Origin of the sequence: Paraburkholderia gardini (assembly GCF_907164575.1) — a bacterium.
In the GTDB taxonomy this organism is placed as follows: domain Bacteria; phylum Pseudomonadota; class Gammaproteobacteria; order Burkholderiales; family Burkholderiaceae; genus Paraburkholderia; species Paraburkholderia gardini.
Genome location: NZ_CAJQYY010000032.1, coordinates 1 through 57,671, shown reverse-complemented (window position 1 = coordinate 57,671; position 57,671 = coordinate 1). Strand labels below are relative to the sequence as shown.

Genomic DNA, 57,671 nt, shown 5'->3' with positions numbered 1-57,671 from the left:
AGGAATCCGGCCTGATCGGACCGCTCGGCCGCTGGGTCATGCAGACCGCGGCGCTGCAGGCGGCCGCGTGGAAAGCGCAGGGGCTGGATCTGCGCGTGGCGATCAACGTCTCGGCGCGGCAACTGGTGGATACCGCCGTGGTGCGACATTTCCGCGAAGCGCTCGAACGCGCGGATCTCGAAAGCTGTCTCGTCGATCTGGAGCTGACGGAAAGTTGCCTGATCGAAGACGAAGCCGCCGCGATCGACCTGATCACACAATTCCGCGAACTGGGCGCGCAGGTGCATCTGGACGATTTCGGCACGGGTTATTCGTCGCTGTCGCAACTGGGCCGGATTCCGCTCGACATGATCAAGCTCGACCGCAGTTTCGTGCGCTCGATCGACGCCGACAAGAAGGCGCAGGCGCTGGTGCGCTCGATGGTGGCCGTGGCGCAGGAACTGGAACTGAAAGTGGTCGCCGAAGGGATCGAAACTGAAGCCGAAGAAGTCTTCATGAAGGGGCTCGGCGTCGAATACGTGCAGGGGTTCCGTTATGCCCGCCCGATGCCCGTCGCGGAATTCGAGGCGTGGTTGCGCGACAGACAGAAAATCAGGCTCATCGCCTGACAGCCTGCTGTCGCGCTTACTGCTACTGCCATTACCGGTTACCGTTTTCTGTTGTTGCCGGCCGTGCTGGTTCGGGTCCGGGTGCGGCCATGGCTGACGGGATGAGCACTACGCCACGTTCGCGCTTGGCGCCGGGCTCGCGCGCAGATTCGACGTGCGGCGGTTCTGCACCATCACGAGACGTTCCATGAACGCGAGATCCTTTTCCTCGATCGTGAACGCCGCCTCGACCCAATCCTCCGTGATCTCCATCAGCTCGGCTCGCGAGAGCTGCAGCACACGCTGACGCGCCCGCATCATCGCGCGAATGCCGTTCAGCTTCGGGCGCATCGTATCGATGAAGGTGCGCGTGGCGATATATGCCTCGCCCGGTTCGAACAGCTGGTCGACGAGCCCGCGCGCCGAATGCCATTCCGCCGTGTGCGATTCGCCGACACCGATCAGTTCCTCCGCAAGGCGCATGCCCGCCTTGCGCGCGACGAGCGAATAGCCACCCATGCCCGGGAACAGATTGAACGCGATTTCGGGGAAGCCCATGCGCGCGTCGTTCTGGGCGAGCAGGAAATGGTGTGCGAGCGCCGCCTCGAAGCCACCGCCGAGCGCCGTGCCCTCCACCATCGCGATCGAGATCGCGCCGGTGTCGAAACCGCGCGCCGCCGCATGCACACAATCGACGCAGGAACGCGCATAGGCCAACAGCTCCTCGCGCTTGCCGGTACGGATCGCATCGGAAAAAAAGTCGAGATCGCCGCCGACGTTGAATATCGACGGAATCAGCGAGCCGGTCACCCAGAAGTCGATCGGCAGCTTCGACTCACGCGCGGAACGCGCGAGGCTCAGGATGTCATGCACCAGCTCAATGTTGAAACACGGACGTGGTTGAGCACGCAACATCATCCACATGATGTTGCGGCCTTCTTCGTAGTAGGCGGAAATTTGCGACAGATTGCCAGCTTCCAGGAAAGGACGGCAGGCGTGATGGTTACGGAGATTCATTTTTTGGTCCTCATCAGGTATTTTAAATACGGGTAAAGCAATGGGAGCCTAAAACAGACCGGAATCCCGTGGGGAGCGGGGGCGAACAGAACATGGCAAATCCCTATATGGATTTCATGCTTGCTAAAGGAAGAAACGGATGCGTGTCGAACTGAGCCGCCCCGTCGGCACACGATTTCACGCGTACCGTGGCGCCTCGGCGACGCCTGCGGCACGCTGGAGGAAAACTTCCAGACGCGCGATGAAATAAAGCTGATTGAAAGAATTCAGCGAGATGATGGTGGCAAGGCCCACATTTTTTATTGAATTTGCATAGGTAAAAATTCCGCTTTTCGACAATATGTGGCGAATTAAGGAATTGGTACGCAAAAAGACGCGTTTGTCCTCATTGCAGACAATGCGCTTTATAGATATGGGAATAGACGGGGAAGCGGACGGCCCGGCCGCGCAATCCGGCGGATTGCGCTTTCATCAAAAGCCGACGGTGCCCGCGGTGGCGTTCAGTAGAGTTTTTGCGCCCACGTCTCGACGTCGGACGCCGGCATGCCGGCGTCGCGCGCGGCATCGAGGATCTGTTGCCACGTAGCCGGATCGACCGGCACACCCTGGGCGCTACGCTCGTCGCGCGTGGCACGTTCCGGCTCACCCGGCACGAAAATACGCCCGGTGCCGGCTGCGAGCGGCGACGCTTTTACCCATTCGACGAACGCGTCCGCTTCTGCTTCGGCGTTTGGCGCATCGAACGCGTTGGGGTCGAGGATCACCGACAACATGCAGTTGACGATCGCGTTCGTCGTGCCGAGCGTATCGGCGTGCGTGGTAAAGCCGCCGGACAGCGCGCCGCCGAATATCTCGCACATCGCCGCAAGACCAAAGCCCTTGTGGCCGCCCATCGGCGTCAGCGATCCGAACGGCGCTTCCATCATCACCCGGGGTTCGACGCTCGGACGCCCTTCGTGATCGATCAGCGAGCCCGGCGGCGTCTCCTTGCCCTGGTTGAACGCCACGCGCGCCTTGCCATACGCGATCGCGCTGGTGGCGAAGTCGAGCACGAGCGGCGGCTTGCCCGCGCGCGGGAACGCAGCGCAAAACGGATTCGTGCCGATGCGCCGGTCCGTGCCGCCGAACGGTGCGACAAGCGGATCGCCCGCCACGTTGACAAAGTGAAACGACACCAGCCCGGCTGCGGCGCACTGTTCGGCCCAGTGGCCGATGCGCCCGATGTGATGCGCACCGCGCAACCCCACTGCGCAGACGCCCAGCTTTTTCGCGCGCGCGACGCCGAGTTCCATCGCCTCGAACGCAACGACCTGGCCGAAGCCCCTGTTACCTTCGACGGTGAGGACCGCGCCCGCGTCGCGCACGACCTGCGCATGCAGGTTCAGCTTGAGCTCGTTATCGCGCATCGACGCCACGTAACGCGGAATCATGCCGACGCCGTGCGAATCGTGCCCGGTCAGGCTGGCCGCAACCAGATGGTCGGCGACCAATGCGGCTTCGCGCGGCGCACTGCCCGCCGTCTCCCAGATCGCACATACGAACGCGTGCAGTTGAGCGGCATCGATACGCAGCGGCATCGGTTGTTTCGTAGCGTGCGGGGCGTTCATCTCGTTGCGCCGTTAGTGGTCTGAATAGTCTGGATGGCCTGAAAAATCGCTGGCACGTTATCCGGGGGCCGCCGCGATCACTTCGGCGACGGTGGCCGTCAGCTTCTTCGCATACGGCACGTGCAGGAATTCGTTCGGGCCGTGTGCGTTGGATTTCGGGCCAAGCACGCCGCACACCATGAACTGCGACTGCGGAAAGCCTTCCTTCAACACGTTCATCAGCGGGATCGTGCCGCCCTGCCCGATGTACGCGCAGTCCGCGCCGTAGTGCTGCTGCGATGCGCCATTGAGCGCGGACGCGAGCCACGGCGCGAGGTCCGGCGCGCTCCAGCCGGTGGCCGCACCCTGATCCGGCCTGAACGTGACCTTCGCGTTGTACGGCGGATCGAATTCGAACAACGCCTTCAGGGTGGTCACGGCCTGCGCGGCGTCGATGAGCGGCGGCAACCGCAGCGACAGCTTGAATGCCGTGCGCGGGCGCAGCACGTTGCCCGCATCGGCAAGCGAAGGCAGGCCGGCCGCGCCCGTCACCGAGAGCGACGGACGCCACGTCGAATTCAGCAGTGCTTCCTGCGGATCGGTCGTGGTGGGCAGTACCTGACGGCCATCCTGGCCGCAGGCCCATGGGATCTTCTTCCATACGTCGTCGCCGAGAATCCGCGCGGTGGCTTGCGCTTCGCGCAGCCGCCCAGCCGGAATCGCGCAATGAAAACCCTTCGGCAGCAGATTGCCGGTCGACGCGTCTTCGAGACGTTCGAACAGCTGGCGCATGATGCGAAAGCTCGATGGCGTGATGCCGCCATAGCCGCCCGAATGAATGCCTTCGTCGAGCACCTGCACTTCCAGGTCGCCCGCGACGAGACCGCGCAGCGACGTGGTCAGCCACAACTGGTCGTAATTGCCCGCACCCGAATCGAGGCAGACCACGAGTCCGACCTTGCCGAGTCGCTCGCGAAGCGCATCGACGTACGGCAGCAGATCGTAGCTGCCCGATTCCTCGCAGGTTTCGATGATGCCGACGCAACGCGAACGCTCGACACCCTGCGCATCGAGCGCTGCCAGCGCGGTCAGGCTTGCGTAGATCGCGTAGCCGTCGTCGGCGCCGCCGCGGCCGTACAGCTTGCCGTCCTCGAGTTTCGGCGTCCACGGGCCGAGGTCGTTGCGCCAGCCCGAGAATTCCGGCTGTTTGTCGAGGTGACCGTACAGCACGATGGTCTCGGTGCTGCCTGAGCGCGTCGCCGCTGTTTCGAAGAAGATCACCGGCGTGCGGCCCGGCAGGCGCACGATTTCCAGCGTGAGACCGCGTACCGGCTGCTGTTCGGCCCATTGCGCGGCGTCGGTCACGACGCGTTCGATATAGCCGTTTCCGACCCAGTCCGGATCGAACGCGGGGCTTTTGGCCGGTACCGCGATGTAGTCCGTCAACGCGGGCACGATCTCGTCGTTCCATTTGCGCTCGACGAACTCCCGAAGTGCCTGGTGATCGACCTGCTGAGCCTGCTGGGTGGTGTCGTCAGAAATCATGATGGCCCTCCGCGCGTGCAAAACGCCAATCATAGTCCTCGCACGACGATCATGAAACGCTTCATGACGCGCGCCATCCGTTCGACAGGCGCGATGCACGATCACCGCGTTCGCGCGACAATCGCCAGACACGCCACGCGTCCAGGAGCCGTCATGGGAGTCAGCCTGATTGTTCAGGCCATTGGAGCCGCGATCGCGCTTGCGGTCTATTTCCTGCCGGCGATTCTCGCGGACCGTCGCAAGCGCCGCGACGTGCTCGTGATCGCGCTCTTCAACGCCGTGCTCGGATGGACGGTGTTCGGCTGGGGGCTCGCGCTCTACTGGGCGCTGCAGCCGAATCCACCCGTCAACGTCGCCGGTGAAGTGGTCGCGACGCGGCGTAGCGCGGCGATGCGCGGATTTTCGAAGCAACTGGTCGAGCGTGTACGGATGCGCGCGTCGCGCGCCGCGACGCGCGACCGGCCCATGAAGTAGCCACACGACACTCACCAGAGAGACTGGATGGAAACGACACCGTTCCTCATTGCGATTCCCGAAACGCAGGTACTCGCGCTCAGCGCGCGGCTGGAGCATACGCGCTGGCCCGATCACTACGACGGCTCGCCGTGGGCGCTCGGTGTCGATCCTGCGTATGTGCGCGAACTCGCGCAGTACTGGGCGAAAGGCTACGACTGGCGCGGCGCCGAGCAGCGCCTGAACCGCGAGCCGCAGTTCGTCGCGCAGGTGGGCGGCCTCAATATTCATTATGTGCATCGGCGGGGCGTCGGACCGAGGCCCTATCCGCTCGTGCTCACACACGGCTGGCCGGGGTCGTTCATCGAGTTCATGGAACTGCTGCCGCATCTGTGCGATCCGGCGTCGGTCGGCGCGGACCCGGCCGATGCGTTCGACGTCGTAGTGCCCTCGCTGCCCGGCTTCGGCTTTTCGGAGCGGCCGGCGAAACCGGGCACGTCAGCATTCGCGACGGCGGACCTGTGGGCCGGACTGATGCACGGGCTTGGCTATGAACGCTTCGGCGCGCAGGGTGGCGATCTCGGCGCGGCGGTTTCGATTGCGCTTGCGTTACGGCATCCGCAACACGTCGACGGCATCCATCTGAATTACCTGCCCGGTTCATACGAGCCCCCGCTTACCGCCGGCGATCCGCCCATCACACCGCGCGAACAGACCTTCCTCGACGCGAAGGCGACGTGGGCCGCGCTCGAAGGCGGCTACGCGCACGTGCACAGCACGAAGCCGCAGACGCTCGCCACTTCGCTGAACGATTCGCCTGCGGGGCTCGCCGCATGGATCGTCGAAAAATTCCGCACGTGGAGCGACTGCAACGGCGACATCGAAAGCGTGTTCTCCAGGGATGAGCTGCTGACGAACCTGTCGCTCTACTGGTATACGCAGACGATCGCGTCGTCGATGCGCTTTTACTGGGAGATGCGCCTGAAGCCGCTGCGTTTCACGCACGGAGAACGGGTGCGTCCGCCGCTTGGCTTTGCGCGCTTTCCCAGGGAAATCAGCCGGCCGCCGCAATCGTGGATCGAACGCGTGTTCGATCTCACGCAATGGGCCGACATGCCGCGCGGCGGGCACTTCGCCGCGATGGAGCAGCCCGCGCTGCTGGCCGGGGAGATCCGCCGGTTTTTCAGGCCGCTGCGGCGCTGACAGCGTGCCGGGCACCGCGCGATGCTTCTGTTGCGCGCCGCTTCTCGCGCGATTCGTTCACACGTGAAATAATGCCGTGGTCCGCGCGACTGGCGCTGAAAGATGGAGACACCATCGGGAAACGCGGACCGTGAGCACGGTGATGTCGTTACGTGCGCTCTCGTTCTAGCCGCGCGCCTGGGCATTGCCTGATCGTTGTGGATCACTCCGCTACCGATAACTTTTCACGGAGCCATGCAATGCCGCATCTTTCCAGTCTCCTGGCCTTCGGACTCGTCTCCCTCGGGATGGCGCTCACGCCCGGCCCGAACATGCTCTACCTGATCTCGCGGTCCATCTGCCAGGGCCGCACGGCGGGCCTGATTTCACTTGGCGGCGTCGCGCTCGGCTTCGTGTTTTACATGCTGTCCGCGGCACTTGGTATTACCGCGCTGCTGCTCGCGGTGCCGTTCGCGTACGACGCGCTGCGCTTCGGCGGTGCGCTCTATCTGCTGTGGCTCGCGTGGCAGGCCGTGAAACCGGGTGGCCGCTCGCCGTTCCAGGTGCGCGATCTTCCCGCTGACGGGCCCCGCAAACTCTTCGCGATGGGCTTCGTCACGAACATGCTGAATCCGAAAATCGCCGTGCTGTATCTGTCGCTGCTGCCGCAGTTCATCGATCCGCAGCACGGCAGCGTGCTCGCGCAATCGCTGACACTCGGCTCGGTGCAGATCATGATGAGCCTGAGTATCAATGCGATCGTCGCAATCATGGCGGGATCGATCGCGGTGTTCCTCGCGAAACGTCCGGCGTGGATTGTCGTTCAGCGCTGGCTGATGGGGACGGTGCTCACCGGGCTCGCCGTGAAAATGGCGACCGAGGCGCGTCGCTAGCAAGCCTGACGTACGTTATTACGTCAAGACGCGCGTGAAGCGGAACAACGTTGAGCGGCCGCGCGGAAGCGGCCGTTTCAGGAACGTCTCACGATGCAGCAGCCCGACGCGAACGGGCGCGCCGGCGTGAGCGGATGAAAAGAATGACGAAAGCGCGGACAGACGGCGTCGACGCGCAATCAGCGTCCGTAACCGAATCGCACGAACCGCTGCTGTAACTGCACGGAGCCGGCGGAGATGGAGCGCGGCTCGGGCCGCACGCGGTCGAGCGCAAACACGTCCTGGCGCAATTCGCCATGCTCGTCGAACCACTGGCAGACGAGCCAGCTCCCTTCCGCCAGCGCAACGGGCCCCACATGGGTCACGGTCATGCGCGCGCCGCCTGATTTCAGTGTCACCACGTCACCGACGCGGTAGGTGTCGGGTTGCGGCGTATCGGCAGTGTCGAGGGTAGCAGTCAACATAAGTATCCCCGGTACGAATAGATCAATTGCGCCCAGCTGTCGATGCCGCGATGCGTGAACCTGAAACAGGCCACCTGGCGCTGTGTACGACGGGACGCCACCCACTGACGGGCTCCGTTCATTCAGCAGCAGGAACGACAGTCTGGTCTGGAACGTCAAATCAGGCTTTTCGGCGATACAGCGAGCGATGCGAAGGAATATGCAAAGCGTGAAACTTGCATGAAACACAGGACATGGTCGAAGCGGAACTGCCGTGGCTATCCCGAGGTCCGGAATTCATGCAACGCGCAGACAACACTTAAGCAGATTTTGAATGTGAACCGCGATTCAAGCACTGTCGTTCACAAAATCGGACTTCGCCTTCAATCCAGACCTTCGAATTCCGATCACCGGACTGACGTTAAATTCAAAATGCCCGCCAAGATTAACAATCGAATTTTATCCAGGCAAGTGTTTTTTCAATCAATACGGTTTATTACTTTCAGGAACAGATTGAAACATACTGCTGCGCAGGCGGAACGTAACATGCCAGTCAGTGATGCGCCGCCGCAAAAGTCTTGCGGGCAGGCGCACACAGGTTTTCGCAGTCGCGCGCAATTTACATGAAATTCCGGCTGACGGCCTTCTCGTGTCGCAACGATTCCCGGATTCCGTGTCTATTATTAATAAAATTACCACCATGGCTTTCGCGAAGCAGGGTTTTTAATCATCCCTGAACACGCGATGCATACGTGGATTTCTTAAATCCATTAAATATTCACATGAAATCTGGAAATCGTTTTCGCGTCGCAGTAAATGACCCTGACGATTTTGTCATCCGTATGTCAATCAGACGGCTCATCTTTAATTAAAGCGTCATTGCAATCCGGGTTCATCCGGATCACGCATGCCGCGCCGCGATCCGCTGATGCCGGACCAGCAGCATGCTCAAGGCAATGCAGATGAACAACAGCACGGTAGTGATGCCAATACAGACCTGGAACGCGTGCGAATACGCAGCGGCCGTCGTCTGATGCCCGAGTACGCCGAAGAACACCCCGCTGATCGCGGCCGTGCCGAATGCGGCGCCGATCTGCAACGTCGATGAAACGATGCCGGAGGCGAGGCCCGCCTTTTCCGGCACGACCTCGGCGAGCACGATGCGCATCAGCGAAGGCAACACGAGCCCCTGGCCGATCCCCACACAGACGAGACCCAGATAGAAAACCGGTTGCGGAGTCGCGCTCTGGCCGGCGGCCCATGTGACGACCGAAAAGCCCGCCGCCAGCATTGTGAACCCGAGTGTCAGCACATGGCTGCCGATGCGCCGCACGATCGCCGGCGACATGAACGGGCCCACGATAAAGCCCGTCGCGAACGGCATGATGGCGATACCGGAGGCGAACGGCGTCCAGTGCAGGCCGGTCTGCAGATAAATGCCGTAGGTTAGAAAGAACGCGCTTTCACAGTAAAACAGGAACGCCAGCACAAGCCCCGTTGCGAATGCCGGATTGCGGAACAGCTTCAGGTCGACGAGCGGATGGCCGCCCGCGCGTTCGATCCGCCGCTCGACGGCGATAAAGAGCGCGAGCACCGGCACGCTGAGCGCGAACATCACGAAGGTCCATGCGGGCCAGCCGGCTTCGCGCCCATGCGTCATCGGATAGATGACCAGCATCAGCAGCAGCGACAGCAGCCCGACGCCCTTCAGATCGACACCGGTGCTTTCGGCCGGCTGGCTCTCAGGCACGAACCGCCATGTGCCGAGAAACGCCAGGATACCGACTGGAATGTTGAGCAGAAAGATGATTCGCCAGTCGAGGCCGAACGGGCGATAGGTAATCAGCGCACCACCGCCGAGCTGCCCGACGATCGACGAGAGCCCGAAAACAAAGCCGTAAAAGCTCATCACCCTGGTTTGCTGGTGCGTCGGCACGACGGCGCGGATCGTCGCGAGCACCTGAGGCGCCATCACGGCGGCGGCGATGCCCTGCACGATGCGCGAAAGCACGAGCATATGGCCGCTCGTCGCGAAGCCGCACAGCGCCGACGCGAGTACAAAGGCCGCCATGCCGCCCATGAACATGCGCTTGCGGCCAAACAGATCGCCGAGGCGGCCGCCGGTGATCAGCAGCACCGCGTAGGCCGACGCATACGCCGACACGATCAGTTGCAACTGGGCGTCGGTGGCCTGCAGGCCGGTATGGATCGACGGCAGCGCGAGATTGACGATGAAGTAGTCGAGCGGCGCGAGAAAGGCGCCGATGAACAGCACGGTCAGCGCGGGCCCCTGTCGCTCGAACCGCTGCGGCGCAGCCGCCGCACGGGAACCGGGTGCGCCAGCCCCTGCCGGGCACACCGCCACACCCGATGCAGAAGGCTTCAAGGATTGATTATTCATGACCGATCGTTCAAAAATTAGCGAAAAAAATCAGACGAGCGCGCGCATGGCGAGATCGACGATGGAGGTCAGTTGCTGCTCGTCGCGCGGCGTTTTGCCGAGCACGCGCAGCCCTTGCGTGATGCACAACAGGAATTCGCCGACGGATTTTTCGTCGAGCGTGGCGTTAAAGGCGCCGCTTGCCTGCCCGCGGATCACCGCCGCCGATAGCAGCGTGATAGTACGGCGCTGGATGGATTCGATACGCTCGCGCAATGCGATGTCGTCGGCCGACATCTCGAGTGTGGCGTTGGTAATGAAACAGCTGCGTTGCGCATTCAGCGCCGACGCGGCGCGCGCGTGGTGCATCAAGGCGTTGCGCAGCGCTTCTTCGGGCGGCACGTTCGCGCTCAGACGCTCGGCGAGCCGGGCAATCGAGCCGTCCGCGTAATGGTCGAGCGCGGCCAGCAGCAACCCGTGCTTGTCGCCGAACACGCCGTACAGGCTGCCACGCAGCACACCGGTCGCCTTGCAGAGATCGTCGACCGACGTGGCGTGATAACCGTGGTTCCAGAAAACCTCGCTGGCGCAGGCGAGCACCGTCTGCGTATCGAACTCGCGCGGGCGGCCACGGCCGGGTGAGGCAGACGGTTTTCGGGAGATGACGGGCTTACTCATGGCCCGTATATTATGACTGGTTGTTCAATAATTCAAGGGCTCTGGTCGCGGAGCCGGCATGCAGCCATACGCCAGGGGTGCGCGGCGGCGTGCGGATCGCCGCGCGTCGTCCCTACTTCGCACCCCACGTATGCGACGCTTTCGCGAAAAGCGCGTTGATATCGGCGTTGCTGGCCGCGTCGCTGGAATACGTAAACGTGCCGTGCTCCATGATTTCCCCGGCCGCCCGCACCAACGCGCCGAGCGCCGCGCGCGCCAGCGATCCGCCCACACTGATACGCCGCACGCCGAGCGCGGCGAGATCCTCGACGCTCAGTAGCGCGCCCTGCAATCCCATCAGCACATTGACCGGACGGTCGACGGACCGGACGACTTCCGCGATGTCCTCGCGGCTCTTCAGGCCTGGCGCGTACAGCACGTCGGCGCCGGCTTCCTGGTATGCCTGCAGGCGTCGGATCGTATCGGCGAGGTCCGCGTGGCCGACCAGATAGTTCTCGGCGCGGGCGGTCAACGCGAAGGGAAACGACAGCGCGCGTGCCGCTTCGACCGCGGCGCGCACGCGTTCAGTGGCGAAATCGATCGCGTACAGCGGATCGCCGGCGCGGCCCGTTGCGTCTTCGATCGAGCCGCCCACTACGCCCGTTGCCGCCGCCTGGCGAAATCGTTTCAGCGGCCTCCTGCGGCGCGTCGCCGAAGCCGTTCTCGAGATCGGCGCTCACCGGCAGATCGGTCGCCGACGCGATCTCGGCGAGGTGCAGCATCATCTGTTCACGCCCGATCGAGTTGTCCGGCAGACCGCGCGTGAACGCGTAGCCGGCACTGCTCGTCGCGAGCGCCTTGAAGCCCGCGAGCGCGAGCAGCCGGGCGCTGCCGATGTCCCACGGGTTGGGAATGACGAACGTCTCCTTGTTCTCGTGATACGTCCTGAGAAGCTGGGCTTTTTCTGACTGTGATTTCATCGCGGATTCCGTTGAAGTTCGACGGGCGGATTCATGCAACCGTGCATCATGGTCGCCGCATACGGCGCGTGTTCACACGAATCCGGAAAGACGCTGTCGGGCCGGAGGTTCAGCGGCCCGGCGGGCGCGGACGGACCGGAACCGGTCCGGATGTCCGCGCCGCCCTGACGTCCGGTCACTACGCAAACAGGCCTGCAACCCGCACTCAACTTTCGAGCGTCGCGTTCATCGAGACCTTGGCGTTCAGGACCTTCGAGATCGGGCAGCCCTTTTCCGCGTCGCCCGCGGCTTTGTCGAACGCTGCCTTGTCGGCGCCTGGAATCCTGACCTTCACGTCAAGGTGAGATGACGTGATCGCGAAACCGCCGTCCACCTTGTCGAGCGTGACCGTCGCCGTCGTGTCGATGCGTTCGGCCTTGAGATTCGCCTTGCCCAGTTCCGCCGACAGCGCCATCGAGAAGCAGCCCGCATGCGCAGCCGCGATCAGTTCTTCAGGATTGGTGCCGACGCCGTTTTCGAAGCGCGTCGAGAAAGAGTATTGCGTCTCCTTGAGAACCGTACTTTCGGTGGAGATCGAGCCCTTGCCGTCCTGCAGGCCGCCTTGCCAGACTGCTGATGCCTTGCGCTTCATCGCTTCTCTCCAGTAATGCGCTGCCTGCACAGCCGCGATTCCCTTTCCATCCTTCCGCAGCGGTTTCGCCCTGGGGTTCTGCGGATCGGCGGAATGTCATGTGCGCCGTGCGTCGGACAGGCGTGGGCGTAGACCGCTCTTCATGATAGGCGCTTCCCGATGTAAGCGCCGTGACGTGATCCTCTCACCCACAGTGGCGCCGCCATTATTTCAGGATTAGTAACAATGCTTATCCCAATTCGCGCTTTTTCACACGGAGACTGCGGAATAGACTTGATTCAACGGTTCAGGCAGGGCAATTAAGCCACAAAGAACCCATAATCAAACCCTGGAGGTTGTCATGAAATCCCTTCTTTCCGCAGCACTGATTGCATCCGTTCTCGCTGTTCCTGCCGTCTCGTTCGCTCAGCAGTCCAACGCGCCGCTGACCCGCGCACAGGTTCGCGCAGAACTGGTAGCCGCGCAGAAAGCGGGCTTGCTCAACCAGAATGACACGAACTATCCGAAGCTGTATTCGGCCCAGACCGCCACGCCCGCTTCGGTGACGCCGCAACAGAATGAGGCAGTGGGCGGCGTGAAGACTTCGACGTCGCAATCGGGCAGCCGCCCGGAGCTCGAAAACGGCATCTTCGCGACGTATCGCGGTAACTAAACGCGGTAGCTGAGCGAGCGGCTGGCGTAACAGCCAGCAAGCGTCGAGCAGTAAAAGAGACGCCCCGACTGGCCATGCCAGTCGGGGCGTTTTCGCATTCCACATTCCGCATTCCGCGCCGGTTTGTGCGGTAAGGCTTATTCCGCGAACGGCAGGCTCTCCTGCCCCTCTGCACGCATGCCGAACACGTTGAGCGTCATCGCGACCAGTGCGTAATAGCCGAGCAGACCGACGAGATTGATCGTCACCGTGTGTCCAAAGCGCCCGACGGTCTTCGTATAAGTTGCGTCGGATACACGTTTCGTCTCGTACAGTTCGCTGGCGAAATCGAAGATGAGCGCGTCGTCGGTGTTGTCGAACGACGGACGCTGGCCGTTGCGGATCGCTTCGGCGACGGCTTCCGGCACGCCCGCTCCTAGCGCGATCGGATGATGGATGTACCACTCGGCCTGTGCCTGCCAGCGTTGTGCGGTCACCAGGATCGCGAGTTCGGAGAGGCGCAGCGGCAGCCCCGTCTGGTAACGGCAGAACGCGCCCAGCCGTTGCGCATGCTGCGCGAGTTCGGGGCTGTGAATCCAGCCGGGGAACGGTCCGTTCAGATTGCCGCGCGGCCCCGACAGGATTTCGTCGAGCACGGCTTTCTGTTCAGGCGTCGCGCGCGACGGGTCGAAGTCAGGCAGACGGCTGGTCATGGTCGGTTCGTGTCAGGTCGTGATGAAAGTGCGCGGTTATCAGGCATCAGGCGGGCAACGCGGCATCGATTGCATCGGCGAGCCGGCCGACGATGTTGCCGATGTCGCCCTCCGTGCAGATAAACGGCGGCGCGAGCAATACATGATCGCCGTTTTTTCCATCGACCGTGCCGCCCATGGGATACACCATCAAGCCGCGTTGAAACGCTTCGGCCTTGATCCTTGCATGAAGCTTCAGTGTGGCATCGAACGGCGTCTTCGTTTCGCGGTCGCGCACCAGTTCGACGCCGACAAAGAGACCCCGGCCGCGCACGTCGCCGATATGCGGATGCTGCGCGTAGTGCCCGCGCAGCAGCGCGCGCAACTGCTCGCCGCGCGCGCGCACATTGTCGAGCAACGCGTCTTCGGCAATCACGCGCTGCACTTCGAGTGCGGCCGCGCAGGCCGTGGCGTGCCCGATATACGTGTGACCGTGCTGGAAAAATCCCGACCCACCGGTAATCGTCCGATAGATCCGGTCGCTCACGAGCGTCGCGCCGATCGGCTGATAACCGGCGCCGAGACCCTTCGCGATGGTCAGCAGATCGGGCGCGACACCATCTTCGTCGCATGCGTACAGATAGCCGGTGCGCCCCATGCCCGACATGATTTCGTCGAGGATCAGGAGCACGCCGTAGCGGTCGCACACGGCGCGAATCTTGCGAAAGTACTCGCGCACTGGCGGCACCGCGCCGGCCGTCGCGCCCACGACGGTTTCCGCGACAAAGGCCGCGACCGTATCGGGGCCGAGCGTCAGGATCTTCTGTTCAAGCTCGTCGGCAAGACGCTGCGCGAACGCTTCTTCCGTTTCGTCCGCGCGCTGCTCGCGATACGCGTAGCACGGGCTCACGTGATGCGCCTCGATCAGCAATGGCAGAAACGGTTCGCGCCGCCATGCATTGCCGCCGATCGCGAGCGCGCCCAGCGTGTTGCCGTGATAGCTCTGCCGGCGCGCGATGAAATGGCGCCGCTGCAATTCGCCCTTCTCGACGAAGTATTGCCGTGCAAGCTTGAGCGCCGCTTCGATTGCCTCCGAACCGCCCGAGACGAAATACACATGGTCGAGACCTTCCGGCGCGTCGGCCACCAGACGGTCGGCGAGTTCCTCGGCCACACCGGTTGTAAAAAACGAGGTGTGTGCATAAGGCAGTTGCCGCGCCTGCCGGTTCATCGCATCGATCACACGCTGGTTGCTGTGCCCCAGACACGAAACAGCCGCGCCGCCGGAGGCATCGATATAACGCTTGCCGGTCGAATCGATGATTTCAATGCCGTCACCAGCGACGGCTACGGGCAATGCCTTCTTCGGCATCCGGTGAAAGACGGTGGACATGCGATTCCTTTTGACGAGCGGGGAGTTTCAACACGCGATGTGCATTTATACATCATCGCAACATATGTTGTCAAAACGGATGCCGACACATCAAATGAATACCGGACCGAAGCGAATCGCAATCTGGAATCAGGCGACGTAAGCGCCCTTCGCATGCAGCGCGCGCTCGGCCTGTTCGAGCTGCTCGACGGCGCCCGCGCCTTCGAGTGCCAGCAGATGCGCGACCAGCGATTCGGCGATCGCCGTGGCCGCCACCAGCGATGGAAAGAACGACGGGCTCTCATGCGAAAAGATCAGCACCTTGTCGGCGTTCAGCGCGATCGGGGACACCGCGCTGTCGGTGATGGCGATCAGCTTGCTGCCTTTTTCGAGTGCCGCTTCGGCAACGCGCACGGCTTCGACCGAATACGGCGCGAAGCTGATCACGATCGTCGCGCTGTCCCGATCGATACCGCGCAACTGCATTTCGAGTGTGCCCGCTTCACCGGTAAGCAGCGACACCGATGAGCGAAACAGCCGGTAGCCATACACCAGCCCGAACGCGACGGCATAGCACGAGCGAAACCCGCCGACGTGCACGTGCGGCGCGCGCCGCAGCACGCGCGCGGCCTCGACGGTAGTGCGTGCGTTGTGAGCCGCGGTCAGTTCGAGATTGTGTTGCTGCGCGACGAGCAGGTCGTGTGCAAGCGCATCCTTGGCGCTGGCCTTGACGAGCGAACGCGCGCGGCTGGTGAGCGGCTCCGGCCGCGTGCGCACGCGTGCGACGAACAGATCACGTAGTTCGTTCCAGCCGGGAAAGCCGAGTTGCTGTGAAAGACGCACGAGCGACGCCGGTTGCACATGCGCGCGCTCCGCCACCTTGCGCATCGAGGAAACCGCGACTTCGTCGGGATGATCGAGCAGAAATGCCGCGCCCATCTGGAATTGCGGGCTCAGTTCGGAGAAGCGCGCCCGGATCAGGGCGGCGAGCTGGTCGAAACTGTCGGGCATGCGATGTACCGGGAAGGAGGATGACAACAAATGTTACCACCCGGAACATCGCATGCGCCGCGTCGTGCTATAGCAACGCCACCACTCTGACATCGCCCTGTTCCGCCGAAGCCACGACCTTGCCGGCCACGCGCGTGAACGTGATCGTCACCGACGCATCGCCCACGCGCAGGTCTCCCACTTCGAGCCAGTCGATACCATCCGGCAGCATCGGCTGTTCGATCAGGACTTCGCGTTTTTCGGCGTCGATCGTGATGCCGAGACACGCTTCCAGCATCATGAACGGCGACCCCGCGGCCCACGCCTGCGGCAGGCACGCGACCGGATAGGCCGTGGGCGGTTCGCCGCGACGACGCGGGAAGCCGCAGAAGAGTTCGGGCAGGCGCATATCGAAGTTCACCGCCGCCTGGAAGAGCGCCTGCAACAGCCGCACTGCCGCACCCTTCGCGCCGTAACGCGCGAGGCCGCGCGCGCACAACGCGTTGTCGTGCGGCCAGACGGAACCGTTGTGATACGCCATCGGGTTGAAACGGGCCTGGTCGGCGGCGAGCGTGCGCACGCCCCAGCCGGTGTGAAAGAGCGCCGATTCGAGACCGCGTGCCACCGCTTCGCCGCGCTCCTTCCCGGCGAGCCCGAACGCCAGCAGATGCCCGGCGTTCGATGCCATCACGCGACACAGATCGCCATGACCGTCGAGCGCGATACCGTAGAAGCCCATGTCTTCCATCCAGTACTTCTCTTCGACGCATTCGCGAATCGACCACGCGCGCTTTGCGTAGCCTGCGGCCTCGTCAGTCAGGCCGCGCAGTCTGGCGAAATGTGCCATCGTGTCGAACGCGGCGCTCGCGTAGGCCTGTACCTCGACCAGCGCGATCGGGCCGTCGGGGAAGTGTCCGTCAGCGTGAAAAACGGAGTCGTGACTGTCTTTCCAGCCCTGGTTTGCCAGACCGCCATCGGACGCGCGCTGATAGTCGAGCAGGCCATAGCGATTCTTGTCGCACACGCCCGAGACCCACGCCGCGGCGCGCACGAGTGCCGGCCACAGTTCGTCGATCAGGCCGCGATCGTCGGTGCGCGCGACGTAGGCGCCGGCCAGCACGATAAAGAGCGGCGTGGTGTCGACGCCGCCGTAGTAGAGCGCGAACGGCACCTCGCCGGTCGCGGCCATTTCGCCCTTGCGCATCTCGTGCATGATCTTGCCGACTTCGGCATCGCGAAACGCGGAATTTTCGCGTGCCTGATGTTCGGCGAGAAAGCGCAGCACGCCGCGCGCCAGGCCCGGTTGCAGCCACAACGTCTGCAACGACGTGATGACGGCATCGCGGCCAAACGGCGTCGAGAACCACGGAATGCCCGCGTACGGATACGGCCCGGTCGCGAGGTCCGTGGTCAGCAGGCCGAGGTCGGCGAGCGACCGTTCGATCCACGCATTAAAGAGCGGATTGCTGGAGCGCACGCGCGCCGTCACACGGCGCCGCTCGCGCATCACGAGATGGGCGTCGACGAGCGCGGCACGCACAGCCGCGCGTCCCACGCGCGGTCGCGCGGTGTCGATCTGCGACAGGTGCGTTTCGCTCGTGCCATGCGCCGGTTTCGAAATCTGCGCGCTCGCGACGGCCGCACCGTGCGCTTCAACCTTGACCGCAACTGAAAGATAGATCGACACGCACGCCTGCGCCGGCAGTTGCACCGAAAAGTCAGCGCGGTCGGCGAGCAGTTTGATGGGCGTCGGTGAAAACGCGATGCGCACGCGGCGCGCGACGTTGTCGAGCCCGACATAGCCGAGCAGCACCTCGCCGTTCTCGACGCGCGGCGCCTCGATCGTGCCCTGCTTCGGACGCTTGAGGCCGCGCACTTCGAACATGTCGCGGAAATCGCTCGCAAACGAAATGGACAGAGGCACGACGGCATCGCTCGTGCCGTAGTTCGTCAGTTCGATGGCTTCGTTCAGCACGGTGCCGGAAAGCACACGCACGCGCTCGACGTGGATCACGCCTTCGGGTGTGCTCGTGCCGCCGAGCGGCGGCAACGGACGATTCGTCAGATGCGCGGTAAACGCCGTGTTGTCGCTGCTGACGCTGCCCGAGAGCAGCGAAGGCGCACGGCCGCCGAACGTGAGACGCAGCGCCGACAGCACACGCATGTCGTTAACAAAAAGCCCGTCGTCGCGGCCCGTGATATCGCCGAGCGGGTCGTTGACGATAAACGTATCGCCCGATTTCAGCACGTACTGGTTCGCGGCCGCAACCGGGAGGTTTTCCGGCGGAATGAAAACGGCATCCGCATCGGGCGCATTCACGTCCTGCTGGCCCGCATGCGACAGTCCACCGAGTGCTTCTGGATCCTGCATCAACTTTTCTCCTTCCGGTTAGCGTCGTACCGATTGTAGAAGGTCTTCGTGAATCGCACGAATAGAGGACGCTTGCGATATATCAGGATTGAACGGCAGACGGGCGGTTTCGCGGTATACGCGAACGGCGCGCCGCGACGATAGCGATAAACCATCGGTACCCATGCGAAGCATCCGCGCTTCAGCGCGTCGTGCCGACGCCGACGTCGCTGATCATTCCATCGATATAGCGATTGAACGCCGCGGGGTGCGCGAGGTTCATGCCGTGCGAGGCGCCTGCCACCGTTTCGCGACGCGCATCGGGCAGCCATGACGCGAGCGCGTCAACCGTGCGATGAAACATCAGGGGGCTTTTCTCGCCGTCGATCAGCAGCACCGGACAGCGGACACCCGCGGCATCGTCGGGTGTGTAGGCCGGCAGCGGATCCTGGAACTGCGGAGCGAGCGTATGTGCGTTGTCGGTTGCCATGCGGCGAAAACCGGCGGTGCTTTTCGCCCAGAAACCCGGACGGCTCACCGAATCGACGAAGAGTTGCAGCCCGGCTTCCACGTCGCCCGTCTCGATCAGTTGCGCCGCGCGGGCGCGCAGCGCGTTGACGGGTGCCGGCAGCGTCGCGGGCGGTCGCCCGGCGATCTGCAGCGGTCCGCCCGGATCGGCGAGCGTCAGGGTTCGAACGTGCTGCGGATGACGCCGCGCGCAATGAAAGGTCACGCAGCCGCCGCGCGAATGGCCCACGACGTGCGCGGGCCCGGCCCCCAGACGGTCGATGAATTCCGCGACTTCGTCGGCGTGCTGGCTCCAGCTGAACGGCATGCCGGCCGGTGTTTCCGTGGCGGGCCAGTAGTGCGTGAGGCTGACCGCGACGCACCGGTAGCGGGCCGACAGGCCGCTCATCTGCGGTTGCCAGTAACGGTAGTCGCACAGCGAGCCGTGGACGAACAGCAGCAGCTCGCCGTCACCACGCGCCTCGTAAGGCATGCGTAAGCCGTTGCTCAAGGTAACGAGCGGCAGCGATGAAACAGGATCGGGAGAGTTCACAAATGGCAAATGGAAGCGGCGCGCGCGCCGCCTGCAGTCGTACTGCGTGCGCCGCGCGCGCTCAGTCGAAAGCGTGCGAATGCAGCAGTGTAGACGCCGCGCCCGCGCCGCGCACGGCGCACGTCAGTGGCTCGTCGGCGACGCGTACGTCGAGGCCCAGCTGGTTCGCGAGATAACGGTCGAGATTCGCGAGCAGCGACCCGCCACCCGTCAGCACGATGCCGCTGTGGGCGATGTCCGTCACGAGTTCCGGCGGCGCGCATTCAAGCGCCATTTTCACCGCGCCGATCACCTGTGCGAGCGGCGAGACAATCGCATCGGCGATGTCCTGGTTCGTCAGCTGGACGGTACGCGGCAGGCCGTCGTCGAGGCTGCGGCCGGTTGCGTTGATGCGCTCGGTCGGCACGTCGCGGATCGCGGTGCCGATGGTCTTCTTCACGTGCTCCGCGGTCTGGTCGCCGATCACGACGCCGTAGACGCTGCGCACGTAATTGACAATCGCGAGGTCGAACTGGTCGCCGCCAACGCGAATCGAGCCGCTATACGCCATGCCGCCCAGCGCGATCACGCCGACTTCCGTCGTACCGCCGCCAATATCGACAACCATCGAACCGGTCGCTTCCGACACCGGCAACCCCGCGCCGACGGCCGAGGCAAGCGATTCGCCGATCAGGTTCACTTTCCACGCGCCCGCGGCGGTCGCGGCTTCGCGGATCGCGCGACGCTCGACCTGGGTAGCACCTGCCGGCACGCAGATCGTGAACGACGCACGGCGGCCGAAACGCGGCACCGTGCTCGACATGTCGACGAACTGGCGGATCATGTGTTCAGCTGCGGCAAAATTCGCGATCACGCCGTGACGCATCGGGCGTACCGCTTCGAGATTGCCAGGCACCCGGCCGAGCAGCTGCTTGGCTTCCTTGCCCACCGCCGCCACCCGCTCCTGACCGGCCGGCGCGTGCTTCTGGAAGCACACCACGGAAGGCTGGTTGAGCACTACGCCGTCGTCCTGCGTATAGATGAGCGTATTGGCCGTGCCGAGGTCCACAGCCACGTTCGGGCTGAAGAACCGTTTGAAGAAGGATTGTTGCGGCATCGCGCGGGCCATGGGCAGGCTCTACTGGTGTAAGCGGCCGTCCGCTGCCGGAGCGGCCAGATGTCCGTCGGCATTGCGTCGAGCCTTGAGAGGCGGGCCACGATCGCGCGTCAGGTGCTTTTTTCGGGCTATTAACCCATTAACGGCACCCCGCTCAAAAAACTTGAGGGGGCGCGCGATTTTACACAAAATTACACTTGGAATTAAATTATTACCGATTGGGATAATGCCTAAACGCCCACTGTCAGAGTGTTTTTTACGTCGATCATCAGATTTTGCGTGAAATATCGGGTGATATTGCAGTGCGCGACGCGATATAGCCGCCGCCATACGCCCGAAATCCTTTCAAACTGAAACAGGCGCCCTGTTCCGGATGCGCCAGTGTCCGCGCGCGCCACATGGGCTCCCGATTGCAGGTATCCTTTTCACGCCTTTTTCTATTGCTGCTCCGTGCGTCGCATGGAAGCGTTCACTGGACTGGATTGGAGAATCGCTTGAGTCAGCCTCCTGCCCCGCCGGGTTCATCCGGTTCGCCCGGCACTACCGCCGGGCCGGCCGGGCCTCGTCCGTCAGGCCCACCAGGGCAACCCGCCGCGCCCGCGCCGCTTCATGGCGCCCAGCTGGCGCTCGCGACATTTGCCGTCGCACTCGCCACGTTCATGAATGTGCTCGACTCGTCGATCGCCAACGTGGCGATTCCGACCATCTCGGGCAACCTGGGCGTATCCGTCGATGAAGGCACGTGGGTCATTACCGTCTTTGCCGCGGCCAACGCCGTGTCGATTCCGCTGACCGGCTGGCTCACGCAGCGTCTCGGCCAGATCAAGCTGTTCGTGGGCGCGATCCTGATGTTCTCGTTATCGTCGTGGCTATGCGGGATCGCGCCGACGCTGCCCATCCTGCTCTGCGCACGGGTGCTGCAGGGCGCCGTCGCCGGGCCGCTGATTCCGCTCTCGCAGGCGATCCTGCTGAGCTCGTGGCCGAAGGAAAAATCATCGACGGCGCTGTCGCTCTGGGCGATGACCGCGACCGTCGGCCCGATTGCGGGTCCTGCCCTCGGCGGCTGGATCACCGACAGCTATTCGTGGGCGTGGATTTTCTACATCAATATTCCGGTCGGCATTTTCGCGGCGGGCGTGACGTGGATGATCTACCGTCATCGCGAAAGCCCCACCCGCAAGCTGCCGATCGATGTCGTCGGCCTTGGGCTGCTGGTCGCCTGGGTCGCCTCGCTCCAGATCATGCTCGACAAGGGCAAGGATCTGGACTGGTTTTCGTCACCGTTTATCGTCGTGCTCGGCCTTACGGCGGTGATCTGCTTCGCGCTCTTTCTCGTGTGGGAATTGACCGGGGAAAACCCGATCGTGGATCTGCGTCTTTTCAAACAGCGCAATTTTCTCGGCGGGACGATTGCGATTTCGGTCGCCTACGGCGTGTTCTTCGGCAATCTCGTGCTGCTGCCGCAATGGATGCAGGAGTATCTGAACTACCGCTCCGTCGATGCCGGCCTCGTGACCGCGCCGCTCGGCATCTTCGCGGTGATTCTCGCGCCCGTGATGGGGCGGGTGCTGCCACGCTCGGACGCGCGCATTATCGCGACGCTCGCGTTTGTCGGCTTCGCGATCGTCTTTTATATGCGCTCGAAGTATGTGATCGAGATCGACACCTGGCATCTCGTGCTTCCGACGCTGCTGCAGGGCATTCCGATGGCGATGTTCTTCGTGCCGCTCACGGCGATCATCCTCGCCGGGCAGCCGCCCCATAAAATACCGGCGGCCGCAGGGCTGTCGAATTTCGTGCGGGTGTTCTGCGGCGCGGTCGGGACATCGATTGCGACCAACACCTGGAATAACCGCACGGTGCTCCATCACGAACGGCTGACCGAGCGCGCCAGCATCAATAATCCCCTCTTCAACCAGCAGATCGATTCGACGCAGTCGCTGCTGCATCTGAATACGCAATCGGCGCATGCGCTGTTCGATTTTCAGGTGAATACGCAGGCCGCGATGATGGGGCTCAACGACATCTTCTTTATCTCGGCGATCATTTTCATCCTGATCATTCCGCTCATCTGGATCACGCGGCCGGGCAAAGGCGGCGGTGGAGGCGCGTCGGGCGCGCATTGACGCGGCGCTCAAGATCTGTGTGTTTCAGCAGGCCACGGCCATGCGTCATGCGTCACGCGGCGGCGCTCAGCGGAAATACCGCGCGGGCGTTTCACCCAGCGCCTGCCGGAACACCGCGATAAACGACGACACGTCGTTATATCCCACCTCCAGCGCCACCTGTGTGACGCTCGCGCCGTAACCGAGCCGCGCCAGCGCGCAGAGCAGGCGCAACTGCTGGCGCCACTGGCCGAACGTCTGCCCCGTCTCCTTCGAGAAAAGACGCGCCGCCGTGCGCGCGGTCACGCTGGCGGCCTCGGCGAGATCGTCGAGGACGTCGGGGCATGCGGGGTTGGCAAGCAATGCGTCGGCGATATGCTGGGCCCGCAGGTCCCTCGGCCAGTTCAGCGCGAGCGGCACGGGCGCGAGCAGCGGCAACTGGTCGAGAATGACGCTCACGATGCGGGCCTGCGGCCCTTCGGGCGGATAATCGGCGCCGAATGCGCTGGCGGCCGTCAGCAGCGCGTCGGTCAGCGGATCGACGCTCACCACGCAGCAATGTTCAGGAGCCGGCGCCGCATCGCCGTCGACGTACAGCGTGCGCAGCGCGGCGTCCTTCGCGCACGACACGCGATGCAGCACGCCGGCCGGCACCCACACCGCGCACTTCGGCGGCGCGACCCACATGCCGGCTTCCGTGCGCACCGTGAGCACCCGATCACGCGCTCCGACGAGTCGCGCCCGCGCGCCCGTGTGCCAGATGCCCGCGCCGGCCAGACACCGCTCCGCCATCACGAAGACAGCGCCGCCAGAAGGTTCCGGATCGATCACGTCGTTCATGGTTGTCCGTTTTGCCCTGCCGATCGATAAAACGGAGCAAATCTAGCATGTTGAACGAAGGCGCGCAGCATCTGCGCCGGCGCGCCGCCAGCCCCGGGTTACCGCTAGAATCGCGACTTTCAACCGTGCTCACCCATGAACTATTCCGGCATCCTCGACCAGATTCATTGCGATCTCAAGCCCTGGCTGGGAAAGGGGCGCGTCGCCAGTTACATCCCCGAACTGGCGAATATCTCCGCTGAGCGCTTCGGCATGGCGATCGTCCGCACGACCGGCGAAGTGTTTTGCACCGGCGAAGCCGACACGCGCTTTTCGATCCAGAGCATCTCGAAGCTGTTCGCCTGCACGCTGGCGTTCCAGCTGCTCGGCGACGACCTCTGGCAGCGCGTCGGCCGCGAGCCGTCGGGCACGGCGTTCAACTCGCTCGTGCAGCTGGAGGCCGAACAGGGCAAGCCGCGCAACCCGTTTATCAATGCCGGCGCGCTGGTCGTCACCGACGTCCTGTGCCGCCGGTTCGTGAAGGCGGAGACGGCGCTGGTGGAATTCATCCGGCGCCTTTCGGGCGAGCGCGCAATCGGCTACGACGCGGCCGTCGCGCACTCGGAGCTGCAGCACGCCCACCGCAATCGTGCGATGGCGCATTTCATGGCGAGCTTCGGCAATCTGAAGATGCCGCCTGACCTCGTGGTCGACGCATACACCCGTCAGTGCGCGATTTCGATGAGCTGTGTCGAGCTGGCGCGCGCGGCGCTGTTTCTCGCCAACCGCGGCGTGGTGCCTTCGACCGGCGAACACATCGTCGACGCCAGTTCGGCCAAACGGCTCTCCGCCCTGATGCTGACCTGCGGCACCTATGACGCCGCCGGCGATTTCGTCTACCGCGTCGGACTGCCGGCCAAAAGCGGCGTCGGTGGCGGCATCGTCGCGGTGCTGCCCGGTGAAATGGCGGTATGCGTCTGGTCGCCGGGGCTCGACGCGAACGGTAATTCGCTCGCCGGCACGCTCGCACTGGAATGGCTCACCACGTTCACCGAACAGTCCATCTTCTGATTGAACGCCGCGCCAGGTCTGGCTCGCGGCGGATATCCCCTGCTCTTCCCCCCGTATCGCGATCAGGCTGCGCGAGGCGTCATCACATCGTTTTCGTAGCGGTGCACATCGAAGTGTGCGGGAAAAACCGCCTGCGACCGACCAGGCTTTCGTCAATGCGCGCGGCGCCAAGCTCTGGAATGTCTGCCGCAGGTCCGCGCGTCGCTAAGTGCGCCTGGCTGGCAAAGGAAGCACAAGGGTGGAGCGGGCGCCATCGGGCCGCCGGAACGTTTTTGCAGCGAGAGATTACCCACGGCGTGGCATTCACTGTGAACCCACGCCTAAAGACTTACGCTCCCTTACTGCCCTAACGGCCGCTGCACGGAGAGCTTCGTCGTAACCGACGTCACGCCTGCAACGCCCCGCGCAATGCCAGTAATTTTTTCGATCTGCGTGGCATCCGTCACCGTGCCGTTGATGGTCACGGCGCCGTTCTTCGCCTTGACGCTGATACTGCCCGCGTCGATCTCCTGGTGCTTCGCGAAGGCCGCATAAATTTGCTTCTGAAGCACACGATTCGCCCGCCGCTCCGCCTTGGCGTTCGAGGCACCAGACGCCGCAGCGCCAGACGCGGCCGAGACAGTATCGCTTGATTGCGACCATGCTGGCGTTACGCCACCCGCACAAACCGCGGCGATCAATGCGCTGATTCCCAATTTGCATGTGGTCATCTTCATCGTGCTACTCCTTTTCTTGTCGTCATGGTGTCAGAAATTGTGGTGAGTGCCGATCATCGCAGCCGTGCCCGACATCTCCGGCGCGACCGGCTGGCGGTATGCAATCGTCGTGGTCATGGTGCCTTTGTCGTCGACATGTCTGAACTGCGCGTAAAGCGTCGTCCGTTTCGACGCGCTGTAGTCTGCGTCAACGGCAACTCCTTCCGGATGGCTGGTGGAGTTGTTACGGTCTTTCAGGCAGTAGTAGCCGGAACTAACCCGGGCAGCGCGACAACTGTCTCTTCCGGGGCGGTACGTCGGCTCGGCAGGTCAAAGGTCGTACCGAAGAAATCGCAGCATTGCATGCTCCGGTAACGGCCGTCGATGTGCGGAATCTCCAGCAGGTGAGGCTCGCGCGTGCGATCGATCCACGCGTTCGAATAGAGCGTATCGGTCTGCGGCGCACCGACCACGGCAAGCGTGATGAAGTGATCCCGAAACGCCCTGACACCCCAGCGGTGATGCTCGCCGGTTACCGGATCTCCGATCGCCATGCGCCTGTAGCTCAATCGGGTCAGGCAGATCGTGGGGAAGCCATACAAGTACGCGCGATACCCGAACTGATATGCATCCGCAACTGGCTGGCCCGCGTTGCCACGCATTGCACAGGCGACCAGGATGCTGTTCATGCCTGTCGCCGGAAGGGCTTGCAGAACGGAACGGCGGGTAACAGGCTGGATCATGTGATAGCTGTTTCCTTGCTGGGGCATCCGGGCGAGCTACCCAGCGCCACACCTGATTAATGTAATGCATTATATTAATTCTATGCGACACGTCCCAATCGGCGTATTCCCTGGAGACACGGAGAGGTGTTGGCGTTCAGGTAGCATTGACAACCTACATCAATCTGACTATGGAGTTGCGGCATGCCATCGAGTGCAGCCCCCCCGGTCAAGCGGAATGCCGGGAGACCCCGTGCAGGCGCCGCGGACCCGGTGCATGCCCCAGACGCCCTGCCTTCGACAGTGGCCCTGCTAATCGAGATCGCGGAGCGGCTCTTTGCTGAAAACGGCGTGGAAGCGGTATCCCTGAGTCGCATCGTCAACGAGGGTGGTCAGCGGAACCCGTCGGCGCTGCACTATCACTTCGGCTCGCGCGCCGGGCTCGTATCGCAGTTGCTTCATATGCGCCTTCGGCACATCAACGCCGTTCGACAACAGTACCTCGACCGTCTCGAGCAGAAGGGTCAAGCTGGAGATGTGCGTGCCATCGTTCTCGCAACAGTACGACCGTTATTCGATGTTGTTCGGAAAGAGGCGTGGGGAATTTACTATGTCCAGGTTCTGGCGCAAACGAATCTAAGCCCTGCGCTAAGGGGATTTGAAGCCACCGACCCGAATGTCAGGGACGCGCTCACCCGTGCGTTCGATCTGATCGACAAGGCATTGCCCGGTATCCCGGCGGCAACGATCCGGAGGCGATTCGCCTTCCTGACGGACACGGTGATCTTTTCCGTCGCTCGTGTCCTGCGCGAAACCGGGAGGGAAGGCGCCACGACGACCCTGCTCAATCAACTAGTCGACTTCGGCACGGCTGGACTTGCAGGCGGTGTTGCCAGAAGCGTGAACCGTTGAGCCGGTTCGCCGCCGCACGGCGACGACCCTGGCAGTTCCCACCGCTGTCTGACGCGAAGCGAGCGTTCAATTGTCCGGCAGTGTGCTCACACGAGCGGCGAGGAGTTGCGGTCCTGTAGCTGCGGCACAACCTCTGAATACATAACGAAATACCTGTTCAACTAAAATGACGAAGCGGCATAATCGTGGACGAGACAGCGGCTGGCTTGGCAAAGATTGTCTGGCATTGATACCTCTGTCCAGACGCAGCGTGCGAACCGCCGGGAGAGTCCCGGCCGGAATCCGGATCGAGCGTGCCAGCCCAATTAAAAAATCCCACCGGAATCCGGAGTCCCCATGTATTCGTCTGGACCAGAAAAACTATCGGCGACCACACGCCACGACAACGATTTTGAGGTCGTTCGACGACTGCTTGACGAGCGGTATAGCTGTCGCGCATTCCGGCCGGGGCCTGTTCCCCGGGACGCCATCGAGAAAATTCTCGTCACGGCCCAACGGACGGCCTCGTGGTGCAACAGTCAGTCATGGCATGTCACGATCACGGAGGGCGAAGGTACTGAGCGACTCATGCGCACACTCTACGAACATGCGTCAAACGAAGCACCTCAGGAACCCGACTTTGCATTCCCCCGCGAGTACAAGGGGGTCTATCTGGACCGTCGGCGCGAGACCGGATTCCAGCTCTACAGCGCGTTGGGAATTGGACGTGGCGATAAGGCCGCCTATAGCCAGCAGGCGCTCGAGAACTTTCGGTGTTTCGGCGCTCCGCATGTGGCCATTATCACCACGGACGAGGCACTCGGCATCTATGGGGCAATCGACTGTGGATGTTACGTCAGCAACTTTCTGCTTGCCGCGCACGCGAGCGGCGTCGCAACGGTTCCTCAAGCGGCGCTGTCATCGTACGCGAAGGTCGTCAGGCGCGAATTGAACCTGGGCGCGGACCGGCGGATGGTGTGTGCGATATCCTTCGGCTATGCAGACGAAGGACATCCTGCCAATTCGTATCGAACGAATCGCGCCCCGCTCGAAGAAGCCGTCCAGTGGATTTCCGCCTAGAAGATGGCTGCATCAACTCCCCGCCAGCATTGCGCGCAAACCCACAAGATCGGCTACCGTTCCGCGAGCCCCTGGCCACGCATCGCCAACGGGCGCCCGTACGACGCCCGGGCAGCGATGCGCCGCAGCCATCACGCTCAGCCTTGCATGACCTCGCAATAACGCGCGACATGGTAGTCGCTGTCGCCGAATAACGGATCGAACATCGTGAGGCGCTTCAGATAGTCGCCGACTTCCAGTTCGTCGGTCATACCCATTCCCCCATGCAGTTGCACTGCCTGCTGGCCGACAAAACGCCCCGCTTTTGCGACCGTGACCTTGGCGGCAGACAGCATGCGGCGGCGCTGGGCCGGATCCGCTTCGTCGAGCGCCTGAGCCGCAACATAGGCCATCGACAGCGCCAGCTCCTTCTGCACGAGCATGTCGGCCATGCGATGCTGCAAAGCCTGAAAAGCACCCAGCGGCTGGCCGAACTGACGACGGTTACGCAAATATTCCACTGTGATCTCGATCAGCTTCTCCATCGCGCCGGCAGCCTCTGCGCAGATTGCAGCAATGCCGTGATCGAGCCCATGCGTGAGCGCGTTCAGCCCGTCTTGCGGCCGACCTACGACCGCATCTTCTTCAACCATAGCGGATTCCAGCGTCAGGTCAGCGGCACGCAGTCCATCCATGGTGGGGTAATCGGTGACGGTGAGGCCTGGCGTGGTGCGCGGCACGATGAAGAGTCCGATCTCGTTGCTGTCGTCGAGTTTCGCCGTGACCAACATCGCATCGGCTGTTTCGCCGTGCCAGACGAGTGACTTGACACCGTCGAGCACGTAGCCGTCCCGAGTTCGATGTGCGACCGTGCTCACGGCTTCCGGCCGGTAACGTGTGCCCGGTTCGAGCCACGCAGTCGTCACGATACGTTTACCGCTGGCGATCGCTGCCAGCCACGCATCTTTCTGCGCCGCGCTGCCAAATGCATTCAGCACTTCCGCCGCGACGACGCCGCCCGGAACGACCGGTTCGACCACCAGCGCCCGACCCAGTTCACGCAGCACCACGACCCTGCTCGCGGGGCCCTGGCCAAAGCCACCGTACTCCTCCGGCACAGTGAGGCCGATGACACCCATGTCCGCCAGCAACGACCAGATCCGCGGGTCGAAGCTCGCTGCTTCGCGCGCACGCCTGCGCCGCTTTTCAAACGTGTATTCGGTCTCAACAAAACGGCGCAGACTGTCCGCGAGCATCTGCTGCTCTTCGCTGTAAGTGAAATCCATGGTTCTTTCCTAAAGGCCGAGAATCATCCTGGAGATGATGTTTTTCTGCACTTCGGTCGCCCCCCCATAGATCGACGTCTTGCGCATGTCGAAATACGTGGAAACAGCAGGCGCGGCCCATGCCGGCCCGTTGACAGGCTGTTCGGCGCCGGCCTCGAGCCATTGCGGCGAATAAGGCCACGCATGCGGTCCGGCAACCTCCAGCTGCAACATCGCGATGTCCTGCTGAAGTTCCGAGCCGCGGATCTTTACGATCGACGCCTCCGGACCCGGCGCTTTCCAGGCATCCGCCGTCGCCACGCGCAGCAGCAGCATCTCCAGCGCCATCACATCCATTTCGATACGCGCGATCTTGTCGCGCATGCGTACGTCGTCGAGCATGGTGCCGCCCGCGCCGTCGGGGGACTGCGCAGCGTAGCGCTTCAAAAGACGCAGCTCGCGATAGCAGTGGCCGATTCCGGCAATGCCCGTGCGCTCGTGCCCAAGCAGATACTTCGCGTAAGTCCAGCCGCGATTTTCCTCACCCACCAGATTCTCGACCGGCACCTCAACTTCCTCGAACCACGTTTCGTTGACGTCGTGTCCGCCGTCGAGCGTCACGATCGGGCGCACACTGACGCCGGGCGATTTCATGTCGATCAGCAGCAGCGAAATGCCTTCCTGCGGCTTCGCTTCGGGATTCGTGCGCACGAGGCAGAAAATCCAGTCGGCGAAGTGCGCCATCGTGGTCCAGGTCTTCTGGCCGTTCACGATATAGCGGTCGCCTTTCCTGATCGCGCTTGTCCTGAGCGAAGCGAGATCGGAGCCGGAGCCGGGCTCGGAATAGCCCTGGCACCAGAAATCGTCTACCGCCAGAATCCGCGGTAAAAAGCGCGCCTGAATCTCGGGGCTGGCGTACTTGATCAACACAGGCCCGATCATGTTGACACCAAACGGCAGAAACCATGGTGCGCCCGCACGTCCAGTCTCGATATCGAAGATGAGCCGTTGCATTGTGTTCCAGCCGGTGCCGCCGAACTCCTTCGGCCAGCCCGGCGCGCCCCATCCGTGCGCGTGCAGGATGCGATGCCAGCGCACATAGTCGTCTTTCTCCATGCGCTGGTGGCCTAGCACTTTGTCGCGGATGTCAGCCGGAAGTTGGGCTTGCAAAAAGGCCCTGACTTCTTCACGGAAGGCCTGTTCCGTTGCGGTAGGGCGTAAGTCCATCTGCCTGTCCTCTTTCCTGAAATCTGTTCACAAGTGTTGTCGACGTTCGCAGGAGCGCCCTTCACCTGTTTCCTCACTGCTCAACGTTGAACTGCCGTGTCCCCGCAAGAGCGGTCGCCTTCAACGAATGACGTCTACGCTGCGGTCCACTGGAAGCGCGCGGGCAGCTTTTCCTTGAAACGTTGTACGGCATCCTGATGCGCTTGCGTGGTGCACGCGATACCCTGCGCCGTCGACTCCATTTCCAGCATCGTTCGTAAATCGCTGCCTAGCGACATGTTCAAGGCCCGTTTCGAGAGCCCGAACGCGATAGAAGAAGCCCCGCTGAGACTTTGCGCGATCTGCTCTGCCCGGTGGTACAGCTTGTCGGGGGAATGGATTTCAAATACGGCGCCCATTCGTTGCGCTTCGTCGGCGCCGATTTCACGCGCGGTGAAAACCAGATCTTTCGCCCGCGAAAGGCCCATCACGCGCGGCAGCGTATAAAACGCGCCGCAGTCCGGCACGAGACCGACCTTGAGGAACGGCAGACAGAACCGCGCGCGCGGCGTGGCGATCACAAAGTCAGCTGTCAGGGCCAGGCTGAAACCCGCGCCATACGCGACCCCGTCTACCGCCGCGATCACCGGCCGGTCCAGATCTATCAGAGCGCTCACAAACGGATGCAGATCGTCGATACGGTTGCGCCCGTCTTCCGCGCTTCGCGGCGACATGCCGCGTACGTCACCGCCGGAGCAGAAGTCGCCGCCAGCTCCGCGCAAAATAACTGCGTGAATTTCACGGTCGCGCCGGATCCGTCGGACTGCATCATCGAGCCCGTCGCGCATGGGCAGATCCAGCGCGTTCTTTTGCTCGGGACGGTTCAGTGTCAGCGTGGCGACGCCGTCTTTTACATCAAACAGCAACTGATCATGTGTCATGCGGCAGACTCCAGCGGCGTGTGCCTGATTTCACGGGACATAGGTCTCTCCCCCGGCAGCGAGCCGGTTCATTGAAGGCAGGTAGTAGATATCCGGGGAATCCGGGATGCCATTAAAGCGGCCAACCACTCGCTATACGCTTCGCTTCAGGGGTTGCGCCGTATCGGAGCTGCTCTCTTCATATGCGGCGGGGCTCTGCGCGTTGGCATTCTCGCGAAGCATGCGTCGCAGTTGCAACCGCCGCGCCGATGCCTCTGGATTCATCAGCCAGATACCGAGTAGTCCTGCTGGAATCAGCAGCCCACCAAGGACGGCAAAGCCATTCTCGAATCCCACGGCAGATCCATGCGCCACGCTGACGAAATGGCCCATCATGGGCGGGGCGAGTACTCCGGCGAACGTGCCGAGCGCCGTGACGACGGATAGCCATGCGCCTCGCTGCCGTGTCGCCACCACTTCGCCGATCATCATCGGCGAGAGGGTCATGCCGCACTGGCTCAGTACGCTCGCGATGGTGTAGCACACGAGTTTTGCACTCGCGCTAATGTCAGCTGTCGTGCACAACATGAAGATGCCTGCCAGGGCAACGGGCACACTGGCCATGACACCACGCGACAGATGCGACGAAGCACCTCTGTCTTTCAGCACGCGCGAAATCCACGCGACCGTCAGCATGGCCGGTATCGACAGGCCCGCCATAAGCGAAAACAGCCAGCCTGTTTCGCTCGCCGGGTAGCCAAGTCCCGTGCGCAGGTACGCAGGAAACCACGTGAAGTTGACGGAGACGACGGCGTATCCGACAAATGTCAGAATGATGCCGCCCACCAGCGTCCTGTCGGTCGCGATCTGCCTGACGATGAAGCCCACGCTTTCTGCAGGGGCGTCCGTTAGGGCCCCGCCCGCCTTCCGCTCGCTGGCAGGAGGCGTTTCATCGACGGTGCCCTCCTCTCCGACGACCAGCCACAATGCCGTCCAAAGACATCCGACAACACCGAGGGCAAGGAATGCGGCATGCCAGTTGTAGCGCGTGATCAGGAAAGTCAGACACGGACCTGCCAGCAGCAGCCCCACACTCGCGCCTTGCTGAACGATGACAGTCGGAAAGTTACGCTTCGTGTTATCGAACCATTTATAACTGGCGTGGGCGGCGAGCGCATAGGCGGGGCCTTCGCCCGCTCCGAGCAGCACACGGCACGCTATCAGCATGGGATAGGTCACCGCCCCGACGAGCGGAAACTGCGCGATTGCCCATACGATCGACAGCAGCGCCAGTAGCCACCGGGTTTTGATACGTGTGGACGCGAGCCCGAAGAGCAGTCCGGAAACAGTGAACAGCAGGAAGAAACTGCCCCCGACAAACCCGAACTGCTGATGCGATAGCCCGAGATCGCGCATGATGGGCACGGCGGCAAGCCCAATGACGGCCTTGTCCGCGAAATTGATCACCATGAAAAGGAACAGCATGGCGACCACGATCCAGGCACGCAATCGACTGGTTTTCTGAAACATGTCTCCTCCTTGGATCGCTTCGGACCGGCGTCCAGACAATGCCAAACCTCGGTCCCGACAGGCAATTAGATTTGTAGTAGCAAAACGGTACGCACATCGGAGCTTTTTTCGGCCTTTGCTGCGAGGACACGAAACGCCGCAGCAGGCGACCGTGGAAATGCGGCCCGGCCGATGAAGCGAACACGGGTTTCTCACCGGAGCAGCGACGCCTTCGGGATCGTTGATATCCTAGAGCCGAAGCGCCCGGCAAGACGGTCAACGAGTTGACAATCCGGCTTCATTCGACCTGCATGGTTTCCCTATGTCAGGACTTCGCAAAGAACTCCTCAGGCGCCCGGCATCACCTGAGCGGCGCACTCATGAGCGGCGGCGAGTGAAGTGGCCACCACCAACCGCTCGCGGCACTGCGACACGATGCGGGTCAACAGTGCTTCACAAGTCGGAATATCGTCGATGAGCCCAACCACCTGCCCCGCCCATACCAGTCCCGCATCGACCTCGCCGGTTTGAAGCGCATCGTGTCCGCGACGACCAGCCACCAGATGCCGGATGTCCTCGAACGCACAGCCGCCCGGGCGCCGCTCGGTGGCGACCACCTCGTCGGACACGGCATTTCTGAGTACGCGTGCCGTATTGCGCAACGTGCGGAAGATAAGTTGCGTATCCCGTTCGCTCGCACCCACGAGCTTCTGCTTGATATGCTCGTGCAACGGCGCCTCGACGGTCGCGCAAAAACGGGTTCCCATGTTCACACCTTCGGCACCCAGGGCGAGCGCCGCAGCCATGCCGTATCCGTCGGCGATGCCACCCGAAGCGATGACCGGAATCTTTAACGCCCGGGCCGCGAGAGGAATCAGTATCAGACCTGGTACGTCGTCTTCTCCCGGGTGTCCGGCGCATTCGAATCCGTCGATGCTGACTGCGTCCACGCCGTTGCGTTCGGCAGACAGTGCGTGCCTGACGCTCGCGCACTTGTGAAGAATCTTCACCCCGTTGCGCTTGAGCTTCTCGATGAATTCCCTGGGACTGCTGCCAGCCGTTTCGATCGTCTTCACGCCGCTCCCGATGATCACATCGAGGTATTCCGCGTAGGGAGGCGGACTCGCAGACGGAAGGATGGTCAAATTGACGCCGAAAGGCTTGTCGGTCATCGTTCGGCAGCGCTCGATTTCGCGCGCTAATGCGTCTGGATCCGGCTGGGTCAGCGCCGTCAGCACGCCCAGGCCGCCCGCATTGGAAACCGCCGACGCCAGTTCCGCTCGCCCCACCCACTGCATGCCGCCCTGAATGACAGGAAAACGGATGCCGAGCAAATCTGTAATACGCGTCTTCATAACGATCCTTTACTTACACTTGAGAGTTGTTCCGCGATCCGGGGATCGACAAATCCAGTTCATTCACCGCGAAAACAAGGCGTACGTTTTTCGACGAATGCGCCGACGCCTTCCCGGAAGTCGGCGGTACTCGCACACTGGACAAATGCTTCGGCCTCGGCGGCCAGTTGTTCATCGAAACTGCGTTCGAACGAGTCACACATCAAGCGCTTGAGCTGGCCCAGCGCACGCGTCGGACCGGACGCAAGCCTTGCCGCCAGTGCACCGGCTTCCTGCTCCAACCGATCCGCAGGCACGACCCGGTTGACCACGCCGAGACGCAATGCCTCATCGGCGTCGAACATGCCGTCGAGCAATGCGATCTCCAGCGCCTTGCGCAGTCCCACTACGCGCGGAAGGACCCACGAGGTAGAACAGTCGCAACTCGCGCCGAGATTGGGGTACGCGAGACTGAAACGCGTCCCTTCAGCAGCGATGGTGAGGTCGCAGCCGAGCATGATTCCCAGGCCTCCGCCAGCGACAGCACCGTGCACGCTCGCAATGACGGGCGCTTCGAGCGCGGCCAGAATGCTCACACCGGCATGCACCAGCGCGATACCTTTCTGCGCGTTCGCAACAGGGTCTTCGCGAAGCGACGCGACGTCGCCTCCAGCAATAAACGCCCGCCCCGCACCGCTGATGACAACCGCGCGTACCTCGCGGTCCTCCGCCAGAACTTCACATGCGGAACGGAACGCCTGCGCAGTCGCCAGATCGATGGCGTTCAGTGCTGCCGGGCGATTAAATCGAAGATGCGCAATTGCGCCGTCGCGCCAGGACAGAAGCGGCGAATTCGAGTGAATCAGATCATCAGGGCAATTCATGTGGTTTCCGTATTTCGCTTTTTCAGATATTCAGCGGCGCGGCGCTCGTATTTCTTCAAACCGCACACTGGCCGGTTCTATCAAGCGAGAGCTCGGCGAGTACTTCCGCCGTATGCTCGCCTATCTCGGGCAAGCGTCCGTCCTGTCGGCGGTAGTCGTTAAAGTTTGCGGGGCAACCCGGCAGTAACACTGGATCGCGTCCCGCTGCGTGGACCTTGACGAACAGATCCGCTGATACACCACCGTGGCCCGGTCTTACGTCGTCCAGGGTTCGCACCATGCCAAAAACGACACCGGCGTGGGTGAGACGTTCACATAGATCGGCTGTGGAAAGCCGGCCGGTTGCGCTGCGCAGTTCCGCGAGCATGGCCTGCCGGTTCTGCAGACGCGCAGCGTTTTCGCAGAAGCGCGGGTCAGCGGCTATTTCCGGTCGTTGAAGCGCGGCGCACAGACGCGCGAAGTGTTCCTTCGTATAGGCTGAAATGATGACGTTGCCATCGACGGTGGGCATCACTTCGGCGGCCGGCGCCGCATTGGTCTGGCCGTTACCCGAGCGGACCGGCACCGCGCCGCTCAGGCGATATTCGGCCCATGTGCTGGACATCGCCGACACAGCAACATCGACGAGCGAGACGTCGACGATGCCGCCGCGACCGCTTACGGATCGTCTTACCAGCGCCGCAAGTACAGCCGAGGTCAATGCGTTGGCAGCCATTACATCGACCACGGTGAAGCCCACGCGTGTCGGGTCGCGGTCGCCGTCGCCATTGATGCTCATCATGCCGCTCTCGGCTTGCGCGGCAATGTCGAAGCCCGCGCGTTGGCTCGCGGGGCCGGTTTGACCAAAGCCACTGACCTGCCCGTACACAAGACGGGGCACTCTATCGGTCAGCGTAGCCGCATCGAGCCCCAGCTTTTCCATGACGCCGGGCCGGTTGTTCTGGAGGACCACGTCTGCGGTGCAGGCCAGCGCGAGTGCGTCCTTTCGCGCCTCGGGATTGCGCAGATCGAGAACAACCGAGCGCTTCGACCGGTTGCAGGCCGAAAATAGCGGTCCGAAGTGGTCCTTGTTCCAGCCTGCATATCGGCCGGCGTCACCCTCGGGCGGTTCTACCTTGATGACGTCGGCGCCCAGTTCGGCCATCGTCTGGCCACACGCCGGCACCGCGATGTACTGCCCGAACTCGACGACACGCAGTCCCTTCAAAGGGGCATTTTCGGGCGTGCTTTGTCTGTCATGTGACATGAGCGTTCCTTACCGCCTTCAAACGACGGCCGCGACATTCGACGAACCCGGCTGACGGCGCCGGTCCACTTTCGGTAAGGCGACACCCCACGCATCTGCGTTGACTGCTGACGCCTTCGAGGTTTGCAGGGAAGCTGCTTAGCAGCACGCAGCCAACGAGCCATCAACCACAGTCGACGCTAGCTGTTCGAGCTGATACTCGGCGCCGCCGTAAAGGGTTGAGGCCGCTGCCAGGCGTTTAACGAAGTGGCCCAGCGTGTACTCCTGGGTCATACCGATTGCGCCATGGAGCTGCACCGACTCTTCCCACATGAGCGTTGCCGCTCGCGCGACAAAGGCCTTGGCGGCCGCGCTGTAGCGGCGTCGCACGGTGGCGTTGCCGCCGTCTTCCTGATCGAACACGCTGGCCGCAGCGCGCGTCAACGCGCGGGCTTCCTCGATCTCCACCATGAGGTCGACCATGCGATGCTGAATCACCTGATTCGCGCCGATGGTGCGGCCAAACTGCTTGCGCGTAGTGAGGTACTCACGGGTAATGTCGAACGCGGCGGCCATCACTCCCACCGTCTCGGCGCAATGCGCGACGGTCGCACGGTCGATCGCGCGTTCGATCAATGGCAGCACTTCATCACGCGACCCCATCGCCAGGGCCTGGGCGCATTCGACCCCGTCGAGCACGATGTCGGCTACGCGCTGGCCGTCGTACAGCGAGCGCGGCGTGACTGTCAGACCGGGCGAACCCGCTTCCATGAGGAAGAGGCCGATGCTGTCGCTCCCCACCATGGCAGCGAGCAGATACGCGTGTGCTCCGGCGCCACCCAGCACGAGCGATTTCTTGCCCTTCAGCGAGAAGCCCTGTCCGGTCGGCTGCGCGGTCATGGCGACGGCACCCGCATCGAACGAGATGCCCGGCTCCCAGGCGGCAAACGCGAGACGCTGGCTGCCAGCGACGACGCCGGGAAGGTAACGTGCCCGAAGCTCAGGTTTGGCCACATCGACGAACAGCATGGTGGCCAACACAGCCGAGGCGACGAAGGGCTCGTTGACCAGCCCACGCCCGAGTTCCTCCACCAGAACGCAAATGTCGCCCAGCGAACTGTTCAAGCCATCGTCGGCTTCGGGAACCGGCATCGCGAGCCAGCCGAGTTCCGCAAATTCATTCCAGCGCGCGGGCAGGCATCCATGCGGGTGCGCGAACGACGCCTCTCGCACGGCGTTGCCATACCCGCGGGCGATATATTTACGGGCGCTGTCGGCCAGCATGTCCTGGTCGTCGTTCAGATTTTGTTCGCTCATAGTCCGAGTACCGCTTTGGAAAGAATGTTGCGCTGGATTTCGCTGCTGCCCCCGGCGATCGTGTAGCCACGCGCGACGAACCGTCGCGACGAAGCGGTCGCGGCAATAGGGTCCTGGTGCGGTGACGGCGGGCCCACTTCAAGCACCTCAGGATCGAGGACCAGGCCTTCCTGACCCAGGGCATCGACAATCAGCTGTTCCCAAAGCTGAATCAGGCGGCTGCCCCTCAGCTTCAACATGGAAGCTTCAGGGCCGATCGGGTGGCCCGAGATGGATCGCTGGATGAAACGGGCAGCGTTGGCTTCGAGTGCCATCAAGCGCATTTCCAGTTCGGCGAACCGTTGCCGGAACCAGGAGCAGTCGGCGAGGCGCACGCCGCCTTCAGTGCGCGTCATTGCGACTTCCTGGGCGCGTGCCCTGCGCCGCTTGTTCTCGCCGATTCGCGCGAGCTTCAGACGTTCGAATTCGAGTAGCGACTTCGCAATCTTCCAACCTTCGTTTTCCTTACCAACGAGGTTCTCAAACGGGACCTCCACGTTGTCGAAGAACACTTCGTTGAAGACGACCCAGCCATGGATGCCAACGATAGGCCGGACCGTGACGCCGGGCGACTTCATGTCGACGAGCAGGAACGAAATGCCTTCCTGCGGCTTCGCTTCCGGGTCCGTGCGCACGATACAGAAAATCCAGTCCGAATACTGTGCATAAGACGTCCAGATCTTCGATCCGTTGATGACGTATCCACCATCGGTACGCTCGGCTCGCGTTTTCACCGAGACAAGATCGGACCCCGCGTTGGGTTCCGAGTACCCCTGGCACCACCACTGCCTTCCTGCCGCTATCTCGGGCAAGAATCGATCGCGCTGGGCAGCGGTTCCGAAGCGCATCAGGATCGGCGCGATCATCGAGAAACTGACCATGATGATTTCTGGAGCGTCGTTATTGCAGAGCTCCTCTTCGAACGCGAGCTCTTGCTGCACTGTCCAGCCTTGACCGCCCCATTCACGCGGCCAATGCGGCACGAGGTAACCATGCGCCGCGAGGATCTGATACCAGGCCACCACGCGCTCGCGCGGAATCTGACGCCCGCTTCGAACCATGTCGCGGATATCGGACGGCAAATTGGTCTGCACGAATTCGCGAGCCTGTCTCCTGAATTCCGTGAGTTCACGCGTCTCAAACATATTGTTCATTCCAGAGGAAAGGATATGGAGTTCACGAAAGGAACTCAGTAACGGATAGGATAAAATGCACGCTAAGCCGAGTCAGTCGATGAATTGACAATCTCGTTGACAGCGGAGCCAGGACATTCCCGCATTCGGCTTTTGCTTGTTCAGTATCTGGAGATGTATATGGGCCACCAGCCGAGCGCCGCAGACTGTTTCGCACTGATCTGCCGGGCGCTTCGAGCCAGTACGCTTTTCGCAGAATGGCCACTTCCCAGTATCGAGCGTCTCGCAAAGATGGCGCGTCTGGAGCATCACAAGAAGCACACGCAAGTTCTGGCGGCAGATCGCGAACGGCGCGAGGTCCTGGTCGTCGTTTCTGGAAGTGTTGAGGTAAGCCGCACGAACGCGGACGGTTCCAGGTTTGTGGGTATTCTGATGCGCGCAGGTGACTGCTCAGGCCTCGTGCGCCTGTTACCGGAAATTCGTGCGCCCTATGATTACGTCGTGCTTGAGGAGGCGCTGCTGGTGCATGCGCCAAGCGATGCGATGATTGAAATCATGAATGACGAGCCGATTCTCTGGCGTTCGGTCGCGCTCCTCTTACTCTCGCGACAACGCGACAACGCCGTATCGATGCAACAGCGTGTCCTGAGCGATCTGTCGACTCAACTTGCCGCACGGATCGTCGAACTGCTGGCCGCGTCAGACATTTCCGGAGCCGGTGGCCGTGGTCAGTCGCTGCACTTAAGCCAGAGCAAACTCGCTTCCATGCTCGGAAAATCGCGTCAAACAATCAACAAGGAATTGGGTAAGCTGTCAGCCAAAGGGCTGATCACGATCGATTACGGAAAAATCGACGTTCTGGATTTGCCCGCATTGGAGGCATTGGCTGCCAGCGGCTCTAGCCGCTAGTTGGAACGCGGCTGCGGGCGGCAAACGCCGCGGTCCCGGAAAGCGTTCCAGGGCCGCGAAGAAGTCGAATCAAAGGTTGCTGTAACCGCCGCCGCAGACCAGAACTTGACCCGAAACATAGTTCGACTCCGGCGAGCAGAACAGGTACACCGACCCTGCCGCTTCCACAGCGGTGCCCGGACGACCCAGCGGAATCATACGGCTCGCGCCATCGAGCATCGACTGCTGCACACCGACCTTGATCTCGCGACCTTCGATGTTCACGGTCTTGCTTTCTTCGCCAGCCAGCGCCTGCGTCAGACGCGTTTCGATGAGACCGAATGCCACCGCGTTCACGTTGACCTTCAGGCGACCCCACTCCTTGGCCATGGTCTTGGTCATGCCCAGGATACCGGCCTTGGCCGACGAGTAGTTGATCTGTCCCGCGTTGCCACCGGCTGCTACTGACGAGATATTCACCACCTTACGGAACACTTCACGGCCCTCGGCGGCTTCAGCCTTGGCCGCCGCGCTGATCACCGGATAGGCTGCGCGCAGGATACGGAACGGCGCCGTCAGGTGACAGTCCATGATCGCGTACCACTGTTCGTCGGTCATCTTCTGAACGACGTTGTCCCATGTAAAGCCAGCGTTGTTGACGATGATGTCCACGCTCTTGAAGTTGGACACCGCGGTGCCGATGAAACGCTCGGCAAAGTCGCTTGCTGTCACGCTGCCGGCGCACACGGCTGCCTCGCCACCCTGGGCGCGGATCAGCTCGGCCACTTCGTTGGCCGGATCTGCGTCGAGGTCGTTGATGACAACGCGAGCGCCTTCCGAAGCCAGTTTCAATGCCACTTCACGGCCAATGCCACGGCCGGAGCCGGTCACCAATGCGGTCTTGCCTGCGAGCTTGCTCATCTCAATCTTCCTTTCCGTTTGATACGCGTTGTTCTTTAAATAATCAGTTCAGTGCCACCACGGCTTCGCCGAGCAGCTTCTCGTCGCCGAACTGGTTGATACACCTGAGCGCGAGCTTCACGCGTTGCTCACCGTCTGCCTCGAACTTCTCGATCACTTGACCGGTGCAGGCAGGTTGATTGCCCAGATGCGTGATGCCGGTGAAACGGACCGCCACACTGCGGATCTGCGTCTGCGGCACCCAACCCGTCAGCAGTCGGCCCAGATAAGCGACTGACAACATGCCGTGTGCGAACACGTCCGGCATGCGCGCCTTGCGGGCGAAATCAATGTCGACGTGGATCGGATTGTGGTCGCCCGAGGCGCCACAATAGAGCGCCAGCGTGGTGCGGTTGATCGCCGGCAGGGAGAGCGCGGGCAACGTGTCGCCCACCTTCACATCGTTAAAACGAGGTACTTGCATCGAGCGTCTCCTTAACCGTTGCGCTGCACGATCACGCCGCGCAGATCAGCGACGTGCTCGTGCGCCTGATTCGTCACGCGGGTTTCCTGCACGACGAATTGCAGCGCGCCGCCTTTTTTCTCGTAGACGTCAGCGAGCTTCGTCTCGAAGCTGAGCGTGTCGCCTGCGTAGGCCATCCGGTGATACGTGAACGCTTGCTCGGCATGGAGGATGCGTGCCAGATCCAAATCCAGAGACTTCAGTGTCGCAACCAGATCGCCCGTTTCACTGTTCATGCAGAACAGGAAGGTCGGCGGCACCGGCAAGCCGGGATAGCCGGCATCGCGAGCGACGGATTCGTCGGTGTACAACGGGTTGGTTTCGCCAATGGCCTTGGCAAAAAAGCGCAGGCGGCCCTTCTCGACATCGACGGTGCCGCGTGACATCACGCGGCCGATCATGCTTTTGTCTGCCATTACAAACTCTCCTCAAAAGAAATGGCGCGCGACAGTCACGCCGCCCGCCATTTCCATCACGCCATCAGGCGCGACCGTACAGCGTCACCACGCAGGCGCCGCCCAGACCCAGGTTGTGCTGCAGTGCGAGCTTTGCGCCGTCGACCTGACGAGCGTCCGCCGTACCGCGCAACTGGTTCGTGAGTTCGTAACACTGAGCCAGTCCTGTCGCACCCAGCGGGTGACCCTTCGAGAGCAGACCGCCCGACGGATTGGTCACGACCTTGCCGCCATACGTGTTGTCGCCATCGTTGACGAACTTCTCGGCGCCGCCCACCGGGCAGAAGCCCAGCGATTCATAGGTCACCAGTTCGTTATGCGCGAAGCAATCGTGCAGTTCGACGACCTTGATATCCGACGGGCCCACGCCAGCCTTTTCGTACACCTGGCGCGCGGCTTCGCGAGCCATGCTGAAGCCGACCAGCTCGATCATCGAACGCTCGCCCAAGGTTGCCGGGCTGTCGGTCGTCATCGATTGCGCAAGGATCTGCACGTCGGTGCGAATGTTGTGCTTCTTCGCGAAGGCTTCCGAGCAGATAATCGCGGCCGCTGCGCCGCAGGTCGGCGGGCAGGCCATCAGACGCGTCATCACGCCCGGCCACACGACTGGATCGGCCATCACGTCTTCGGCGCTCACGATCTTGCGGAAAATCGCGAGCGGATTGTTCGCAGCGTGACGGCTCGCCTTCGCGCGGATCTTCGCGAAGGTTTCCATCTTCGTGCCGTACTTCTCCATGTGCTCCTTGCCCGCGCCACCGAACATCATCAGCGCGCCCGGCACTTTCGACTCGACAGCATCGGGATTCAGTTCCGCTGCAAGAACGGACGAGCTGCCCAGCGGGCTGGGACGGTCATGCCAGATCCCGCCGAGCGCGCCCGGCTGCATCTGCTCGAAACCGAGCGCGATCGCACATTCCACCGCACCGCTTTCGACTGCCTGACGCGCCATGAACAACGCGCTTGAACCGGTTGCGCAGTTATTCGTGACGTTGAGCACCGGGATCTGCGTCAACCCCACCGGGTACAGCGCAGCCTGCCCACAGCATGAGTCACCGTAGACGTAGCCGACATACGCCTGCTGCACGAGGTCATACGAAATGCCCGCATCTGCAAGCGCGGCGCGCGCGGCTTCCGAGCCCATCTCGACATACGAAGCGCTCGCACCTGGTTTCTTGAACTGAATCATGCCGACACCGGCGACTACCACTTTCTCAGACATCGTCTGTCTCCTTCTCTGGTTCTTTAAAATTCGTTAGTTAATGAATGCCGCTAGCTGCCGGCATTCAGCGGGACGTGTTACGCCATGCGCCCAGCACAACGTCCAGGTTCACATCCTGGCCTTCGGCTGAACGAAGCACTTCGGGTACCGTGCGGCTGAAACGCGGCGCCGGCGCGGGTTGCACGACACCATCGATCTCGATGAAGGTACGTCGCGCAACGTTGTGTTCGTGTTGCGGCGCCTCATCCATATCGAGCACCGGTGCAAAGCAAACGTCCGTGCCTTCCAGCACTTCGGTCCACTGCGCGCGGGTGCGCGTGACGAAGTGCGCAGCCAGGCGGCGCTTTAGCTCCGGCCAGTGACGCGGCTCGAACTGGTGAGAAAAAACTGAATCGGTAATCTCGAGGCGCGCGAGCAGTTCCGCGTAGAACTGCGGCTCGATCGAGCCGATCGCGATGTATTTGCCGTCGGCACATTCGTACGTGTCGTAGAAGTGCGCGGAGCCATCCAGCAGATTGCTGCCGCGCCGGGCGCTCCACCTGCCCTGCGCCTGCATGCCGTAGAACATCGCGCCGAGCAGCGCCGTGCCGTCGGTCATCGCGGCATCGATCACCTGTCCCTTGCCGCTGTTGCGTGCCTCGACGAGCGCGCACGCCACACCGAACGCCAGCATCATCGCGCCGCCGCCCAGATCGCCGACCAGATTGAGCGGCGGAGGCGGTGCTTCTTCCGCGCGGCCCATCGAGCCCAGCATGCCGCTGATCGAGATGTAGTTGATGTCATGGCCCGCTGCCTGCGCGAGCGGCCCAGATTGCCCCCAGCCGGTCATGCGGCCGTATACGAGCTTCGGATTGCGTTGCAGGCAAACCTCCGGGCCGAGGCCAAGCCGCTCCATCACGCCCGGCCGAAACCCTTCGATCAGCGCGTCGGCCTGCTCGACGAGTGCCAGCACCTGCTGGGCACCTTCAGCCGATTTGAGGTCGATCGTGACCGTGCGCTTGCCGCGCGCCGTGACGTCATAGCGAAGCGAATCCTGCGCTGGCGGCGTGCCGTCGAGGCCCGAACGCCTGCCTGCGGGACGGTCCACGCGAATGACATCGGCGCCCATGTCCGCGAGCATCATCCCGCAGAACGGTCCCGGCCCGATGCCCACCATTTCCAATACCCGAATGCCCTGTAATGGTCCGCTCATGTCAAATCGTCCTGATTCTTTCAAATGAGGTTTTGAGGTCTCGATTCTTCGATAAATATCGCGACTACATCGATAACGGGGGCGTTGGGAGCGCGCAATGACACAGTCGCCATCAGGACTCCCGGAGTGCCTCGCACGCGCAATCACCTTTCGCAGCGCCGCAGACGGCGCCCGTTTCCCCACCGTCAATGTGGCGCCGGGTTCAGCCCAGCTTGCGGTCGTCCAGACCGAGGCTGCGCCCAATGATCTCTTTCATGATTTCGCTGCTGCCTGCGTAGATGCGCGAGATGCGGGCGTCGGTGTACATGCGGCTAATGCGGTATTCATCCATGTAGCCGGCGCCGCCATGCAACTGCACGCCTTCATCCGTCATGCGCCCCTCCAGCTCCGAGCAGAGCAGCTTGGCCGCGGCAGCCGTTTCCGAGCTCAACCTGCCCGCGTTGTGCAGCAGCACGCACTGGTCCACAAATGTCTGTAGCGCGTCGAGTTCCGCACGCAACTGCGCGAGCTTGAAACGCGAGTTCTGAAACGTGCCGACCGGCCGGCCAAATGCCTTACGCTCCTTCACGTAGTCGAGCGTCAGGTCGAAGGCCACCTGCGCGCTGGCGAGGTAACCGCACGCGCCCAGCAAACGCTCCTCCGCCAGGTGGCGCGTGAGATAACGGAAGCCCTGAGCGGCATCGCCGAGCACGTTGGCTTTGGGAACCCGGACGTTATCGAAGAACAACTCCGCGGTGTCCTGCGACTGCAGGCCCATTTTCTTCAACTTGCGGCCGCGCTCAAAACCCGGCATTCCGCGCTCCACAATGAAGAGACCGATAGCATGCGGGTTGTCCGGCGAGGTTCGTGCAGCCACTACCACGTAGTCAGCCAGAATGCCGTTCGAGATATACGTCTTCGCGCCGTTGAGTAACCAGTAGTCGCCCTTTTCCTTTGCCCGGGCGCGAATGCCCGCCAGGTCCGAACCCGTTTGCGGCTCGGTCATGGCAATGGCAAGAATCGCTTCGCCACGGGCCGCCTTCGGCAGAATGCGCGCACGCTGCTCATCGTTGCCCAGCTTGCCGATGTAAGGCCCAACGAGGCGAGAGTGCAGCGTATGAAAAAAGCCCGAATCGCCGTAGCGAGCGTTCTCCTCCATCAGGATCTGCTCGTAGCGGAAGTCTGCGACTCCTGCGCCACCGTGCTCCTGATCTGCCCACATCAGCAGATAGCCTTGCTCGCCCGCCTTCAGGAAGACCTCCCGGTCGACACAGCCGCGCTCGCGCCATTGCTCGCCGTGCGGGCCGACCTCGCGCTGATAAAAGCGCCGGGCGGATTCGCGGAATATCTCGTGTTCCGCTTCGAAGATGAGGCGTTCCATTTACTTGTCTCCTCTGTACACGAACATTCTGGTCGAGCAGTCAAACGTTGTCGTCGTCCGAACTACCTATATTGCGGCCGCATCTAGCTGATCAGCCCCTGCTCGCGTGCCCGTGCTACGGCTTCGGTGCGATTGCTCGCGCCGAGCTTGCCCGAGATATTGCGCAGATGCGCACGTATCGTCGCCTGTGACAGAAACAGGGCTTCTGCAAGCGCAGCATTGGATTTGCCGAGCGCCAGCAACTTCAGAACGTGGATCTCACGTTGAGTGAGCGCGTCCCCGCGCCGGCCCTGCTGAATAGCGGCAGAATTCGACGATGCTTCGAAGTCGCCTGCGGCGCCAGCGCAAGCAAGCTCCAGCCGTTCGAAGTAGCCAGCCATCGCACCGGCCGGCATCTTTCCCGACGCCAGCACTGCGCGCGCACGCGACAAGGCGAGTGATGCGATGACAGGTCCTTCGTCGGCGAACGGTTGCACGATGCCTTCGGTACAGGCGTACGACAGCACCTGCGCCATGCGTTCGAGTGCGGCTTCCGGCCGTCCGGCCCGCTGCAACGCTTCAGCCAGCAAAAGGCTGGTCCGAAGGGCCAGGCGCTGACGGCGTTGCGCGTGGAGCTGTTCGATCGAAGCAGGTAGCTCTGCCAGCAGGTCGTCGAGGGCGGCGCTACCTGCACCTTCTTCCGCCGCGTGAACGCGCAACCGCAGGCGTCCCATCTCCAGCGTCTCCACCTCATGCAGTGGCACGGGAACCGCGCGCTCCGGGCTCCACAATTCCGGCGCTTCGGCTCGACGCAGACACGCCGCAGCCGCAGCTACATCGCCCTGGATCAACGCCAGTCGCGAACGCTCAAGTTCCGCGCTGACGACGAGACGACCGATGCTCTGGCGGTGGCCGATGAATTCCAGCTCGCCGAGCACGCCGTAGGCGCGGTCCGGCTCGCCGCGTTGCCACGCCAGTCGCGACTGCGTGATATAGCCTCGCACCATCTGGCCGCTTGCTCCTGACTCCCGCGCGAGCGCCATGTAGATGGTCAGAACCTGTCCGGCCTGTTCGAGATGACCGGCTTCGTACAATGCCTCGGCAAACAGCATCGCCGACGGCGCGCTGCCAGTGGCCCGGCCCGCGACATCGTCGGCCATGTTGTTTGTCGCGAGACGAAAACGTGCAATGGCGTCCTGCAACCGTCCCTGTCTCAGACTAATCGTGCCTTCCAGCGCCTCAGCCATCACCAGGCTAAAAGTGCTGCCGATTTCGATGTGCGAACGGCGCGCCTGATCCAGCAGTGCGCGCGCCTCTTCATGACGCTCGAGTGCAGCGTAGAGTTTCGCCAGCAAATTGGTCAGTAAACCGTATGGAAAGGCATAGCGAGGATCGATCCGCGCGTGATTTTCGATACCCATGGCAAGCCCATGAGCCTGATCCGTCATCACCAGCAGCATGGGACGGAGCGCAAGCATGTGAGCCCGCAACTCCGTATTCCAGCCGGCTTCGTCCCGTTGCATGGTTTCGTCTATGCGTCGCACGAGCGCCTGCGCATCCGCATACCGGTGCGTAAAAATGAGTGCCCACGCGCGGACGACATTCAGTTTGTACCGGCTATCCAGCAGAACCTGAGGCAGGCTGTCGAGCCAGCGGGCCAGCAGGCGGAAGCGGCCGAGATCCAGCAGTCGCTGCGCGTGTATGTCAAGAAGGCGCCCGGCGCAGTCGTGGTCCCCTGCGTGCAATGCATGCTCAATGGCAGGCACCGGCCGTCCCTCGCCCTCATACCACTGCGAGGCCCGCATATGGAGAACGGGCAACGCGGAAGGATCGAGTTGAGTCAGTTGCGCGCACAGAAATTCGCGAAACAGGCTGTGGTACCGGTAATGGCCTGGATTGTCCAACGTCGTCAGAAAGAGGTTTGCACGCTCGAGTTCCGCGAGTAGCGCGGCGCTACCGGTGTGTTCAAGCAAGGCATCGCAGACGGGCGCGCTGAGTTCATGGAGCACGCTTGTGCGCAACAGAAACTCGCGCTGTGCATCGGGCAATCTGACAAGCACGTCTTCGGCCAGATACTCTGTAATTGCGGCGTGGGAACCCGAGAAAGTGGCAAGAAAGGTCCCCGGATCGTCGTGTCCTTCCAGTGCGAGAGAAGCCAGCCAGACTGCTGTGGCCCAACCGTCAGTAACCTTGTGAAGTCGGCCGAGTTCACTGCTGGCCAGCGTGAGGCCGCGTCGGTTGTGCAGATATTCGGCGGTTTCTTCCAGAGAAAAACGCAAGTGCCCCGGTCCGACTTCCAGCAACTGGCCGCGCGCGCGCAGCCGGCCCAAGCCGAGGCCAGGCACGACACGCGAGCCGATCACGATTTGCCAGCCAGATGGGAGGTGATCCACGAGTTGCCGGATCAGATCCAGCACAGCAAGACTTTCGACGACCTCGAAGTCATCCAGAAACATTGTGAAATTGGCACGGGACGCAGCGACGCGGTCGATCAGTTCGAGCAGGCCCGGTTCGCCAGAAGCGGTACCGACGCGCGGCGCGACGCACGCGATTGCCGCATCGAAGTGTGCAAGGAAGCGGCCAAGATCGTTGTCAGATGCGTCCAGATTGAGCCACCTGATAACCGCGCCACTCTCCTGCCGCCGCGCCGAGTACTGCAGCATGGCCGTCGTTTTGCCGAATCCGGCTGGCGCACGCAGCACGATCAGGCGTACATCGCCTGCGTCATTGATGCGCTCACTCAATTGCGCCCGCCGCAATTGAAACAGAGGCGGACGAGGCGGAGCCAGCTTGGAAGGCAAGAGATTTTGATGCATGGCGTACTGAAGTTATAGACACGTAGTCGCACGCGCGTACTGCACGTGGCCACTCAGTTCGCGCGAACGACGGGCGGCCGGTTGCGATGTTTTGCGCCGCCGGGTCCGTAGCCGTGCATCTGGACGCAGGCTCCAGGCGCGGCGACGCCGCGAGACACGCGGCGTCGCGCCCGAAGGAGCAATTCAGAACTAGAGCTTGCGCGATATGAGTTCGCGCATGACCTCATTGGTACCGCCGTATATACGTGATACCCGCATATCGACAAAGGCGCGCGCAATCGGGTATTCGAGCATGTAGCCGTATCCGCCATGCAACTGCACCATATCGTCGATGCATTTCCACATGGTTTCGCTAGCGTAAAGCTTGGCGATCGCCGCTTCTTCGGCGGTCAACTTTCGTCGTATATGTTCGCTGATGTAGTAATCGACCATGGTGCGCAAGGCCACGGCTTGTGCCTTTATATCGGCCAGCTTGAACCTGGTGTTCTGAAAGTCCCACACAGTCTGACCAAATGCCTTGCGGTCTTTCACGTATTCCAGTGTCTGTTCCAGCAGGCGCTCCACTTTCGCGGCGGCGTTCACTGCGATCATGAAACGCTCCTGCGCCAGGTCCTGCATCATGTACGTGAACCCCTTGTTCTCCTCGCCCAGGCGGTTGGCAACCGGCACCCGCACGTTGTCGAAGAACAGTTCCGCGGTGTCCTGGGCGTGCATGCCGACTTTTTCAAGCTTGCGCCCCCGGCGAAAACCCTCGCGGTTCGTCTCCACCATGATCAGACTGACACCCTTCGCGCCGGCTGCCGGATCGGTCTTGCACACGACCAGCACCAGGTCAGAGACGCAACCGTTGGTGATGAACGTTTTGCTGCCGTTGATCACGTATTCGTCGCCCTCGCGCACGGCCGTCGTGCGCACCGACTTCAGGTCGCTGCCGCCGCCGGGTTCGGTCATGGCGATGGCCAGAATGATTTCGCCGGCGCAGACCTTCGGCAACCAGCGCATCTTTTGTTCTTCTGTGCCGAGCCGGTTGATGTAGGGCGCGACAATGTCCGAGTGCAGGCCGATCGACAATCCGCTCACGCCGCAATAGGCCAGCTCTTCCGCAAGGATCGCCGCATGGCCGAAATCACCGCCGCCGCCGCCGTACTCGGCGGGCAAGGTCGTGCACAGCATGCCCTCGCAGCCCGCCTTCAGCCAGGTCTCACGATCAACTTCGCCCTCCTTGTTCCACGCTTGCTGGCGTGGCGCGCATTCGCGTTCCATAAAGCGCCGCACAGATACGCGGAATTGCTCGTGATCTTCACGATAGACGCGGCGAATAACTTCCATCTACTACTCCTCGCAAAAAGGGGAAGCGCATCGATCGGCTGCTCACCGGCACTTCTGGCGACCCGCGAAACGACGCATCAGTGCGCTGATCATGCTTGAGGCGTTTTCGCAAGAAAGCCACCCATCTTGGGGGGGCCGGGCGACGTTTTGATGGGTTTGCGCGCCTGGTCTGGCGTGGATGTATTTGTCCGATGCCGGCGACGTGGCATCAAGGGGCGCGGCGGTCCGGCGCGTGAATCCCGCCTACTAGGAGAAACCCCTGCGGATCGAGAAGCACCATGCTGGCTTTGGCCCTTGGTGCTTTATTTCCGGATCGCAGATGTGCAATGTTTGCGTGTCTGGAGTTAAATTCCGACGCCGTGTGCCCCGTCTATGGCCGAAACCGGGCTTCCTAGTGAGGCTGCACGGGGGGAACGCCGCCCGAGAAATCCCGCAGACGGGCTGCGGCTTCGTCACGGCCCGTCACGCCGAGCTTGATGTAGATGTTCTTCAGATGCCATTTGACCGTCTCGGGCGTCACACCAAGCACACGTGCAATCCTTTTGTTCGGCATAGCCATCGCGAGAAGTTCGAGCACTTCGGTTTCGCGTTCGCTGAGCGCCTTTATGCCACCGCCCGAATCGGCGGTTGGTGCGACCGAAACCCCTGCGCCAGTCACGTCGACACACGCCTTAAGCCGCTGGACATAGAACGCGAGAACTGGTTCAAGCGCTTCTTTCTCGACGATCGTTTCCAGCATTTCAGTCAGACCCGGCGCAGCGTCGACAAGCGTTCGTTGCAATCCCAGACGGTGCCCAAGGTGAATGGCCTGCAGCAGATTGTCCCGGGCCGAACGATCGGAGCCACGCGCCAGCTCCGCCGAAGCAAGTTGCACGCGCAGGCTCGCCGCCCTCCGCCACCGCCCGCCTTCTTCGGAAATCGCAACGAGTGAAACCAGCCGCGAACGGGCGTCGTCAAACGCCTTTCGGTGTAGGGACATGTCGATTTGCGCGCGCTGGGTAACGACCCGAATCTCCAGTGCCGTCCCACGAGTCGCGCCGGCATACCGGGCGCCAAGTGCTTCGGCGCGTTTCAGCGCGGCGTCGGCCTGATCCGGCTCGCCTTGCATGAGGTTCCAGCGGACTGCCTCGAGAAGGGCGTGAGCAAGCAGCCTGTCAAGGCGATACTTGATCGCGTATTCCTCGAGGCGTTCTATGTAGGCATAAGCTTCCAGAGGCCGTCCTGCGAGGCGATGCGCAGCGGCGAGCGTTATGAACGCGCTCAGCACGATGTCCGGAATGGAGACGCGCTCCATGAACTCGATGCGTTCCTCAAGCATCGCGCGCGCAGCGTCGAAATCGTTGAGCTCGAACAAAGCATCGCCGAGCAGGCCTGTCGCCATACACGCGGCGCCAATGTACGCCGCTCCGTATTTTTCCGCGTCCTTGAGCACTTCACGGTAAATGCCTTCCGCGATGACCATCCTGCCTTCCAGTGCGTGGCTCATTCCGGCCAGACAACGCGCGACGAGATCGACGCGAGGCGCTCCCTCACGACGGGTGCCGGCCTCGAGCACTTCGCGGGCCGTTTCGTATTCGCCCGTGTACATGTACATCCAGGACATGATGCTGCTGCACCCGGATAACTTGAAGTCATCGGTATCGGCAGGCGGCCGTTGCAGCTCGGGCAGAATCAGCGCCAACGCGTCGGTGTCGTCGCGCTGAAGTGCGACAAGGCCACGCAACAGGCTCAGCGCGAAGCGTTGATGGTCATCCAGACCGCCGTGTGCAACCTCGGCCTGCATTGCCTGGATGGACTGCGCGGCGACGTCGAGATTGCGCGCCGCCAGTTGCAGATGTGCGGCCAGAAGGCGCAGATCGAATCGCGCTTCGATCACATCGTCTGGAAGCTGCCGCAGCAGACCGGCAACCTGGCCAAGCTCGCCCTGCGCTACCAACGCCTGCGCGCAGCCCTGCACCATCTCAGCCGCGGCTTGCGGCTCATCGGCCAGCACTGCGTGGTGCACGGCTTCGTCGACAAAACCATTCCGGTCGAACCAGCGCCAGGCCTTTGCGTGCAGAGCGCGCCGTTCAGTTTCCGAAAGCGTAGCGACGCGGACCTGCAGTGCCTCGCGCAGCATTGGATGCAGCCGGTACCATGTTTCCCGGTCACGCCCGCGCACCTGTTCAAGAAAGAGATTTTCGGCTTCCAGATGAACGAGCCGGGTCGACATGCGCACAAATGCATGCGGTTGGCCCATCAGGTTTGCGCATAACGAAGGACAAAAACGGTCGCAGATCGACAGGCATACCAGCAGCTCAAGATCTCCCGGTGCCAGCCGGGTCAGCACTTCGCGCTCGAAATAGTCTGCAAAACTGCGAGCGTCACGCACTTGAATACAGGCATAGCGCCCGTCGCGACGACCCTTCAGGTCCACCGCGAACAACTGCAGGCCAGCAATCCAGCCGCCGGTCAGTTCGTAAAGAACCTGCGCGTCGCGCGGATCGATTTCGCCTAGCTGGTCGCGCAGAAACTGTTCTGACTCGGCAAGCGAGAAGCGCAGATCGCGCAGGTCGAACTCGCTGCACTGGCCCTGAGACTCGAGGCGCCACAGGGAAAGTTGCAATGCACTTCGGGAGGCGATGATCAGATGGAAGTGAGCGGGGGCGTAGTCGATCAGGTGTTGCAGCGCGAGCGTGATCAGGGGATCGGTCAGATGCTGCGCGTCGTCCAGCATTAGCACCAGTTCGCGCGACCGGCGGGCAATGCCGTTGACGAGCATGATCATCCGGTGCTCGACTTTCGACGCTTCCCAGTCCTCTCCCGAAAGCATTGCGACTTCGCACACCATTGCGGGGTCCACCTCCGCCAGGCTCGCCAGCAGGCAGTCGAAGAAACGCGCGGGATTGTTGTCGTCGACGGTCAGCGAAAGCCACGCAACGTCGAAATCAAAAGAGAGCAACGCCTGCCGCCATGTCACCAGGGTCGTGGTCTTGCCGCTGCCAGCGGGCCCGCGGAGCAGGACAAAGCGCTGCCGACGCGTTGCGACCAGCCGAGCGAGCAACGCTTCCCGTGGCAGCAAACGACGCACCGCGCGCGGCGGAGCCAGTTTGGTGCCGGCGACGGAAGCTTCAATCTGGACAGGGGAGCGGGACACTTCAGTCAACGGCGTATAGGACTGGGATATGAGGCGGAAACTTGATGCGTGGCCGGGCGCAAACGCGCGTTTACCGGACGCGTGCAACCAACGAGCGGCAAAGTTGATGAGGGATTATATCCCGCCGCCCAATCGTTGAGCCGCCCGTACGGGTTGAGGCCAGCCGCACCGCTGCGCCACGGAGCACAATACCGCCGCCCCGCAGACGGCAGGCAAGACACACGCTAACCATGCGGGGTCAACGGACACGAACGGCCGTGATTCTCGCGGGAAAGAGTTCCAGATCCGGGATGCACGCGAATTCACAGGATTAAAGAGCCGCCCATACCGCGATACGGTGCCTGCCCGCATCGTTGCTCGCTTTCGGAGCCCCGCCCCAAGCGGCTCCGCGAGCGGTTATTTGCCCCCCCCTTGATGGGGGGGGGTAGGCTGGAAACGCCCCGTAGATACTGCGATGATATTGGCTCGGGCCAGCAGCGGAATGACGTGCATTACTCGACGCAACGCCACCTGCAAAACCCGGCAAAAGTGGTCGAAAACGATAGACGGAGATGAGAAATGTACTTGACACAAGGGCTGCATCGCAGCGTGCAGCAACGGCCGAATGCGACAGCGATACATTTCCAGAGCGAGGCATTGACCTACGCCGAACTGGGTGCGCGCGTTGCGCGGCTCGCAGGGGCGCTTCGGCAACTGGGCGCCGGAAGCGGCGAACGGGTCGCGATGCTGTCAGTCAACTCGCCTCGATACATCGAATACTACATGGCGACACCGTGGGCGGGCGGCGTTCTGAATCCGCTCAATATCCGCTGGAGCGCAAGCGAATTGCTGTATGCGCTGAACGACTCCGGCACGTCCATCCTGATCGTCGACGAAACGTTCCTCGCCCTGGGTGTCAAACTGGCGCGCGAAGCCGGCACACTACGACATATCATCTATGCTGGCGACGGCGATGTTCCGGACGGCATGCTGGACTACGAAAGCCTGATTGCCCAGTCCGAACCGGTCGAAGACGCGGTGCGTCAGGGCGACGATCTGGCTGGCATCTTCTACACGGGAGGAACTACCGGTTTTCCGAAGGGCGTGATGTTGAGCCATACGAACCTCGGCGTGGCCGCACTCGCCACGCTCGCCGTTGGTCACGTCATACCGGGCACGGTGTTTCTTCATGCAATGCCAATGTTCCACCTGGCCGGTTTCGCGGCAATCAACTCGCTCCTCGCCTGCGGCGGAGTGCACGTGGTGGTGCCGACCTTCACGCCGCAAACGACGATGGAGGCCATTTCCAGGCATGGCGTGAATCGGGTCATGCTGGCGCCTACTATGCTCCAGATGATGATTGACTGGATCGACAACCATGCGGCTGAAAGCACAGGCCTGAACAAGTCTTCTCTCACACGAATCATGTACGGCGCTTCGCCGATTTCGCAAACGCTCCTTCGGCGTGCACAGAAGACGTTTCCCAAGGCTGAATTTGTCCAGGGCTACGGCATGACGGAACTCTCTCCCGTCTGTGCATCGCTTGGGCCGGAATACCATACAGAGGAAGCCTATGCCAACGGCAAGATGCGCGCTGCGGGCAAGCCGCTGATGTGCGTTGAAGTCAAGATCGTTGATCCACAAGGCCGGGAAGTGCCGCGCGGTACAACCGGTGAAATTGTCGTACGTGGCCCCAATGTGATGCTTGGCTACTGGAACCTGCCGGAGGTTACGGCCGAAACGCTTCGCGACGGCTGGATGCACACGGGCGACGGTGGCTACATGGATGACGACGGTCTGCTTTACGTTGTCGATCGCCTGAAGGACATGATTGTCTCCGGAGGCGAAAACATCTATTCCGCCGAAGTCGAAAACGCGATCTCGAGCCATCCGGCTGTCGCTCAATGCGCTGTTATCGGAATACCGAATGACAGATGGGGCGAATCCGTTCACGCCATAATCGTCGCGAAGCCCGGCGAGGTCGCCACAGCAGAGGCAATTCAGGCTCATTGTCGTGAACGCATCGCGGGATACAAATGCCCCCGTAGCGTAGAGTTTCGCGAGTCCCTCCCCATCTCACCTGTTGGAAAGATTCAAAAGAACACATTGCGCGAGACGTTCTGGGCGAATCAGAAGCGTGGCGTAGCGTGAGAAACCCGCCGTCGGCCTGGCGTTCCTTCGGGTCTGCGGCGCAAAAGCAGGTGACCGTCGGAGGCACATCCCCTTGCCGCTTCTTTCGACGAAACAGACATAGCAAGGGGCGTCCCGTTCAGCTCTCCGCGAAAGTCAATGGGACTGACGGAAGTCGATAGCGGGTTCGTCGGTCGGACAGGCCTCGCTGCCCTCGACAATTTCTCTGGCGCCCGTCGTCTGCGCCGCTATTCATGCGCGCTCCCGGACCAAAGCGACACGGCCTCCCCGGTGAACTTCGGTCTGCCTTGAGTCCCGCATCGATCGCGAAAATCGCATCGGCCGCGGACGCGATGCGGCGCAAGCCCAAAGAAACTTGCGAGCGACCTTCAACGCGGCGTCCCCGCGAGAAAATCGACGTCGTGGCGGCTGGCAGCCCGCGCTTCACGCAGGAGCAAACCCGCTTGCTCCGCGTGCACCCCTGTCTTCGAGACACTTGATTTGCGCGTGACAGGAATAGCTCTATCTGGCCCATTCCGCGAGATACCAGGGAAAACGACGGGCTGGCTGTGCCAACAATATAGGTAGATCGGACTACGACAGTCTTCAATTGAGAATCGACAATGTCTTTCAGTTGAGGAGACAAACGTACACCGTATAACCTTGGGCTTCAGGCGAAGATGGACCGGTGGCGTTGCGAGCAGGAACGTTAGCGCGCGTTAAAGCACCTCTCAGGACGAATGGCTTCCAGCAGGATCGACTCACCCCGAACACATGGACGACAGTCATCGGCGCGATAAAACCGGCGCGCTTTCGCGAGACACTCACCCGTTCAAGGGCCGATACGTTGCGAGCGATGTTCCCAAGGCACGTCTGAACGATGAACCGGCGTACCGCATGCTACTGGCCGCAAATTTCGCGTCCCTTCTGGCAGACGCCGGGTAATTCATTGGCGTCTCACCGCAGCTCGCTAATGAAGGCGGATGTGGCCGTGCTTCCCGGAGCGGCGGTTCAAAAGGCGCATCTCGTCTGACTGATGTCGCACCCGGATTCCGGCAACGCGGTTAACAAAGAAAGCCGGAACCAGCAGGACCGAAAGAATCGGAAACGTATGCACCATATCGATAAGCGCTCGGGCGATGAAAGTAGTCGCGAATCGATCTCTGTTTTTCGGACTTTTATAACAAAGGAGAGGAGACGAAATGAAGTTGAAATGGTTCGTGATGGCTACAATGGCTACGCTTGGCAGCACGGCATACGCAGAATCCTCGGTGACGCTCTATGGCGTGCTCGATTCAGGTCTGCTCTATCAAAGCACGTCCGCGGCATCGTTCAATCCAGCGGCTAAAAACCTTGGACGGGTTTATGCGCTCAAGGATGGCGGAATCTACTCAAGCGTGTGGGGCCTTAAGGGAACCGAAGATATCGGCGGGGGATACTCCGTTCATTTCAGGTTACAAGGCGCATTCACAAGCAACACCGGCGCGCTTCGGCTGTCTGATACGCCGGGGGTATCAGCATTGTTCAATCAGGAAGCGAGCGTCGGCGTGTCTGGCCCGTTTGGCTCGCTCAACGCAGGTCGTCAGTTCGCACCGATGGCTTATGCTCTCGCCGAGACTGACGTACGCGGCGGCCAGTACTTCGGCAGCATTCTGACCACCTGGCTAGGTATGAATCAGTCCGCGGGCTGGGTCGGCACCTCCACCAACGGACCGCTCGGCGCGCTGTATGACAGTAACGCGATCGTCTATAACTCCCCCAGGTTCGCCGGCGTCAGCGTTGCGCTGGAATACGCGCCCGGTGGTGTCGCAGGCAGCTTCCAGGGGGGTACCCGTGAATCCGCGGTGCTGAAGTATGCCAACTACGGACTCAGTCTGGCGGCCATTTACTATAACGGTCACGACACCAACCCGGGAGCCACGACGGTCGCCACTGGCCGTGATAACAACCGGTTCGTGTACGCCGGCGCGGAATATACGACTCACGGTTTCTCGGTGTCCGCATCATACGCAAATGGCCGGGACCCGTCCCGGCCGAACGTGGTGGATCTTGACATGTATTCCGGCGGCCTCGGATATCGCTTCTCGCCCGCGTTGAAGCTGACAGGCGGTATCTACTATCTCAAGGACACAAACAATTCTGCCAACAAATCCCTCGAATTCGCCGCGGGTGTCGAATACAGCCTTTCCAAAGCCACAATTCTGTATGCGCAGGCCGGCCATGTGAACAACGAAGGAACGATGACCACGTCGATAACGTATGGTGCTCCAGTGGCGCCGCATTCGGGAAGTACAGCGGTCAACCTCGGCCTGCGTCACAATTTCTGACGCCTCGCCAAACCGTCTCGCGTGCCGGACAGGTGCTCGGGACGGTTTTTAGCGGAAGCCCTGCACAAGACCGTATTTTCAGAAATACGGAACATGTATTGGGTCCATTTACACATCGACTCAATACAGTGATTCTTGAATTCGACTCCTTCGATGAGTTGTCCGAAAATGCACATCGCGGTCGATGCGCGTATTAACGCCGTTACCCCTGCTGCCTCTCACGGCATCAGGTGTAACGTTGGGAACACACTGCTTTTCGGTATCGCGAGGAGGATGCCTCCGATGCCACATTATGTTTGCGTTAAAGTGCGGAGAAGGCAATGAGAGTGTTTGTAGCAGTAAAAAGGGTGATCGATGCCAATGTGAAAGTTAGCGTCAAATCGGACAACACAGGTCCGGACATCGCGAACGTGAAGATGTCGATGAATCCGTTCGACGAGATCGCGGTGGAAGAAGCGGTGCGCCTGAAGGAAGCGGGCGTGGCGACTGAAGTGATCGCCGTATCGTGTGGCGTGACGCAATGTCAGGAAACGCTGCGCACGGCGCTGGCGATTGGCGCGGACCGCGCGATCCTGATCGAGTCGAATGAAGAGCTGCAGCCGCTGGCCGTTGCCAAGCTGCTCAAGGCGCTGGTCGACAGGGAACAGCCCCAGCTGGTGATCCTCGGCAAGCAGGCGATCGACGACGATTCGAACCAGA

49 protein-coding genes, 1 pseudogene and 1 riboswitch (1 of these 51 running past the window's edge) are annotated in these 57,671 nt (G+C 62.0%); of the genes and pseudogenes, 15 read left to right on the top strand and 35 right to left on the bottom strand.

Features of this window, described 5'->3' with window-relative positions; genetic code table 11:
* Window positions 1-608, top strand: partial view of a cyclic di-GMP phosphodiesterase gene (gene pdeR, locus LPA34_RS23095; RefSeq protein ID WP_228982632.1) — the 3' portion only. Its footprint begins 1,396 nt before the window's first position; the window shows 608 of its 2,004 coding nt (coding positions 1,397-2,004); the start codon falls outside the window, past its left edge; its stop codon occupies window positions 606-608.
* 108 nt (window positions 609-716) lie between these two features.
* On the opposite strand, the gene LPA34_RS23090 is transcribed toward pdeR, so the two are convergent.
* Window positions 717-1,604: a crotonase/enoyl-CoA hydratase family protein gene (locus tag LPA34_RS23090; protein WP_228982617.1), complete on the bottom strand. Its 888-nt coding sequence runs from the start codon at window positions 1,602-1,604 to the stop codon at window positions 717-719.
* 120 nt (window positions 1,605-1,724) lie between these two features.
* Between LPA34_RS23090 and LPA34_RS23085 the strand changes: the two genes are divergently transcribed.
* Window positions 1,725-1,910, top strand: coding sequence for a hypothetical protein (locus LPA34_RS23085; RefSeq protein ID WP_228982615.1), 186 nt, complete (start codon window positions 1,725-1,727; stop codon window positions 1,908-1,910).
* Between the two features lie 194 nt (window positions 1,911-2,104).
* Here LPA34_RS23085 and LPA34_RS23080 read toward each other — a convergent pair whose 3' ends face one another.
* Complete coding sequence (locus LPA34_RS23080) at window positions 2,105-3,181, bottom strand: malate/lactate/ureidoglycolate dehydrogenase (RefSeq protein WP_228982614.1); 1,077 nt, start codon at window positions 3,179-3,181, stop codon at window positions 2,105-2,107.
* Between the two features lie 87 nt (window positions 3,182-3,268).
* Window positions 3,269-4,735, bottom strand: coding sequence for a M20 family metallopeptidase (locus LPA34_RS23075; protein ID WP_228982613.1), 1,467 nt, complete (start codon window positions 4,733-4,735; stop codon window positions 3,269-3,271).
* Window positions 4,736-4,888: 153 nt separating this feature from the next.
* Here LPA34_RS23075 and LPA34_RS23070 point away from each other — a divergent pair, with 153 nt between their 5' ends.
* The 3 genes from LPA34_RS23070 (at window position 4,889) to LPA34_RS23060 (ending at window position 7,263) form a co-directional block, all read left to right on the top strand.
* Window positions 4,889-5,209 carry a superinfection immunity protein gene (locus LPA34_RS23070; protein ID WP_228982612.1) on the top strand — a complete coding sequence of 107 codons (321 nt, stop codon included), beginning with the start codon at window positions 4,889-4,891 and terminating at the stop codon, window positions 5,207-5,209.
* Window positions 5,210-5,236: 27 nt separating this feature from the next.
* Window positions 5,237-6,391: an epoxide hydrolase family protein gene (locus LPA34_RS23065; protein WP_228982611.1), complete on the top strand. Its 1,155-nt coding sequence runs from the start codon at window positions 5,237-5,239 to the stop codon at window positions 6,389-6,391.
* A gap of 75 nt (window positions 6,392-6,466) precedes the next feature.
* A riboswitch (ZMP/ZTP riboswitch) is annotated at window positions 6,467-6,581 on the top strand.
* A gap of 49 nt (window positions 6,582-6,630) precedes the next feature.
* On the top strand, window positions 6,631-7,263 hold the full coding sequence (locus LPA34_RS23060; protein WP_228982609.1) for a LysE family translocator: 633 nt from the start codon (window positions 6,631-6,633) through the stop codon (window positions 7,261-7,263).
* A 179-nt stretch (window positions 7,264-7,442) separates the two neighbouring features.
* Here the strand turns inward: LPA34_RS23060 and LPA34_RS23055 are convergent, their stop codons facing one another.
* The 5 genes and pseudogenes from LPA34_RS23055 to LPA34_RS23035 form a co-directional block, all read right to left on the bottom strand.
* A complete protein-coding gene (locus LPA34_RS23055) occupies window positions 7,443-7,727 on the bottom strand; it encodes a YodC family protein (protein ID WP_228982607.1) in 285 nt (94 codons plus the stop codon).
* Between the two features lie 880 nt (window positions 7,728-8,607).
* Window positions 8,608-10,107, bottom strand: coding sequence for an MFS transporter (locus LPA34_RS23050; protein WP_228982601.1), 1,500 nt, complete (start codon window positions 10,105-10,107; stop codon window positions 8,608-8,610).
* Between the two features lie 30 nt (window positions 10,108-10,137).
* Complete coding sequence (locus tag LPA34_RS23045) at window positions 10,138-10,764, bottom strand: TetR/AcrR family transcriptional regulator (protein WP_228982600.1); 627 nt, start codon at window positions 10,762-10,764, stop codon at window positions 10,138-10,140.
* 112 nt (window positions 10,765-10,876) lie between these two features.
* Window positions 10,877-11,723, bottom strand: a pseudogene (locus LPA34_RS23040) (isocitrate lyase/PEP mutase family protein).
* A gap of 205 nt (window positions 11,724-11,928) precedes the next feature.
* Window positions 11,929-12,354, bottom strand: coding sequence for an OsmC family protein (locus LPA34_RS23035; protein ID WP_228982598.1), 426 nt, complete (start codon window positions 12,352-12,354; stop codon window positions 11,929-11,931).
* A 340-nt stretch (window positions 12,355-12,694) separates the two neighbouring features.
* On the opposite strand from LPA34_RS23035, the gene LPA34_RS23030 reads away from it, so the two are divergent.
* Window positions 12,695-13,006 (top strand): DUF4148 domain-containing protein, encoded by a 312-nt coding sequence (locus LPA34_RS23030; RefSeq protein WP_228982597.1) that lies wholly within the window; start codon window positions 12,695-12,697, stop codon window positions 13,004-13,006.
* A 137-nt stretch (window positions 13,007-13,143) separates the two neighbouring features.
* Here LPA34_RS23030 and LPA34_RS23025 read toward each other — a convergent pair whose 3' ends face one another.
* The 6 genes from LPA34_RS23025 to mreB form a co-directional block, all read right to left on the bottom strand.
* The gene (locus tag LPA34_RS23025) at window positions 13,144-13,698 is read right to left on the bottom strand and encodes a carboxymuconolactone decarboxylase family protein (protein ID WP_228982596.1); all 555 of its coding nucleotides are present in this window, start codon (window positions 13,696-13,698) and stop codon (window positions 13,144-13,146) included.
* Window positions 13,699-13,744: 46 nt separating this feature from the next.
* Entirely contained in the window at window positions 13,745-15,070 is a 1,326-nt protein-coding gene (locus LPA34_RS23020) for an aspartate aminotransferase family protein (RefSeq protein ID WP_228982595.1), read from the bottom strand.
* Window positions 15,071-15,199: 129 nt separating this feature from the next.
* Entirely contained in the window at window positions 15,200-16,060 is an 861-nt protein-coding gene (locus LPA34_RS23015) for a MurR/RpiR family transcriptional regulator (protein ID WP_228982594.1), read from the bottom strand.
* Between the two features lie 67 nt (window positions 16,061-16,127).
* Window positions 16,128-18,410, bottom strand: a complete 2,283-nt coding sequence (locus LPA34_RS23010) for an amylo-alpha-1,6-glucosidase (protein WP_228982592.1) — start codon at window positions 18,408-18,410, stop codon at window positions 16,128-16,130.
* Between the two features lie 181 nt (window positions 18,411-18,591).
* A complete protein-coding gene (locus LPA34_RS23005; protein ID WP_228982591.1) occupies window positions 18,592-19,389 on the bottom strand; it encodes an alpha/beta fold hydrolase in 798 nt (265 codons plus the stop codon).
* Window positions 19,390-19,510: 121 nt separating this feature from the next.
* A complete protein-coding gene (gene mreB, locus LPA34_RS23000) occupies window positions 19,511-20,557 on the bottom strand; it encodes a rod shape-determining protein (protein ID WP_228982589.1) in 1,047 nt (348 codons plus the stop codon).
* Window positions 20,558-21,039: 482 nt separating this feature from the next.
* On the opposite strand from mreB, the gene LPA34_RS22995 reads away from it, so the two are divergent.
* Entirely contained in the window at window positions 21,040-22,671 is a 1,632-nt protein-coding gene (locus LPA34_RS22995; RefSeq protein WP_458796461.1) for a DHA2 family efflux MFS transporter permease subunit, read from the top strand.
* Between the two features lie 66 nt (window positions 22,672-22,737).
* On the opposite strand, the gene LPA34_RS22990 is transcribed toward LPA34_RS22995, so the two are convergent.
* Window positions 22,738-23,490: an AraC family transcriptional regulator gene (locus tag LPA34_RS22990; protein WP_228982587.1), complete on the bottom strand. Its 753-nt coding sequence runs from the start codon at window positions 23,488-23,490 to the stop codon at window positions 22,738-22,740.
* Between the two features lie 135 nt (window positions 23,491-23,625).
* Between LPA34_RS22990 and LPA34_RS22985 the strand changes: the two genes are divergently transcribed.
* The gene (locus LPA34_RS22985) at window positions 23,626-24,540 is read left to right on the top strand and encodes a glutaminase (RefSeq protein ID WP_228982583.1); all 915 of its coding nucleotides are present in this window, start codon (window positions 23,626-23,628) and stop codon (window positions 24,538-24,540) included.
* Between the two features lie 338 nt (window positions 24,541-24,878).
* Here LPA34_RS22985 and LPA34_RS22980 read toward each other — a convergent pair whose 3' ends face one another.
* Together LPA34_RS22980 and LPA34_RS22975 are read right to left on the bottom strand one after the other, a co-directional pair.
* Window positions 24,879-25,256, bottom strand: coding sequence for a BON domain-containing protein (locus LPA34_RS22980; RefSeq protein ID WP_324251778.1), 378 nt, complete (start codon window positions 25,254-25,256; stop codon window positions 24,879-24,881).
* A gap of 233 nt (window positions 25,257-25,489) precedes the next feature.
* Entirely contained in the window at window positions 25,490-25,924 is a 435-nt protein-coding gene (locus tag LPA34_RS22975) for a DUF1254 domain-containing protein (RefSeq protein WP_228982582.1), read from the bottom strand.
* A gap of 336 nt (window positions 25,925-26,260) precedes the next feature.
* Between LPA34_RS22975 and LPA34_RS22970 the strand changes: the two genes are divergently transcribed.
* A complete protein-coding gene (locus LPA34_RS22970) occupies window positions 26,261-26,869 on the top strand; it encodes a TetR/AcrR family transcriptional regulator (RefSeq protein WP_228982581.1) in 609 nt (202 codons plus the stop codon).
* A gap of 336 nt (window positions 26,870-27,205) precedes the next feature.
* Window positions 27,206-27,928: a nitroreductase gene (locus tag LPA34_RS22965; RefSeq protein ID WP_228982580.1), complete on the top strand. Its 723-nt coding sequence runs from the start codon at window positions 27,206-27,208 to the stop codon at window positions 27,926-27,928.
* A 137-nt stretch (window positions 27,929-28,065) separates the two neighbouring features.
* Here the strand turns inward: LPA34_RS22965 and LPA34_RS22960 are convergent, their stop codons facing one another.
* The 9 genes from LPA34_RS22960 to LPA34_RS22920 all read right to left on the bottom strand — a co-directional run bounded on the left by LPA34_RS22960 (window position 28,066) and on the right by LPA34_RS22920 (window position 38,751).
* Window positions 28,066-29,193 carry an acyl-CoA dehydrogenase family protein gene (locus tag LPA34_RS22960; protein ID WP_228982579.1) on the bottom strand — a complete coding sequence of 376 codons (1,128 nt, stop codon included), beginning with the start codon at window positions 29,191-29,193 and terminating at the stop codon, window positions 28,066-28,068.
* A gap of 9 nt (window positions 29,194-29,202) precedes the next feature.
* A complete protein-coding gene (locus LPA34_RS22955) occupies window positions 29,203-30,399 on the bottom strand; it encodes an acyl-CoA dehydrogenase family protein (protein WP_228982578.1) in 1,197 nt (398 codons plus the stop codon).
* Window positions 30,400-30,533: 134 nt separating this feature from the next.
* Window positions 30,534-31,319: an enoyl-CoA hydratase/isomerase family protein gene (locus LPA34_RS22950; protein WP_228982577.1), complete on the bottom strand. Its 786-nt coding sequence runs from the start codon at window positions 31,317-31,319 to the stop codon at window positions 30,534-30,536.
* 132 nt (window positions 31,320-31,451) lie between these two features.
* A complete protein-coding gene (locus LPA34_RS22945; RefSeq protein WP_228982575.1) occupies window positions 31,452-32,873 on the bottom strand; it encodes an MFS transporter in 1,422 nt (473 codons plus the stop codon).
* A gap of 281 nt (window positions 32,874-33,154) precedes the next feature.
* Window positions 33,155-34,162 carry an NAD(P)H-dependent flavin oxidoreductase gene (locus tag LPA34_RS22940; protein WP_228982573.1) on the bottom strand — a complete coding sequence of 336 codons (1,008 nt, stop codon included), beginning with the start codon at window positions 34,160-34,162 and terminating at the stop codon, window positions 33,155-33,157.
* A 59-nt stretch (window positions 34,163-34,221) separates the two neighbouring features.
* Window positions 34,222-35,025, bottom strand: coding sequence for an enoyl-CoA hydratase/isomerase family protein (locus LPA34_RS22935; protein WP_228982572.1), 804 nt, complete (start codon window positions 35,023-35,025; stop codon window positions 34,222-34,224).
* Between the two features lie 55 nt (window positions 35,026-35,080).
* A complete protein-coding gene (locus LPA34_RS22930) occupies window positions 35,081-36,271 on the bottom strand; it encodes a CaiB/BaiF CoA transferase family protein (RefSeq protein ID WP_228982570.1) in 1,191 nt (396 codons plus the stop codon).
* A 138-nt stretch (window positions 36,272-36,409) separates the two neighbouring features.
* Entirely contained in the window at window positions 36,410-37,567 is a 1,158-nt protein-coding gene (locus LPA34_RS22925) for an acyl-CoA dehydrogenase family protein (RefSeq protein ID WP_228982568.1), read from the bottom strand.
* Entirely contained in the window at window positions 37,564-38,751 is a 1,188-nt protein-coding gene (locus LPA34_RS22920; RefSeq protein ID WP_228982566.1) for an acyl-CoA dehydrogenase family protein, read from the bottom strand. Before LPA34_RS22920 ends, LPA34_RS22925 begins: the two co-directional genes overlap by 4 nt.
* A 168-nt stretch (window positions 38,752-38,919) precedes the next feature.
* On the opposite strand from LPA34_RS22920, the gene LPA34_RS22915 reads away from it, so the two are divergent.
* Entirely contained in the window at window positions 38,920-39,648 is a 729-nt protein-coding gene (locus LPA34_RS22915) for a Crp/Fnr family transcriptional regulator (RefSeq protein WP_228982563.1), read from the top strand.
* 69 nt (window positions 39,649-39,717) lie between these two features.
* On the opposite strand, the gene LPA34_RS22910 is transcribed toward LPA34_RS22915, so the two are convergent.
* The 7 genes from LPA34_RS22910 to LPA34_RS22880 all read right to left on the bottom strand — a co-directional run bounded on the left by LPA34_RS22910 (window position 39,718) and on the right by LPA34_RS22880 (window position 47,672).
* Window positions 39,718-40,548 (bottom strand): SDR family NAD(P)-dependent oxidoreductase, encoded by an 831-nt coding sequence (locus LPA34_RS22910; protein ID WP_228982560.1) that lies wholly within the window; start codon window positions 40,546-40,548, stop codon window positions 39,718-39,720.
* Window positions 40,549-40,591: 43 nt separating this feature from the next.
* Entirely contained in the window at window positions 40,592-41,011 is a 420-nt protein-coding gene (locus LPA34_RS22905) for a MaoC family dehydratase (protein WP_228982559.1), read from the bottom strand.
* Between the two features lie 11 nt (window positions 41,012-41,022).
* The gene (locus LPA34_RS22900) at window positions 41,023-41,466 is read right to left on the bottom strand and encodes a MaoC family dehydratase N-terminal domain-containing protein (protein ID WP_228982557.1); all 444 of its coding nucleotides are present in this window, start codon (window positions 41,464-41,466) and stop codon (window positions 41,023-41,025) included.
* 64 nt (window positions 41,467-41,530) lie between these two features.
* Complete coding sequence (locus tag LPA34_RS22895) at window positions 41,531-42,724, bottom strand: lipid-transfer protein (protein WP_228982554.1); 1,194 nt, start codon at window positions 42,722-42,724, stop codon at window positions 41,531-41,533.
* Window positions 42,725-42,788: 64 nt separating this feature from the next.
* Complete coding sequence (locus LPA34_RS22890) at window positions 42,789-43,916, bottom strand: CaiB/BaiF CoA transferase family protein (protein WP_228982552.1); 1,128 nt, start codon at window positions 43,914-43,916, stop codon at window positions 42,789-42,791.
* 202 nt (window positions 43,917-44,118) lie between these two features.
* Window positions 44,119-45,276, bottom strand: a complete 1,158-nt coding sequence (locus tag LPA34_RS22885) for an acyl-CoA dehydrogenase family protein (RefSeq protein WP_228982550.1) — start codon at window positions 45,274-45,276, stop codon at window positions 44,119-44,121.
* Between the two features lie 83 nt (window positions 45,277-45,359).
* Complete coding sequence (locus LPA34_RS22880; protein ID WP_228982548.1) at window positions 45,360-47,672, bottom strand: LuxR C-terminal-related transcriptional regulator; 2,313 nt, start codon at window positions 47,670-47,672, stop codon at window positions 45,360-45,362.
* Here LPA34_RS22880 and LPA34_RS22875 point away from each other — a divergent pair.
* The gene (locus tag LPA34_RS22875; RefSeq protein ID WP_228982544.1) at window positions 47,652-48,089 is read left to right on the top strand and encodes a hypothetical protein; all 438 of its coding nucleotides are present in this window, start codon (window positions 47,652-47,654) and stop codon (window positions 48,087-48,089) included. The two genes, LPA34_RS22880 and LPA34_RS22875, sit on opposite strands and share 21 nt — an antisense overlap.
* A gap of 171 nt (window positions 48,090-48,260) precedes the next feature.
* Here the strand turns inward: LPA34_RS22875 and LPA34_RS22870 are convergent, their stop codons facing one another.
* Window positions 48,261-49,400 carry an acyl-CoA dehydrogenase family protein gene (locus tag LPA34_RS22870; protein WP_228982542.1) on the bottom strand — a complete coding sequence of 380 codons (1,140 nt, stop codon included), beginning with the start codon at window positions 49,398-49,400 and terminating at the stop codon, window positions 48,261-48,263.
* Between the two features lie 391 nt (window positions 49,401-49,791).
* Window positions 49,792-52,536, bottom strand: coding sequence for a LuxR C-terminal-related transcriptional regulator (locus LPA34_RS22865; protein ID WP_228982541.1), 2,745 nt, complete (start codon window positions 52,534-52,536; stop codon window positions 49,792-49,794).
* A gap of 558 nt (window positions 52,537-53,094) precedes the next feature.
* On the opposite strand from LPA34_RS22865, the gene LPA34_RS22860 reads away from it, so the two are divergent.
* The 3 genes from LPA34_RS22860 to LPA34_RS22850 all read left to right on the top strand — a co-directional run.
* The gene (locus LPA34_RS22860) at window positions 53,095-54,666 is read left to right on the top strand and encodes a long-chain-fatty-acid--CoA ligase (protein WP_228982539.1); all 1,572 of its coding nucleotides are present in this window, start codon (window positions 53,095-53,097) and stop codon (window positions 54,664-54,666) included.
* Between the two features lie 1,181 nt (window positions 54,667-55,847).
* Window positions 55,848-56,972, top strand: a complete 1,125-nt coding sequence (locus LPA34_RS22855; RefSeq protein WP_228982537.1) for a porin — start codon at window positions 55,848-55,850, stop codon at window positions 56,970-56,972.
* A gap of 320 nt (window positions 56,973-57,292) precedes the next feature.
* Window positions 57,293-57,671: electron transfer flavoprotein subunit beta/FixA family protein (locus LPA34_RS22850; RefSeq protein ID WP_228982535.1), on the top strand; the 379-nt coding region annotated here is incomplete at its 3' end.

Coding starts and splice junctions, on each gene's coding strand:
- LPA34_RS22860 (WP_228982539.1), top strand. CDS start 53,095: ATGTACTTGACACAAGGGCTGCATCGCAGCGTGCAGCAACGGCCGAAT.
- LPA34_RS23025 (WP_228982596.1), bottom strand. CDS start 13,698: ATGACCAGCCGTCTGCCTGACTTCGACCCGTCGCGCGCGACGCCTGAA.
- LPA34_RS23090 (WP_228982617.1), bottom strand. CDS start 1,604: ATGAATCTCCGTAACCATCACGCCTGCCGTCCTTTCCTGGAAGCTGGC.
- LPA34_RS22915 (WP_228982563.1), top strand. CDS start 38,920: ATGGGCCACCAGCCGAGCGCCGCAGACTGTTTCGCACTGATCTGCCGG.
- LPA34_RS22940 (WP_228982573.1), bottom strand. CDS start 34,162: ATGAAGACGCGTATTACAGATTTGCTCGGCATCCGTTTTCCTGTCATT.
- LPA34_RS23065 (WP_228982611.1), top strand. CDS start 5,237: ATGGAAACGACACCGTTCCTCATTGCGATTCCCGAAACGCAGGTACTC.
- LPA34_RS22960 (WP_228982579.1), bottom strand. CDS start 29,193: ATGGATTTCACTTACAGCGAAGAGCAGCAGATGCTCGCGGACAGTCTG.
- mreB (WP_228982589.1), bottom strand. CDS start 20,557: ATGGCCCGCGCGATGCCGCAACAATCCTTCTTCAAACGGTTCTTCAGC.
- LPA34_RS22950 (WP_228982577.1), bottom strand. CDS start 31,319: ATGACACATGATCAGTTGCTGTTTGATGTAAAAGACGGCGTCGCCACG.
- LPA34_RS22900 (WP_228982557.1), bottom strand. CDS start 41,466: ATGGCAGACAAAAGCATGATCGGCCGCGTGATGTCACGCGGCACCGTC.
- LPA34_RS22980 (WP_324251778.1), bottom strand. CDS start 25,256: ATGAAGATGACCACATGCAAATTGGGAATCAGCGCATTGATCGCCGCG.
- LPA34_RS23070 (WP_228982612.1), top strand. CDS start 4,889: ATGGGAGTCAGCCTGATTGTTCAGGCCATTGGAGCCGCGATCGCGCTT.
- LPA34_RS23005 (WP_228982591.1), bottom strand. CDS start 19,389: ATGCCTTACGAGGCGCGTGGTGACGGCGAGCTGCTGCTGTTCGTCCAC.
- LPA34_RS22895 (WP_228982554.1), bottom strand. CDS start 42,724: ATGTCTGAGAAAGTGGTAGTCGCCGGTGTCGGCATGATTCAGTTCAAG.
- LPA34_RS22925 (WP_228982568.1), bottom strand. CDS start 37,567: ATGAGCGAACAAAATCTGAACGACGACCAGGACATGCTGGCCGACAGC.
- LPA34_RS23080 (WP_228982614.1), bottom strand. CDS start 3,181: ATGCCGCTGCGTATCGATGCCGCTCAACTGCACGCGTTCGTATGTGCG.
- LPA34_RS22885 (WP_228982550.1), bottom strand. CDS start 45,276: ATGGAACGCCTCATCTTCGAAGCGGAACACGAGATATTCCGCGAATCC.
- LPA34_RS23045 (WP_228982600.1), bottom strand. CDS start 10,764: ATGAGTAAGCCCGTCATCTCCCGAAAACCGTCTGCCTCACCCGGCCGT.
- LPA34_RS22910 (WP_228982560.1), bottom strand. CDS start 40,548: ATGAGCAAGCTCGCAGGCAAGACCGCATTGGTGACCGGCTCCGGCCGT.
- LPA34_RS22920 (WP_228982566.1), bottom strand. CDS start 38,751: ATGTTTGAGACGCGTGAACTCACGGAATTCAGGAGACAGGCTCGCGAA.
- LPA34_RS22905 (WP_228982559.1), bottom strand. CDS start 41,011: ATGCAAGTACCTCGTTTTAACGATGTGAAGGTGGGCGACACGTTGCCC.
- LPA34_RS23015 (WP_228982594.1), bottom strand. CDS start 16,060: ATGCCCGACAGTTTCGACCAGCTCGCCGCCCTGATCCGGGCGCGCTTC.
- LPA34_RS23020 (WP_228982595.1), bottom strand. CDS start 15,070: ATGTCCACCGTCTTTCACCGGATGCCGAAGAAGGCATTGCCCGTAGCC.
- LPA34_RS22930 (WP_228982570.1), bottom strand. CDS start 36,271: ATGTCACATGACAGACAAAGCACGCCCGAAAATGCCCCTTTGAAGGGA.
- LPA34_RS22870 (WP_228982542.1), bottom strand. CDS start 49,400: ATGGAAGTTATTCGCCGCGTCTATCGTGAAGATCACGAGCAATTCCGC.
- LPA34_RS22985 (WP_228982583.1), top strand. CDS start 23,626: ATGAACTATTCCGGCATCCTCGACCAGATTCATTGCGATCTCAAGCCC.
- LPA34_RS22965 (WP_228982580.1), top strand. CDS start 27,206: ATGTATTCGTCTGGACCAGAAAAACTATCGGCGACCACACGCCACGAC.
- LPA34_RS23050 (WP_228982601.1), bottom strand. CDS start 10,107: ATGAATAATCAATCCTTGAAGCCTTCTGCATCGGGTGTGGCGGTGTGC.
- LPA34_RS22855 (WP_228982537.1), top strand. CDS start 55,848: ATGAAGTTGAAATGGTTCGTGATGGCTACAATGGCTACGCTTGGCAGC.
- LPA34_RS22990 (WP_228982587.1), bottom strand. CDS start 23,490: ATGAACGACGTGATCGATCCGGAACCTTCTGGCGGCGCTGTCTTCGTG.
- LPA34_RS23075 (WP_228982613.1), bottom strand. CDS start 4,735: ATGATTTCTGACGACACCACCCAGCAGGCTCAGCAGGTCGATCACCAG.
- LPA34_RS22955 (WP_228982578.1), bottom strand. CDS start 30,399: ATGGACTTACGCCCTACCGCAACGGAACAGGCCTTCCGTGAAGAAGTC.
- LPA34_RS23010 (WP_228982592.1), bottom strand. CDS start 18,410: ATGCAGGATCCAGAAGCACTCGGTGGACTGTCGCATGCGGGCCAGCAG.
- LPA34_RS23035 (WP_228982598.1), bottom strand. CDS start 12,354: ATGAAGCGCAAGGCATCAGCAGTCTGGCAAGGCGGCCTGCAGGACGGC.
- LPA34_RS23060 (WP_228982609.1), top strand. CDS start 6,631: ATGCCGCATCTTTCCAGTCTCCTGGCCTTCGGACTCGTCTCCCTCGGG.
- LPA34_RS22975 (WP_228982582.1), bottom strand. CDS start 25,924: ATGAACAGCATCCTGGTCGCCTGTGCAATGCGTGGCAACGCGGGCCAG.
- LPA34_RS22935 (WP_228982572.1), bottom strand. CDS start 35,025: ATGAATTGCCCTGATGATCTGATTCACTCGAATTCGCCGCTTCTGTCC.
- LPA34_RS22890 (WP_228982552.1), bottom strand. CDS start 43,916: ATGAGCGGACCATTACAGGGCATTCGGGTATTGGAAATGGTGGGCATC.
- LPA34_RS23055 (WP_228982607.1), bottom strand. CDS start 7,727: ATGTTGACTGCTACCCTCGACACTGCCGATACGCCGCAACCCGACACC.
- LPA34_RS23030 (WP_228982597.1), top strand. CDS start 12,695: ATGAAATCCCTTCTTTCCGCAGCACTGATTGCATCCGTTCTCGCTGTT.